Here is a 56266-nt window from a genome sequence, read left to right on the forward strand (position 1 = left end):
GGAAAGAAGGTGCAGCCGGCAAGGGGCCCCAGCGACAGGCTGGAAGCGAGAAGCAGGCAACGGGACAGGGACATACGGACAACCATCGTCGGAAACCAGTTGAGGGAGCATCGATCGGCGATCATCATGGCGGAGCCGGCTGGCGCGAGGCTGGCGTAATCGGCAGCGACGCCAAAGTTCGTTTTCCCCTAGCCTGCACTCGCCCTAAAACCGTTGCCGCGCGGCGGGAGGATCGCATGAACGCGGATATCCTTGAGAGCCGAGCCGCTCGCGCGCATTGGCTGAAACTTGCCGACAAGGCGCTGAAGGGTGCCTATTTCAACGAAACCCTGGTGTCGGCGGAAGGAACAGCCGCGCCCGCCGATCTCGGCTTCGACGTGGTCATCCAAATTCCGGGTTGGGAGATCCGCGTTCAAAGCTATTGGTCCGCGTCAATCGTGACCGAGAAACGCCTGATGATCGACGAAGGCCCTTCCCAGTGGCGCCAGTATCGTAGCGAGACAGTGCTGGAGCCGAGGCCGACGATCTGGAAGCGAAAGATCGCCTCGCCGCCTGAGCCAATTGCGGCACCTGGATTGCCTGCTTCCGTCCCGACAAGCTTCAGTCGTTTTTCGTCATAGTCTTCCGGCGCCCATCTGTAACCGGTGGTGGCATTCTCTGAAAGATGAAACTCGACAACATCGCCCACCCTTGCCGGGAAACTGCGACCGTTATCGTTGTCTGTTATCATCACGGTCGGCGCCCTCTGTGCCGGTACGGGGTGATCCGCCGCAACAGAGGCTGCGACGAAACCCATGAGCAACACAATTGCCGCCACAGCGGTCTTCACCTTTGGCACTACAGGATCGTAACTCCATAGCTCTCTGGATAAAAGGCTGAATTTATATAGGCTTCGCTGGCATAGGCGAAACCGTGGTCGCCCCACGCCTTGCCCCAGCTGTTGCGCACGATGAAGCGACCGTTGGCCAGGTAGCCGACGAGCGCGACAGCGTGACCGCCGCGCACGGTGCCGGGCTGGAATGTGTCGAGGTTCCCTCCCGTGGCGGTCGCTTCATCCCAGGTACGATCGACATTCAGACCGACCAGGATCGGTCCGGTCGAGGCAAGCCACGCTCGCCAGCTCGGCAAATTCCTGCTCAGGTTAAAATAGGACGTGATCTTGCGTCCGGCGGCGGTTGCAAAGAACGTATTCTCCTGTCCGAGATACATCGCCGAACTGATGTGGAACGGCAGCATCGCTTCGGGTACCGCGCCGAAATTTCTCAATATGTCGACGGCCGACTTGAGGGTGGTTCCCGCTCCCTCGATCATCGTCTCGGGTCGCGAGGTGAATTGGTCGGTTTCCTTGCTTGCCATCCATGTGAAGCGTGGTGACAGCTTTTCGGTTTTCGCCAAGCGTCCTGCCTTCACGAGCATATAGCGCGCGACGCTGTCCGTCGAACTCCACCCGACGCATGATCCGGTGTGTTCCTGATCGCCGATATCCCACCACGCGGCGCGCAGGTCGACGCTCGCCGGCAGGGCTGCCGGCGCTTCCAACGCACCTGCGGCAAGAGCATGCTCGAATTGCCAATCCGTCTCGGTGCCGTGCGAAGTAACAAGGTTGCAGATGCGCTCCTGCTCGGGGCGCGCTTTCGCGGGCTTAGCCATTCAGTCCCCCTTTTTCCCAATCGCTTTATGTACCCAATATTTATAAAACCCAAGGTTTACGCGACGAAAATTACACGTCGAAATCGGGCGTGTCAATTAAACCATTGCGATTAGCTCGCAACCATATGCTCGCAAACGGATATAATACTGTCGGTGGGGAAAGATCAGGCCGATCGGCCTGTAAAAGGCGGTGCCAGGCCCGCCGAAGGCGCGAGGAAGCTTTTGTCGTTTCAGGCGGCCACGCTCTTGAAAAACGCGATGCTCTGTTCGATCTCGCCTGGCAGAGCCGTGGTATGCCCGCCCGGCATGACTGTTACCTCCATCTTCACGCCGCCGGCCGTTGCCCGCTTTGCCAAGAGCCCGGCACGCGTCGTGAAGTGCACCTCCTCCGAGCCATGCATCAGCTTCATCGGGCACTTGAAACTGTGGGCATAGCAGACCGGCGAGCGCATCTGGAATTCACGCGGGTTCTTGTCGTCGAAGCGGATGTCCTGCGGGTAGCGGTTGAAGAACGCGAACGCGTCTGGGTTACCCGAAATCGGCGTCGCCGCCCGGAAACGTCTGGCCGACATCGCCGCCAGCATCGCGAGCGTTCCGCCGACGCTGTGGCCGGCGAGAAACATCCGGTGCGGGTCGACGCCCGGCAAATGCCTCAGCCTATCGGAGGCCGAAAGCACATCGTCGACCTCGTCGTAGAAGCCGGAAAAATTGCCCTTTTGGCCGTTCTCGCCGCGCATCGACGGGATCATCACCACATAGCCCGCGTCCACATAGGGATCGACGAGCGCCCAGTGCCCCTGCCCCAGCGCGTTGCCGCCATGCAGGAAGAGCACGGCCGGGCGCGGCTTGCGTGTTCGCTCGTAGCGCGAGACCCAGGCCACAAGCTCCAGTTCGCCACCATAGCCGCTGCGATAGAAGACCTGTTCGGCACCTGGCGGGGCGATCAGCGGCTCGAAATTGTCCGGCGCCGGGCCTTTGTTCAACAGATGGGTGCGAAACTTCTTCCGCTCCTTCTCATAGTCGCCCGTCATCAGCTGCGGTTCGGCAGGAACGTCGAGAGCGCTTGCGATTTTCGGAACGATCAGGCTGGCGGCAAGTGTGGTGAGGAAGGTGCGGCGTCGAAAGGAAAATGCAGGCTCTTCAGGCGATGTCATATGCGCAATCCATAATTCCCGGTCGAACGAATCTGCACGGGATGGAAGCCGCGGCCAACTCACATTGCGGTGAATGCTTGAAGTCCGGTCCTAAACCGCCTTCGCCTTGATCATCGCCACCGGCGTTTCCAGCCGGTCCGCCTCGTACGGCGGCTTGTCCGGGCGCAGCCGCGAGATGCGGGGGAAGCGCATCGCCAACCCCGGCCTTATGCCTGGTCGAGCGGTTGATGCCCTCGAAGGCGATTTCGAGCACGAAGCCGAATTCGACCCCACGCACCGCGCCGAAGACGCGATATGGGTCACTCTCCCACTGATCGGTTCCAAACCCATGCCGGATTGGGCAGAGTGGGGTTATGTGGGTCGGCCAGCTAAAACCCTGACTACAGCCTAGAACGTCAGCTTGGCGCCGGCGCGGGCGGCGTGGTGGGTGTCGGTGGCGGAGAAGACGCCCTCATAGTCTGCAAAGAGGCTCCAATTGCCCTTTGTCGCATAGGTGATGCCGAGGCCGAGGCGCAGCCGGTCGCGGGCGGCATCCGGCGCTTTCACCGAGAATTGGGCAGCGTCGGCGCCGGCAAAGTTCATCGTCTGGCTGACGTCATCGCCGATCGTGTGCTCCCAGACGGTGCGGATGCGCGTGCTGACAACGCCACCTTCGACGTCGCTTTCATGCGTGAGCTCGACGCCGAGACCCGGAGTCAGCTCGGCATGCGAGCTGCTGTCGACATCGAGGTTGAAGGCGTCGGCCCCGCTTTCGCTGGTGCTATTGCGATGGACGAACGCAGTCGCCAGCGTCGCCAGCGGCGACAGCATGAAGTCCGACCCCATCGGCACCGCATAGGAGACTTCCGTCGAGGCATTCAGCGTGTTGCTCCAGCCGGTGCTCTTTGCCGTCAGGTCGAGGTTGGCCACCTTGATCTGACGATCGGTGCGCGTCTGGATGACGCCGCCCGCGATCGCGCCCGACACCGTCACCGGACCGCCCTTCCAGCGGCCGTAAAAGCCGAGCTGGCCGCCGTCGAAACGCGCCGACGTCAGGTTCTCGTCCGACTTGGCGTAGGTGTGGAGATAGCCGGCAGCAATGCCGCCGAGAAAATCACCGCCGCCCATCGTTTCGCTGAACTCGTAGCCGGCGGTCATGCCGCCGGTCGTCCAGTCGGTCTCGCTCGCATTGCCGTCACCCTCGAAATGGCCGCGGGCGCCGATCGGCGCGAACCAGGCGACACGCTGCGGATCTCGCTTCGGCGTCACGATGCCGGAGATCGCGGCCGTTGCCGCCGTCATGACGGGCGTCTCGACGTAACCGGCCTCGGAACCATTGGCGCCAACGCCGGTGCTGATCGCACCCGCGCCGCCGGTGCGGCCGAGCAGGCTCCGCGTGAACAGGCCGGAGGTCTCATCGATCACCTGCGTATAGCTTACGTGGCTTTCGCCCGAGGAAAGCTGCAGCGTCCGCAAGGCGTCCTCGACGCTCATACCCATCAGCGCGTCGTAGACGCCGTTGCCGGCGTTCAGCTGGTCTATGGCGCCGGCAACCGCGACCTCGCCGGGGGCGCCGCCGCCCCCGTCCTTAGCGACGGATGTGACGGTCTTGTCGTTGCGTGCCAGAGACAGGATCAGGGCGCTATTGCCCGCGGCTTCGCTCCAGCTCAGTGTCGGCGTCAGGAAGGCAAGTTTGGTGCTCGTCGTGAATGCGCCGTTGCCGGCCCTGGCTTGGGCGCGCAGGATCGTGTAGGTCGTGTTCGGCTGGTAGCTGCCGTCGGCGGCCTCGACCTCGACGTTGCCGCCGTTGACCGTAACTGTGCCGCTAACGTTCGTCAGGTCGCCCTTGCCCGCCGGGTTGGCGTTCACCAGGTAGGTCGAGCCACCCCTGAAGATCAGATCGCCCGCAACGGTCATCGTATCGATAGCGCCGCCGCCCGGCGACAGCGTGCCGCCGCTTTCGATTACTGTCGACCCGACCGTACCTGCGCCCTGCAGCTTGGCATTGGCAAAGACATCCAACGTGCCGCCCAAAAGGCCATCCACCTGAAGGACGCCGCCAACGACGTGGGTGTTGCCGGTGAAGCCGGAACTGTCACCGGTCAGGATCGTCGTGCCCGCCAGTTGCTTGATCGTGCCGCGGCCTGAGATCGGAGCATCAAATGTGTAGTCGGCCGAGGTGTGATTGAACACCAGGCGGCCGGCGCCGGCGCCGAAGGTGAACGAGGCGGCCGAGAGGAGCCCCGGAACCGCAGCCGGCTCCCCTTCGGCAGCGCCGATGTTGACGACGCCGATTGACTGTTCTTGCGCCGCGACATTGACCGTGTCCTCGGCAACCAGTGAGCCGCCGTTCTTCAGCGTGAGGTTGCCGATGCCGTCATTGGCGACAATGAGACTGCCGCTGCTGTCATTGCCGACAGTGAGGTCGCCGTCATCGCCCACAGCGAGACCGCCGCTGCCAGTGCCTCTAACAATCTTCCAGGTCGATCCCGCGCCGTCGATCGTTACCGTGCCTTTGCTGTTGACGCCGTAGCCGAGGTAGCTAATGACGCTTGTGACATTGCCGCCGTTGCTGACGACCAGAGAGCCGGATGAGTTATCGCGGACGCCGATGCCGAACGCCTCGCCTTCTGTCATCTCCCATGCCGACCCCGCGCCGTCGACGGTCACAATGCCTTGGCCACCCTCGTCTGCGCCGATGCCGCCGATGCCGCTTGCGACGACCTTGCCGCCGTTGCTGACGACGAGTGTGCCGGTTCCCCTCGTTCCGACGACCAAGGAGGTACCGCCTGGCAGATCCCATAGGGAACCAACACCGTCCACCGTGACCGTGCCTTCACTTCCCGAATCGTAGCCCAAGACTACGCCCAACTCAGCGTCCAAGGACTGCAAGTGACCGCCATCCCGGATCGTCAGCTTACCGGCCCCGTTTTCACCGATATCAATCGCGCCGGTTTGTGCGACGCCATCAAGGACGGGGCTATTTGCGCCAATCGCGTCGATGAAAGTGAAACCGGTATTGCTATCAGGCACCCCAGCATCCCAGTTGGCGCTATCGAACCAATCGGTACTGGCGGCTGTGGGTAACCATGACGTGTCCGCAGCGTGCGCCGGGCCGCCGAGTGCAATGGTCGCGCATCCGAACATGGAGACGAGGCTAGTGCTGCTCTTGAACATAGATAAGCGCTTCATGCGCAGACGCTCCATTAGTATCAATAAAATTGCATCTGGTTGTAATTAACTCCATGGGTAGAATATTTTTAGAATAAATATTCGCTCTTTCCGTGCATAATGAGTGTCATTGCGTGAGAAAGAAGCGGCGTGTGGCATCACAGACACATACGCCCGCGCGCCAGATGGAGCGTCCTCCTTCCGGCTGCGGCAAAAGCCAGTTCATTTGCAGAAAACCCATGCCCTCGCGGCCGACAAAGCACGGCCACTGTCCACGCCTCGGTGCGCGCAGCGGCCGGCTCCTCGCACTGATTCGTGACGCGCGTTGATTGTGTGCCGCCGCAGCCACCACACGCGGCGAGTTTGTTCTCCCGCAATTCCGGACGGAAAACCGCTTCGCACTTTTCCTGGAATTTTGTTTCCCGCAATTCCGGACGGAAAACCGCTTCGCACTTTTCCTGGAATTGCTTTAGACCGCCTTCGCGTCGATCATCGCCACCAGCGTTTCCAGCCGGTCGGCCTCGTAGGGTGGCTTGTCGGGGCGCAGCCGTGCGATGCGGGGGAAGCGCATTGCCACGCCTGACTTATGCCGGGTCGAGCGGTTGATGCCTTCGAAGGCGACTTCGAGGACGAAGCCGAAATCGCGCTCGGCGCGGACCGCACGCACCGGGCCGAAGCGCTCCACCGTGTTGTTGCGGACGAACTTGTCGAGGATTTCGAGTTCCGCGTCGGTGAAGCCGAAATAGGCCTTGCCGACCGGCACCAGCTGCTCGCCATCCGGTGTCATCGCCCAGACCCCGAAGGTGAAATCGGAGTAGTAGCTCGATCGCTTGCCATGACCGCGCTGCGCATACATCAGCACCGCGTCGACGTTAAAGGGATCGCGCTTCCACTTGAACCACGGACCCTTGGGGCGGCCGGCCTGATAGGGGCTGTCACGGCGCTTGATCATGACGCCTTCGATGACGGGATCGGGTGGTGAAGCGCGCAAGCGGTCGAGCTCGTCCCAGGACGAGAAGGCAACCAGCGACGAGAGGTCGAAACGATCATGAGGGGCGGCCTCGATGATCTCGGAGAGCCGTTCGCGCCGCTCGATGAAGCTGCGGGAGCGGACATCCTCCTCGCCGTCGAAAAGCAGGTCGTAGGCGCGGATGAAGGCGGGATAATCTTCCAGCATGCGGGCGTTGACGGTTTTTCGGTTCAGTCGCTGCTGCAGGTCGGAGAAGCTGCGGGTCGGGGCATTGGAGCGCGCCGTGCCGCCGATCAAAAGCTCGCCGTCGACGACGCCCTCGAAGCTGATCGCCTCGACGATATCGGGAAAAGCCCCGGAAATGTCGTCGCCGGAACGCGAATAGAGCCGGCGCATGTCGCCGGCGCGCGACAGCTGAACGCGGATGCCGTCCCATTTCCATTCGGCGGCATAGTCGGCGGGGTCGAGATTGTCCACGGCACCCGCCTCGACCGGATGGGCGAGCATGACCGAATGGAAAATCGCCGGCGTCGCCAAAACCGGTTTGTCGCCCTCTCCTTCGAGCCAGGCGAAGAGGCTTTCGTAGGGCGGCTGCAACCCGTGCCACAGCGTCTCGATCTCGGCGACATCCCTGCCCGAAAGCTCCGCCAGCGCCTGCTTGGCAAGCCCCGCCGAAACGCCGATACGGAGCGCCCCCGTTGCGAGCTTCAGGAAGGCGAAGCGGCCGGACGCGTCCAGCTGGTCGAGCAGCTCGCGCACATAGCCGCGCACCTCGGTGCGGCCGAGCGCATTCATGCGCCGCACCACCTCGCCGAGCTTCGGCGCGATGCCCGGCGCCCTGTCGATCTCGCTTTCCCTGTCCCAGACCAGCGAAATCGTCTCGGCGAGATCGCCGACGTAGTCGTAGGAATAGCGAAACAGCACCTCGTCCATTTGCTCCAGAACGAGATCGCGCAGCATCGCCGGCTTGACGTTCTGCACCTTGAGCGTGCCGGCGATGGCGGCGAGCCCGTAGCCGCGGTCCGGGTCAGGCGTCTCGCGGAAATAGTCCGTCATCAGCTTCAGCTTGCCGTTGCGGCTCGGTGTCAGCACGAGGCGGTCCAGCAGCGTGGCGAAGGCCTTCATCAATCCCCCTCGTCTTCGTAGCCTATGAGATGCAGCGGCTTTGCCGAGATGCCGTTAAGCTCGCACCAGCGCACCAGCGCCTCCTCGCGCCCATGCGTGACCCACACCTCGCCGGGCTTCAGTTCGGCGATCGTCTTCGTCAGTTCGGGCCAGTCGCAATGATCGGAGATGACCAGCGGCAGCTCGACGCCGCGCTGTTTGGCGCGCTGGCGCACCATCATCCAGCCGGAGGCGAAGGCGGCAACGGGATCGGCGAAGCGGCGCGCCCAGCGATCCGCGAATGCCGAGGGCGGGCCGACGACCACGGCGCCCGCGAAGGATTGACGGTCCCGGCCCTCCTCGGTTGCGGGCCTGAGATCCCCGAGATCCACGCCTTGCTCGACATAATAGTCGCAGAGCCGCTCCAGCGCGCCGTGAATGAAGATCGGAAGATCGTATCCCGCGTCGCGCAGCAGCCGGATGACGCGCTGCGCCTTGCCGAGCGCATAGGCGCCGACGAGATGGGTGCGCTCGGGAAACTGTTTCAACGAGGCAAGCAGCCGGCCCGTCTCCGCCATCGGATCGGGGTGATGGAAGACCGGCAGGCCAAACGTCGCCTCGGTGATGAACACATCGCAGGCGACTGGCACATACGCCGCGCAGGTGGGATCGGGACGGCGCTTGTAGTCGCCGGAAACGACGATGCGCATGCCCTCCTTCTCGACCGCGATCTGCGCCGAGCCGAGCACGTGGCCGGCCGGATGAAAGGAGACGCGCACGCCGTTGATCGCAACTATTTCACCGAAAGCGACCGCTTGTTCGGATCCGGCAAAGTCGTCCCCATAGCGAAGGCGCATGATGTCGAGCGTCTGGCGGGTCGCCATCACATGGGTGTGGCCGGAACGGGCATGGTCGGAATGGCCATGGGTAACCAGCGCCCTCTCGACCGGCCGCACGGGATCGATATGGAAGCCGCCAAGCGGACAATAAAGCCCTTCAGGGGCAGGATAGAGCAGCTGATCGGGCCTCATCCGCAAAAAGATAGCCGCATTTCGGCAAAGGGCCAGAGAGGCGGGTTAAGTCATCCCATGTTTGGGCTTTACCGGAGATCCGACGCTGACCAGGTCATCGTCATTCGGGAAGGACATAGCGTGTCAACACGGCTTCACCCTGTTCAATTCCGATTTCGACGACTTCATTCACCAGCCCCTCGGAGCCGGCCAATTCCTGCAAGATCAGATCAAAGAGTTGCCGTTGTAGTGTCGGCAACACTTGCGGAACGATGATTACAAGGCCGGCGTGCAATTCCTGCTTGCCGTGGAGCTTCCTGAAGTCGCGCGCATTATTCGTCACGAAAGTGAAATCCTGCTCGACAATCCGAGGCATCAGATCCCAGTCGGTTTCGCCACTCAGCCCCAACCAATTCACGTGATAGCAGTCATGCCCATGACTTTGAGCCACAGCCACAAGCGACGTGTGCAAGCATTCGTCTATGAGAAATTTCACGAAGGAGTGTCCGACGATTTTCCTTTGCTCTCGCGGCCGAGAGACAGCCGCTTGACTGCCTTCACTTCCAGCCCCTGTTCCGAGAGTTTTCGCGGTCTTCCCCGGACGGGATGCGCTGCCGCCCAGATTTCGGCGAGTTCTATCAGGCGCGGGGTGATCGCAGGATAACCCTCGACGATTTCCTCGACACTCGCGCCCTGCCCCCTGATCGCGGCAATCATCCGCACTGGAACGCGCGTTCCCTTGAAAACCGGCTCCCCGGCAACGACACCTCTCTTGCTGTGGATCGATCGTTCTGCCTCACGCAGTGCGTCGGCCCGCGCTGCCAATTGCAGCCTTGCCCTTGTGACGTCGACGATCAGATATTCGTCCGCTCGCACGGTATCGACGCCGGGGCTCTTTTCGATCGTGTCAAACAAACGCTTGCGGCGCTCAGCCGACAGGATCGATCCGATGCCATACCAGAGCTTCAGCCGAAGAAGATCATCGTCGTTGAGCGTTCTGCCACGCGTTCCAGGAAGGCGGGTTGCGAGGATCTGCTTGTCGATCGCGCTGTGAACCGATTTTACCGCGATCTCACTGACCGCCGCTGCCTCGGCGGGCGTATATTCATGAACTGCACCGGCCATAATCATTCTCCTTGCGGAGAATATATAATGCGCGGAATCCCGACTGTAAAGAATTGCCCGGCAACGATGCCTGCAAAGTCGGGCTTTACCGCCGAACGGAACTTAGACTTCCGCGCGCAGCAGCTCTTCCACCGCAAGCGCGGTCACGGGGCCGGAGAAGTGAAAGCCTTGCGCTTCGTCGCATTGGCTCTCGCGCAGGAACGCGAGCTGTTCCTCGGTCTCTACGCCCTCGGCGATGACAGCGAGATTGAGTTTGCGGGCAAGCGAGATGACGGCGGAAGCGATCGCCGCGGTGGTTTCGTCGCGCGGCAGGGCCTCGACGAGGGAGCGATCCATCTTCAGGCGATGGAAGGGAAAAGTCTTCAGCGCCGCAAGGCTCGAATAACCGGTGCCGAAATCGTCGATCGAGAGCCGAACGCCGAAGGCTTCCAGCGCCTGCATGACGGCAAGCGCACGCGGCACATCCTGCATCAGCGTGCTCTCGGTCAGCTCCAGTTCCAGCCAGCGCGGATCGAGCCCGCTCGTTTCCAGCGCCTCGCGGACATGATCGGCCAGCGCCGGATCGCTGAATTGCCGCGCCGAGACGTTGACGGCGACTGTCACCGGCTTCAGCCCCATGTCCTGCCAGGCCTTGTTCTGGCGGCAGGCTTCGTTGAGCACGAAGAGGCCGAGCGGAATGATGAGTTTGCTTTCCTCCGCCAGCGGAATGAAATCGGCGGGTGCGAGCACGCCGCTCTGCGGATGGCGCCACCGCGCCAGTGCTTCGAGCCCGATGATGCGGCCCGAGGCGACATCCACCTGCGGCTGATACTCGAGGAAGATTTCCTTGCCGCCGATCGCCAGGCGCAACTCATCCTGCTCCGAAAGGGGTGCGACCACCTTATCGGGACGTTGGCTAAGATAATTGAGCCTGTTGCGGCCGAGATCCTTGGCCTGGTAGAGGGCCGCGTCCGCGCTGGCGACCAGTTCCTCGGCGGTGTCGCCATCGAAGGGAAAGGTCGCGACGCCGATGCTGCTCGTCACCGTGACCTCTTCGTCCCCGACGAGAACGGGGCGCAGGAACGCCTTGTGAAGATCGCGCAAACGGCGCGTGATACCGGCGTCGTGCCGCGCCTGATGGACGAGCACCAGCAGGAATTCGTCACCGCCGAGACGGACGACCATATCCGAGCCGCGGGCACAATTGACCATGCGCGCCGACAGTTCCTTGAGCACTTCGTCGCCGGCGGCGTGGCCGCGGCGGTCGTTGATCTGCTTGAAATTGTCGAGGTCGACATAGGCGACCGTGACCTTGCGGCCGTTGCGGCGCGCCTGGAACAGCGTGCTTGCCATCTGCTCCTTGAAGTGCGCGCGGTTCGGCAATCCAGTCAGCGCGTCGTGGTGAGCCATGAAGTAGATGCGGTCTTCGACGCGCTTGCGCTCGATGGCGATGCCGGCGATGTGGGTGGCGATCGCGATCAGCTCCAGCTCATGCGCGGTCGGGCTGCGCACCTGCGAAGAGTAAAGCGCGAAAGTGCCGAGCACATTGCCCTGCGAGGTCATGATCGGCGTTGCCCAGCTGGACCGGATATCGAACTGCGCGGCAACGCTGCGAATATCCGCCCAAAGGGGATCGGTCTGCGTATCGCTGACGATGACCGGCTTGCCACGCCACGCGGCCGTGCCGGCGGAACCGCAGTTCGGGCCGATGGCAATCCCGTCGATCAGCTGGCGGTAGGCCGTCGGCAGACCCGAGCCGCCGCCGTGATGGAGATGCGTCCCCTTCGGGTCGAGCAGCAGTACCGATCCGACGACGCGCTCAAGTTGCTCTTCGACAAGAAGCACCAGCGCGTCGAGGATCGCCTGCAGCGGTTCTCCCTTGGCGATCATTTCCAGCACTTCGGCCTGGCATCTGCGTATATGATCCTGATGCTTGCGCTCGGTGATGTCGCGTGAAATGCCGATCAGCCCGACGACGTCCCCTTCTTCGTTGCGCAAGGGGATCTTCGATGTCAGCCGGTAATTTGGCCTGCCGCCGGCCGATAGCGATGGCAGAAACTCCTCCATGTCGATCTGCGGCTTGCCCGTCGCCAGAATGTCCTGCTCGATGCGAAAAAGCTCGGCCGCGGTCTCCTGCGGCCAAACGTCGAAGTCGGTCTTGCCGACGAGCACGCTCGCGCAATCGACGCCCATCGACTTGGCCGTCGCGGCGTTGGCGAAGACGAAGCGGCCGTTGCAATCCTTTACGTAGAGACAATCAGGCAGTTCGTGGGCGATCGCCTTCAACGGCAGCTGTTCCATGCCCTCGAAGACATTGGGCGCGTTCGCCGTCATGAGGAGTTGAACGGCGCAGAGCAGCCGTTGGGTTTCGGCGCGCAAATCTTCGCCGACCTCCTCCGGCAGTAAAGCCGTCGTGCTCATGATGCGCTGTCCCCGCTGCCCTTAGCTACTTTGACTAAACCAGAACCATCAACTCCTATCCTAGCGTGTGTTCCCTTCGGGCCGCTTAAGGGGAAAGGTAAATCAAATGCCAAGCCGGTAACCGGGATTGTCTGCAATTGCCTGTCGAACCCACGCATCAAAAGATTTCATCGAAACATCTCGCGCAGCGGCTTCAATTTCGCCGGCGCCACGCATAGGTTCCGTCGCCTGCAACGAGGGGAGGTCTTCATGCTCACGATCTACGGCGTTTATCGTTCGCGCGCGTCGCGCAACTATTGGATGGCGCACGAATTGGGCATCGCGTTTCACTCGGTTCCGGTCATACAGGCGCGCCGCCTGGACAACCCGCTCGCCTCCGACGCGCCGATCAACACGTTGTCGCCGGCATTCCTTGCCGTAAACCCCATGGGGCTGATCCCGAGCATCAAGGACGGCGACCTCGTCATGCACGAGTCGCTCGCCATCAATCTCTACCTCGCCCGCAAGTATGGCAGCGCACTCGGCGGACAGAGCGTGGCGGAAGAAGGGTTGATCACCATGTGGTCGGTCTGGGCGGCCACCGAAGTCGAGCCGCATACGGTCAGGATCGTATTGATCCATGACGACCAACTGGAGGACACGGAAGCCGGTCGGGCCGCGATCGAGGTTGCATGCCGTGCAATCAAGCGGCCGCTCGATGTGCTCGAAACCCGGCTTCAGAGCCAAGACTATATCGTCGGCGATCGCTTCACCGCTGCCGATCTCAACGTCGCGGAAGTGCTGCGCTACGCCCAGACCGAGAACCAACTGTTCGACGGTCGCCCGAAGCTCAAGGCCTGGATCGAGCGCTGCCAGTCGCGCCCCGCCTACAAGGCGATGCAGGAAACACGCTCGACCGAGCCGGCTTGAGGCAACTTGCGCGTAGCAGCTTGGCATGGCCAAAGGCCGGTGGTAATCTTTACCACCGACCGATTTCAGAGATACCCATGGCGAATGTCGAAAAAATCAGCGTCTCCATGACGCCCGAACAGGCCGATTTGCTCAAGGACGCCGTCAACAGCGGCGCCTATGCCAGCAGTAGCGAAGTGATCCGGGAAGCCATGCGTGATTGGTCCGCCAAATGGGAAACGCGCAAGGGCGATATGGAGCGCCTGCGCGCCCTCTGGGCCGAAGGCAAGGCAAGCGGTGCGGCCACGCCCGTCGATTTTGACGATGCTCTCGATGAGGCGCGTCGGGAAGCAAAGTCTGCAGCGACGCATGCCCGCTAAGCTTGTTTGGACACCTCCCGCGCGCGCCGGAGCTAAGAAAATCTACGTCGATATCGCCCGCACGCAGCCCGAGGCGGCGGAGCGGTATTTCAAACGCTTTCGCGATAAGGCCTTGATGCTGATCGATCAACCGCGCCTTCGACGGCGCCATCCCGAAATCAGCCCATCCGCGCGGATGCTCGTCGAAGCCCCCTATGTAATCCTCGACGAGACCTGCCCCGACACCGACGAAGGCCCAGTGGACCTCGTCGAGATCGTTCATGTCCTGGATGGCCGGCGTGATCTGCGCGGACTGTATTAGAGCATCCTGCCGACAAAGCTCAACGGATAGCCTGCCGATCCGAATTCCCGCCCCTAGTCGAAAAGCTTCATGGTCTCGGCCATCTCGTCGCGGATCCAGGCTTTGAACGCGGTCACCTTCCTCGGTTCGCGCATGCCTTCGGCCGTTATGAAGTAGTGGCCGAAGCCGGTCTTGACGCGGAGCCCGAAGGGATCGACGAGGCATTTCTGGGCGAGCGCAAATGCCGCCAGCGTCTGCCAGGCGAGCATCACCCCCTGCCCGGCGATCGCGGCATCGAGGCAGAGCGAAGCGTCGTTGAAGACATGCCGCTCTTCGATATGTGCGTCCGGCAAGCCTACCGCCTCGAACCACGTCGCCCAGGTGAACATGGCATGGTCGTCGATCACCGCGGGCACGGCGATGAGGTCGGCGGGTTTCCTTAGAACGGCCGCGAGTTGGGGCGCCAAGACCGGAAAGATCTCCTGCTCGAGCAGGAGTTCGGCCTTCACGCCGGGCCAATGGCCGCTTCCGACGCGTATGCCGATATCGACATCCGAGGCGCCCGGATTGACGAGCTGGGTTGTCGCGTCGATGCGCAGGCGGATTTCGGGATGGCGCGTCGCAAAGCGATGCAGCCGGTGCACCAGCCAGCGGGCGGCCAGAACCGGTGCGACCGAAACAGTCAGCACGGTTTCGTCGCGATGATGCGCCATGGCGACTGCTTCCGACAGCATCGAAAAGCCCTCGCCGAGCCGGTTGAGAACCGGTGCGCCCGCCTCGGTGACGACCATGCCTTTGGGCGTGCGTTCGAAAAGCGCGCGCCCAAGCTGCGCTTCCGCCTTGATGACCTGCTGGCTGACGGCGCCGATGGTGACGCCGAGTTCTTCGGCCGCCGCCTGCAGCGAGCCGAGGCGGGCGACCGCTTCCAGCGCGCGCAATCCGTTCAAATGTACCGTCGCAAGGTTTCGCATGTAGTTTATCTATAGCGGCACCCAGGCAATCTCAATTGAATCCCACTACGAAAGCGCGAAAATAGATCGCATCGGAAGCGCAGCGCTTTCATTTCTGGCAGATCTCTATGCCGTGCGGTCCGATCGCTGTGGAGGCGTGCTCATGTTCATGCTCAAGTTTTTCTCAAGGCAAGTCGATATCGTGGCTGATCACAGAGGCGCCGGTAAAACCGCGTCACATTTTTCCTGGAATTACTCTCAGCTTGCGGCCGATCCGCTGTCGCACCCCGATCTTGCGGCGATGTCGATGAACGAACTCGCCGACCTGCCACTGATGCCGGAAAATCTCGGCCGCCAGGTGGGGCAAAGCGAAGGCTGCCGGCACCACCACTGAGGGCCTCGCTTTCCCGATTTCTCGGCGTTACTCTCGCCCGGGGCCGTTTGAGGTAAGGCAATGGACGACGCAAGCAGCGACCGGCTTTTCACACGCATCCGGACATTGGCCGAGGTGGCGGATCTGCCCGAGGTTGAGCTAGGGACGTCCTACGGGAGGCCGGCGCTGAAGGTTGGCGGCAAGGGTTTTGCCATCGTCAAGGATGACGAAACGATCGTCATCGCCGTTGCGATTGCCGATAAGGAACTGCTGATCGAGATGGCGCCCGACATCTACTATCAGACCGATCACTACGTCGGCTGGCCGTCGCTGCCGCTGCGTGCCGCCGCGATCGGCGACGAGGAACTGAAGCAGCGGCTGATCGATGCCTGGCGGTTTCGCGCCCCGAGCAAGCAGCGCGCCATCTTCGACCAGCGGCCTCGTTAGAACGGTTCCGTTTTTCTTCGAAAGACGGAAACGTTCTATCTTTTTTGTTTTTCGCAATTTCGAACGGAAAACGGCGTCACACTTTTCCTGGAATTGCAGCAGGGCCTTTGCGCCTTCGGCAAGCCTTCAGCCCACTTCCTTCGCCAGCGCCCGTTGAACGGCCGGACGCTCCAACATGCGGGCGTGATGATCGGCAAGCTTCGGCAGACCGGCGATATCGACGCCGTCCCCCTCTGCCCAACCAAACAGGGTGAAGAGATAGGGGTCCGCCACGGAGTAGCTGCTGCCCATGACCCAGGGTCCCTCGAGCATCTTGTCCTCGACGAGACGGAGGCATTCGGTCATGGTGTGCGGCACCTTGGCCTTCATCGCTTCCTGCGCCTGCAAATCATCCGTCCAGCGGTAGCCGCGGCGGCCGTGAGCGTGGTTCACATGGACGGTGGAGCTCAGATAGTTGTTGAACGCCTGCATGCGCGCGAATTCGAAGTAATCGTCGAGCGGCGCAAGCCGCGCGGATGGGGCCACCTGGGCGATATAGGCGAGAATGGCGGGGTTTTCGGTGATGACGCCCTTGTCGGTGGCGAGCGCGGGAACGCGACCCTTGGGATTGACCGCGAGATAATCGGGCGAACGCTGCTCGGCCTTGGCGAAATTGACCCGCCTTGCCTCGTAGGCGAGCCCGGACTCTTCAAGGGCAATCAGACTTGCACGCGCGCAGCTATCCGGCGAGAAGTAGAATGTCAGCATCAGCTCGGCTCCGTTTCATCATTCCGAATCTTGATCTTATAGCGCGTTACAAGCGCTCTCGGAACGATGAAGGTAGCAATGCGCGGTAAACGCTTCGGAACGTAGCCAACTTGCGGGGGCAAGCCGCTATCGGGCAAGAGCGCGAGAGCAGATCTGCTTTTCCTTGAATCGCAGATCCGCTCTATCTTTTTGTTTTCACGCAATTCCGGACGGAAAACCGTTTCACACTTTTCCTGGAACTGCGCTAGGCCGACCTCGCCTCCTTCTGCGCCGCCAACTCCTTGACGAAAGCCTCGACGCGGCTCCGGTCGTGCGGCGCGCCCCATAGGGCCCGCCGGAGCCAAATCTCGATCCGTTTTTGCGGGAGCGCAGCGATCGCCAGCGAAAGGACGAACACCAAATAGGCCCAATGTCCCGTCGGTGTCTCGCCGCCGAGGGGGAATATGTCGAGGAGCCAAACCCGCCAAGCGTCGAATGTCGCCGCTATGTCCGGGCGTCGCAGGGCGTGGGCGACGGGCTGCACGACGGACGGCGCGGTCGCGAGGGTGAAGACCACCGAATAGGCCGCCGAGGCCGCCGCGGTAAAGCGCGGCAGTCGCCAATTGCCGAGCGGCCGCCGGCCCATCTCATCGAACGGAATGAGCAGAAACGACCCGAACGCGCTCAGGAACAAAAGATAGAAGGGAATGGCGTCGAAGATATCCCCGATGCGCAACCGCCCTTCCCAGATATCGATGAAAAGCATCGGAAACGGCTCCGCCGACATAAACCATACCGCAACGGCCAGGCTCCAGAGCCAACTCATACGCAGATATTGAATGCGCCCGACCATGCTGACGAACACCATGCCGCCCACAGCCAGGAAGCCGATCGGCTTGACGTCGCGCAACAGCAGGTTTTCGAGGGGATCGCAAGTGCCGCTCTTTTCCGAGCAACCAGACGTCTGAACGAGGACCCAGGCGATATAATCGAAGTAAACGGCGAAAAACAAAAAGGTGGCGATGGAGATCAACGTCCACCAAAGGTAACGACCAGCAAACAATTTCCCGCTCCCTACGCAGCGATACCAGCGTGAAAGACCTTATTATAGACCTTGCTGCGGAATAGTATTCTGCAAATACTTACCTAGCTTGATTTAGATTAATGAAATCAATATTTTATGCGATTGTATGCGCATGTGTATTTGCGGATATACTTATAATCATTGCATCACAATGACTTATGACCGCTTTCGGAGAGCGCGTGATCCTAGGCCTAGCCGGACTGAAATACCGCGGCGGATGCCGCCGCGGTGATGATTGCCGTTGTCCAAGAAAGCGGAGAGCCTCGAAGGCTCTTACGCCTCGGACGCCGCCGCGGGCTTGATCGTCTCGGCCGGAACGCTCTGGGTGTTGCGGGCCAGCGCGTAGTAGACGACCGACGTGACCGCGAGGCCGACGATCCAGGAGATGTCGGCGTCATCCAGCATCTTCGAGATCGGCCCCTGGTAGAGCGCCTGGTTGAGGAACGGGATCTGGACGAGGATGCCGAGCACGTAGCAGCCGAGCGCCACCCAATTATACGCCCCGTAGCGGCCGTTCGGATCATAGAGCGCGGGAATATCGACCCGCTCCTTCGAGATCAGGTAGTAGTCGACGAGGTTGATCGCGCTCCAGGGCACGAAGACGGCGAGCAGCAGCAGCACGAAGTTCTTGAAGGACGACAGGAAGTCGGCGCTGGCCCAAAGGGCGATCGCCATGGACACGAAAATGAAGAGCAGGATGTAGACGATGCGCGCGGCTTGCGAGACGCTGCGCTGATTGCTGAACGAGCTGACCGTGGTCAGCATCGTCATGAAGCCGCCATAGGCGTTCAGGCAATTGACCGTCAGCTTGCCGCCGACGATGGCGAGGTAGACGACGACCGCAAGCGCCGGCCCGGCGAGCTCGCCCATGAAGCCAACCTGGTTCTTCAGGAATGTGGCGCCGAGCGCTGCGACGAGAACACCGAAGGTCATCGCCAGCTGCGCGCCGATAACGCTGCCGAGAAGGGTATTCAGGAAGGTGGAGCTATTCTTCGTGTTCGACGGCAGATAGCGCGAGTAGTCGGCCACGTAGGGCGCAAAGGTCAGCTGCCATCCGGCGCCGAGCGCCACCGTCAGCAACAGCGAGGCGACGGAAAACGGCTTCTGTCCGAAGGCCTGCGAGATGTCGTAGAGGGAGAAGAGCCGGATCGCCAGATAGCCGAAGCCGACGATGCTGACGATCGAGGCGATGCGGCCGACGGTGTGGATGAGCCTATAGCCGACGATGGCGACGACCGCCGTCAGAAGACCGAACGCGACGATCCCGAACGCCGGATGGCTGACGCCGAACATCAGGTTGATGGCCTGGCCGGAGAGCACCGTCCCGGTCGCGGCAAAACCCAGATACATGATCACCACGAGGATCAGCGGCAGGGTCGCGCCCTTGACGCCGAACTGCGCGCGGCTGGAAATCATCTGCGGCAGACCGAGGCGCGGCCCCTGCGCCGAATGCAGCGCCATGACGATGCCGCCCAGAATATTGCCGATCAGAAGGCCGATGATGGCGGTCAGCGCTTCGGCGCCGAACACGATGGAGAGCGCGCCGTCGACCACGGCCGTGATCTGCAGGTTCGCGCTGAACCAAAGGGTAAACTGGTTGAATGGAACGCCGTGGCGCTCGCTTTCCGAAACCATTTCGATGGTTCGTGTTTCCACGATCTGTCCGCCACCGGCCATTGCAACTCCTCCGCGTTCCACGCATATACAGGTTGAATATGTATATACATGTAAAATGGCGGAGGTGGATGTGTCAAGAAATCGTTAAGATCAAGGCCATCCCGCGGCGTTCGCGCACGCCGTGGGTGAAGGCGGCAGGGCCATGGCGCAAGATCCTCAGCGCGCCAGTTCTCCCGCCGCGCGGACGTCGCCGACGTGAATGCCGTTCCAGTTTTTCATCGACCGGTTTGCAAGCGCCATCAGGCCGGCGTGAACCTCGCTGTCCCGCTCGAAAAAGCGCGCGAGCACCGCCGACACCATCGCCTGGGCCGCGCGTTCGGCGCCGTCGTCGGATTTGACGGCGATGGCGATCCCCTGCTCGGGAATTGCCGCGCAAAAGACGCCCTCGGCGCCGACCTTGACGAAGATGCGGCCGGGCGCGAGCTCCATCAGCTTTGTGCAGGCGCGGCCGGTTCCGGCCACGTAAAAGGGTTCGGCCATGCAGGCGGCGAAGAGCCGTCGGGAGGCTTTTGCGCGCTCGGGAGAAAGACCGTTGCCGGTCGCCATCTTCGCGAAGCCGTGAGCAAGGCCCTTCAGCGGCACCGCGTAGGTTGGAATGGAGCAGCCGTCCGTGCCGCAATTGTCGACGCTGAGGGCGGCACCGGTAAGGTCTGCCATGGTTTCGCGGATGTCGCGCTGCAGCGAATGATCGTAGCCGACATAGCCCTTCGGATCGACGCCCTCGTGGCAGCAGGCGCAGATGAAGCCGGCGTGCTTGCCGGAGCAATTGTTGTGAAGCGCCGTCGGCTTCTCCAGCGTCCGGGCCTGGTGGATCAGCGTCGCCTGATCGGACGACCAATGGGCGCCGCATTCGAGCGAACCGACATCGCGGCCCGCACGCTTCAGCATTGCGGCCGCAAGCGCCACATGCGCCTCCTCGCCGTTATGGGAGGAGCAGGCGAGCGCCAATTCGCGATTGCCGAAGCCGTAAGCGTCCGCCGCCCCGCTTTCGACAAGCGGCAGCGCCTGCATCGCCTTGCAGGCCGAACGCGGAAACACACCGGCCTCGACGTCGCCCTGAGAAAAGACAAGCCCACCGTCCCCATCGACGACGGCGACCGAACCGCGATGGCGGCTTTCAACAAGATTTCCACGGGTGGCTTCGACTGTGACCGGATTAGGCATGAACGGGGTCCTAGATGGCGTTTCAAGGCGGGCGGGCGCCAGAGACGACGCGCACGGTGGGGCGGAGCTTAGCGCATAATTCGGGTCATAAATAGAAGACGGCGGGGATGATGGCTGACGGGCCAAAATGGACAAAACGGTGGTGACGGAGGGAGCGCCCACCATCGCTTAAAGGCCTTAGAAATCGGGCTTTCTAGGATAGCTAGACACGATGTCCCCCTTCGGTGTTTCGGAATTACACCGGATACTAGAACGTGCAACAGCCATAAGTGATCATGCATCCAAGGGAGGCTGCGGGTTCCTGCGTCATTAGCCGCATTCTTAGATCGCCAATTGCATTGACAGTGAAAGACGAGCTCAGCGCCCCCTAGTTACGGCGGCGTATTCTAATTCGTCCAGTCTGCACGCTGCCCTATAGACCAAGCTGCGGGCTAGCTTGTGCTGGTCGGTCGTTTCGTTCGTAATGTCATACGCTGCCAGAAGCATGCTTTTTAACCAATCGAAATGCACTGGAATATCCGGCGGTATTGCTTGAATAGCTTGCGCCACCAGTACAACTTCATTGATCAGCAACGGCGCTGCAAGCTCGCCATTTAACAGGGCTGCCAGTGCTACTTGCACCTTTCCGATAGCTCGGTTCAACGCACTGGGCCCAGTTCCATTGAGGCGCCTGATAGCCGCGTCACGCCGCTGCTTGTAGGTTGGGCGCTCAGCAAGCAGTGTGTTGACGACTTCCTCAAGGGAAAGTTTTGAAGCCGCAGCGTAATAAAATAGAGGCAGCCATGCTCGTGCGGTATGCGCGGAATGCACAATGTACTGCAACGGTTCAGCAACAGATGAAACCTTGAGAAAGTTAAGCAGGACAGCTTCGCTGGTAACATTGCTCCGTACTGTTTCGCGTTGCCCCGAATTAACAGCGCTGACATCTCCGATGAGCCGTAATGCTGGCGCGCCCGTTTCTTCCTTGAACTGCCCCTGCCTCAGAAACTGGATTTTAGGAAGCAACTCCTCGTCAATTAGGAAGCTGCCCTGCTTCCCCTCTACCTTACCGGTATCAAGATCGAGCGTCGCAGACGACCCCACCGCGATGCGTGCCATCCTCCTTGAGAACTCTGCTATGGCCTTTTGTTCTCTGTAGGATATTATCTGCTGTAGTTCCCCAGGCTTAATCACGCGTGTTTCGCCAACGTATCGATAGTAGATCGCCCCTTCTTTAATTTCGGTATTGATATTCTTTGTCGCCATAACCGGCGGATGATCGTGTTTTTCGATGTGAATAACGCCTACCTTGATATCGTCCAACATTATTATGAATGTGCTGAAGGTAGGTACTGGATGCAACGCTCCGGCCAAGCAGCGGTTGATTTCCGCTGGGTCTGTCAGCTGGAAAGCGTCAGTAGTAAGCCCTGTAGCTTCGAGCGATCCATCCGACAATTCAGTGACGCCAAAGAAGATAAAACCCCCAGCGTTATTTGCCAATCCGGCGATCGACCGTAGTGGATCCGCAAAGCGGGCCTCGGGTTTGAGGCAGAATGTTTCCTTGCATTCGACCCTGTCTGTTTCATGGCTGCTAAGCAGCCACCCCGCACGCCCTTTAGCAAACATGGCGATCGCTCGCTGTCTAAGTGTCGGCTCCTGCTGTACTACAGCTTCACTGACAACCGCGCCGATCTCCGACGGCTTGAAGGAAGAGAGAAATACATTCAACTCTTGTTCTGAGGCGGTACGGACTTCTGGACCATATGTACCGTCCCTTATTTGTGTAATTCTTCCAGAGTTAACTGCTCGATCTTGCCTATTGAAATAGAATTGAATGTCCTTGTTTTTCATCGATCGGAGAAGCATGGCTTTTATCAAGCCGATTTCTATGTCTGTTATACTGCGCTTGCCCACTAACGTACCTCACAGCCCTTGTCCGGCAATGCTGGACCAGAGCGATGGTACCAGTCAATACTAACGTACTGGTTGCACGAATTTACGCCACGACAAATTTTTACGAGGGGTATCTAAGCCGTTTCTCGCAGGCGTTTCCCCCTGTGGGGTTCCGTTGGCCTGGTGGCTACTTATCCTCTTCAGGCAATTCGAACGATCTTACGGGCAGCCCTCATCATAAGAGGAGGGGCATTAGCCAGGGTACCGGGCCTTGTCCGCAAAGGTATACTTCTGCGGACATACATTTGGCGGTCCGATTTCGTGTCCAATAGCCCTATATCTCTCATTCGGACAGGAAACCCAACGAACCGCACCTATAAGCGCCACCCCATGGTTGCTCGAAGGGGTCACGAACTCCCTCCCGCCGGTGCCCTTTGCGTCCGAATTCCGCATAGCCGGAATAGACCTGAGGGCGATCAGGATTTCAGCGTTCTACCGTTCTACTTTGGCGAAGTTCGCCCCCCTCGCCCCCCCAACACGCCACATTGCCGGCCGTTGCACGAGTTGAAGCTAGGGCTAAAATTCGCGGCTTGCGCGGGCGATCCAAAGGGCTAAAAAAGCGGCGTCAGGAATCATCTCCCATGCTCGTCACCCTCTCCCGCATTCTGCGCGATCCCTTTCTGCGCATTCCAACCATCACGCTCTTCGTCAGCGGGCTAACCTATGCCTCGACGTTGCCGTATCAGTCGATCATCGGCATCAATGAGCTCGGACTTGGCGACGGCACCTATTCGGTGCTGATCTTTCTTGCCGCCGCCATCAACGTCGTCGCAAGCGTGTTGCTCGGCATACTCTCGGACCGGCTCGGCGACCGACGGCCTCTGGTGCTCGCGAATGCCGTATCGGGCATGCTTGGTTTCGGTTCGATCTACATCTTCCGCTCCGTGCCGGTATTCGCGATTGCGGTGCTGCTGTTGATCCCGATCAGCAATTCGATGTTCTCGATCCTCTTCGGCAGCATCCGGGCAACGACGAATACGCTGCAGCATCGCGAGGCGCTCTCGGTCACCACGACGGTACGCGCCATCTATTCCGGCTCCTGGGCCTTGATGCCGGGGCTGGTCGGGCTCTATCTTGCCAGTTCCTCGACGATGATGCCGGCCTATGCGGTCGCAACGGTTGCGAGCATCAGCTGTTTCCTTCTCTATTTCTTCTGCGTGCCGCGCAGCCCGAAAAACGCTGTACGGTCGCGGCCGCAGGAAGACGGCTTCCTGGCCTCGCTCGCCCGCATCCTCGAGCCTGGCATCCTCTTGCGCGTCGGCAGCATGGCGCTCGTCAGCGGCACGCAGCGCCTGAGCACCACCTTGTCGCCGCTGATCACCACGCACGCCGCGCACGGGACGGTCGTCGACGTCGGCCTCACCGCCTGCGGCGTCGCCTTCCTCGAAATGCCGTTCATGCTGTTTTGGGCCGCGATGCAGAAGCGCTTCAAAAACGTGCACGTGCTCTCCGTCGGCACGCTGATCTATTCGACCTATCTGGTGCTCGTCAGCTTCGCCACGGCCCGCTGGCAGATCTATGCGCTCATCGGCATCAACGCCTTCGGGGCGGCGGCCGTGCTCAGCGTGCCGATCTCCTACCTGCAGGATCTGATCGCCGACAAGCCGGGATTGGGGAGCTCGCTGCTCGCCGTCAACATGTTCCTGAGCGGCGGCGTCGCCGCAGTGCTCTTCGCGGTCGGCACGGCGATGACGGATTATTCCGGCACCGCGCTCGTCGGCGCCGCCTGCGGTCTGGTGGCAACGGCGAGCATCCTGGCGCTCGACGGCCGAAGCGCAAGGACAGCCGCCGCCTAGACCGAGCGGGACCGCCAACATCGGCGGTTTCCGCCCCGACGCGGTATCAGACGACTTATCCCATCCGCAGCATGATCTTGCCGATATGCGCGCTCGTTTCCATCAGGCGGTGGGCCTCGACGACCTCGTCGAAGGGGAAGGTCTTATGGATCGCCGGCGCGATCTCGCCGGCGTCGAGCAACGGCCAGACCTCCCGCAGAAGGTCGTCGCGGATGGCGCGCTTTTCCTCGGCGGTGCGCGGGCGCATCGTCGATCCCGTCACCGTCAGCCGCTTGACCATGATCGGGGTGAGATTGGCCTTCTCCGCAACCGCCCCGCCGAGGAACGCGATGATCGACAGGCAGCCATCCTTGGCAAGGGCGGAAAGGTTCCGGTCGAAATAGCTTGCACCGATCATGTCGAGCACGACGTCGACGCCGGAGCCGGTCTCGGCCTTCACCACTTCGACGAAATCCTCGTCGCGATAGTTGATCGCCCGCTTGGCGCCGAGCGTCTCGCAGGCTTTGCATTTTTCAGTCGAGCCGGCGGTCGCGAAGACCGTGGCGCCGAAGGCTTTCGCAAGCTGGATCGCGGTCGTGCCTATGCCGCTGGAGCCGCCATGGATGAGAACGCTTTCTCCCTCCGTCAGCCCGGCCATCTGAAAGAGATTGGCCCAGACGGTAAAGTAGTTTTCAGGCAAGGCCGCCGCCTTGACGGCGTCATAGCCTTTCGGGAAGCGCAGCGCCTGGCCGGCCGGCAGCGCGCAATATTCGGCATAAGCGCCGCCGTTGGTGAGACCGCAGACCTTGTCGCCGACCGCAAAATCGGTGACGCCCGCCGCCACGGCCACGACCTCCCCGGCAATCTCCAGGCCGAGGACCGGGCTTGCGTCCTTCGGCGGCGGATAGCTGCCCTGACGCTGGGCGACGTCCGGCCGGTTGACGCCGACCGCCTCGACGCGAACGAGGAGTTCGCCGCTCTTGACGCCTGGAAGCGGCCCGCGGCCGATCGTCATCACCTCCGGCGCACCGAAGGAGGTCAATTCCACAAATCGCATGTCGGCTGGCAATGGCATGGACGCACTCCTCTTTCCCATAAGCGTTTCCGCAAGTAACGCTCTATTTCAGAGGATAGCGTTTGAAAAGGTGAACTGTGTGGAGGGCGTCAATTGGTCTCGGCGCGGGGACCCGGCGCCCGCGCCGCACCGCGCCGCGCGCGTATGGCGAGCGAGCCGAACCGGTTAAGTCAGTCGATGACTTTTGGCTTCGTAGTCGGAAAACATTTCCGCGACGCATTGGGTATTGCGGGTCTCGTCGCCCGCCGCCGCGTCTGAAAAACTGCGAAGCTCGCCGCGTTTGCGGGCTGCGTCCCACATGCGCAGCGCCTCGCGCACGACCTCGCTGCTCGACGCATAGACACCCGTGTCGACCGCGCTTCGGATGCCTGCGGCCTGCAGCGGAGAAATGGAAACGGTGACCATCGGCATGGTATTCCTCCCGTCTATTCCAGGGCCCTGCCGGAAATGGGCATGAGGATCGGTCTTTAGCGATCCCATGCATCTGGGGCGATCTCTCGCCGGCGCCTCTCTTCGGGCGCAATCAGCGCCGAAGCGCCATCCGCATCAAGGCCGGAAGATTAAACCTGATCACGCTTCTTGTCAAAAAGTGACCCTTCGTGACCCCGGCGGTCGCTCAACCCCGTGAGGTCATCCATACGCCAACCAACGTCACCGCCAGCCCAGCGAGCATCGCGCCAGTCAGGGGCTCTGAAAACAGCATCCATGCCCAAAGCATCGTCACGGGCGGGCTGAGGTAGATCGCGGCGCTCACCTTGGCGACGGGGAACAGCCGCAGACTGGTGTAGTAGACCGCATAGGCGAGGAACGTCGCGATCAGAACCAGCCAGGTCATCCCGACCGCGAAATTGCGGGTCATCGGTGGGGCAAGGCTGCCCTGCATCAATGCGCACAGACCGAACAGAACCGCGCCCGTCAGTGTATGGATGCAAAGGCTCTGATGGACAGGCATCTGCTGCGTCCTGCGTTTCCGATGCAAGACTGAAGCGACGGCGAATATCAGCATCGAACCCACCGTCAATCCGTATGCCCAGACCGGGGCCGTACCGAAACCCAGGCTATCGAAGGACACGATCAAGACACCGGTGACGGCGATCAGAGTGCCCTGCCACTGCCGTGCGGTCAGCCGCTCACCGAGGACCGGTTGTGAAAGGGCTGCGATCGCCAGCGGAAGGAGGTCAGCGATGAGCGCGACCAGCCCCGTGGGTACTTTTTGCTCGATAGCAAGCGCGAAGCCTCCCAGATACAGGAACACGGCCATGATGCCGAACAGGGCCTGATCTCTGAGCGCCCGCATCGATATTCTTGGCCCGATCGCCAACGCGAAGGGCAGAAGGACCAATCCTGAAAGCAATGTCCGCCAGAAGAGCAGAAGCATGACGCTTGCCTCCTGGTTGGCATACCGGATGCCGAAGAAACCTGAACTCCATCCGATGATGAGGAGAGTGGCGAGCAATGGCCATAGCAGGGGGTGGCGGCTTGCGATGGCGGAAGGAAGAGAGGCATCGGTCATTGAGGGCTCTGTCACGAGGAATGCGATCTACCCATAGGCGGATCGCACCATGGACGCACATGACAAATTTCGATGACTTCATGACATTTAACAATTGAGTGTCATGACTGGTGTCGTTCGTGATAGGTTTCCCTCCGCAGAGAAGGAAACGGACATGGCCATGAATGAACTGCACAGTCGCCGCCTCGAAATCGACGCTTTGAGAGCGCTTTCCGCCATCCGCCAACATGGCGGCATTACCAGAGCAGCGGCCGCTCTGAGCCTCTCACAATCCGCCGTGAGCCATAAGATCAAGAGACTGGAAGTGAGCCTCGACTGCGAGTTGCTCGGACGAAAATCGGGCGGACCGATGTTCACAGCGGCCGGTGAAGACTTGCTGGACTACGCCGGTCGCATTCTTGGGCTGCACGACGAGGCATTGTTAAGTCTCTCCAAGACTCCGCTTGCGGGAAGACTTGCGCTCGGACTGACCGAAGACACCGCATGCAGTGACCTCGCGCGCATCTTTGGCCGCTTCAAGCGGCTTCATCCGAACGTCGCGCTGCGAACTAAGGTACGCATGAGTCTGGTTCTGCGCGCCATGCTGGAGCGCGGCGAACTTGACGCTGCAATCGTTCAGGTCTTCAGCCACGAGGTGCGACCGAGCGACGTGGTTCTCTACAGGGAAGACCTTCACTGGGTGAAGCATCCTGAATTGATGATCCGGCAGGAAGGCCCTATCCCGTTCTTGTCGTTCGATGACGAATGTTTCTATAGACAATGGGCGCTCGACATCGGCCAGGACGATGCGGTTCTCGAGACTGTTTTTGAGTGTTCGAGCGCCGCTGGCATCGTGTCCGCGGTCAATGCGGCGATGGGTGTAGCGTTGCTGAGCGACCGCCATATCCGAGGTGACATGCAGATAATGACCGACCGTCTGCCTCGGCCTCCATCCCTGGTCTATGTGGTCAGACGGGCGCGCAAGTCGAGAAATCCGGCTCTCGACAGTCTGGTTCGAGAAATCGAGAGGGACATTGGTCGTCAGGGCGGGTTGGCCCTCGCCGGCTGATAGTGGCTATGTCTGCCCCTGGCGCTTCTGAGCCATCGCGCCTTGCGGCCCGAAGCGACCACAGCGCGTCAATCTTGATTTCTTCGCGTCCCGGAAGCGTGAGTGTTCTCTAAGGTTTGTCCGTCTTAGCCTGTTGCCACAAGTCGGTCAGCGATTGGCCCTTCCTACCCCAGTTGTCGGTGTCCACCTCGTCGATCACGACAAAGACATACTCGGGATCGCGGCCAAGTTCCTCGACAAGAACCTCAGTCATCCTTCGAATGACAGCACGCTTCTGATCGACGCTGGCAATTCCTTTGGCAATTTCAACTTTGACGTATGGCAACGGCTAGCCTCCATGCTGAATGACCTACTAGTAGCTGGCCCCATGACCGGTCGCCTTCATGTCACGTGCGCACGCCGAAGCCGAAGACGACGAGGGTCCAGCCCTGGAAAAACAGGTCGACGGCGAGAAACAGGCCGAGGATCCAGAGACTGTTGACCGGCCAGCCGAGCCAGACGACGCAGCCCGCAAGAACCGTCACCACGCCGCTGAAGACGATCCAGCCCCAGCCCTTCCCCGGCTTCATGCGCCGGCCGACGAAGACGCGGAAGACGCCCGCCACGACAAGGGCGACCGCCAGCAGCAGCGTGAAAGCCGCCGATGCGAGAAGCGGATTGAGGAAGGCGAAGAGGCCGGCCAGCGTATAGAGCAGTCCGCTGAGCGCCCAGGAGAGAAAGTGTTCCCAGCCGCGCACCTGGAAAGCGTGCACCAGGTAGACGACGCCGCCAAGCAGCATCAGTATGCCGACGTAGTAAACCGAGACGACCGTGGCGATGAAGAGATTGGCGAAAGCGAGTAGGCTGCACGCAAGAAGCAGCAGGCCAAGCGCCACGAACCATCCCCATTTGACCCTAAGTTCCTGCAATGACGCCTGCTCGTAAGCATCGGCCATGATCGTACCCTCCCTATGATCCCCGCCGAATATGTTGCGGGAGCATCGTGCAAATTGCACGCGATTTTTGTTGATTGGCGGCTCAATCAAGAATAGCCTTCAAAGCGAGGAGTTCGCTATGCCGAAGGTCGGAATGGAGCCTGTGCGCCGCAAGGCGCTGGTAGACGCAGCGCTGCGGGTGATTGGCGATCACGGTTCGCTGAGCGTCACCATGTCCGATATCGCCAAGGAGGCCGGCGTTTCCGCCGCCCTTGCCCATCATTATTTCGGCAGCAAGGAGCACCTGCTGCTCGCGACCATCCGCGCGCTTCTGCGGCAGCTTCGAGACGATACGGTCGCGGCCCTCAAGGCAGCGACGACGACGCGCGAAAAACTTTCGGCGCTGATCCGCGTCAGCTTCCAGGCGGACCAGTTCGCGCCGGAAACCATCGCTGCCTGGCTTGCATTTTATGCCGAGGCGCAGCGCTCTGAGGAGACGCGCCGCTTCCTCGTCATCTATGCGCGCCGCCTGCGCTCGAACCTCATCGCCAATCTGCGCCACCTCTGCAACTCCGATGACGCGGAACGCATCGCCGAGGGCGCGGCTGCGATGATCGACGGGCTCTATATCCGCCAGAGTCTGAAGTCAGCGCCGCTCGGCACCGACGCCTCGATCGCGCTGACGGAGGACTATGTGACGAGACAACTTGCGACGCTGACACCTCTCATTCGCCCTTCGACGGCCTCCCCGCTCGCGGGGAGTGGGTGAGGGTAAGAGGCGTGACAGCTCCAAGGCAAACAAGGCAACCAACAGCAAAGCGGACAATGCGAGTGACTGGAAAACCGAATATCCTGATCATCATGGTCGACCAGCTGAACGGAAAATTCTTTCCCGACGGCCCGGCGGATTTTCTGCATACGCCGCATCTGAAGGCGCTTGCCGCCCGCTCGGCGCGCTTCCGCAACAACTATACCTCCTCGCCGCTTTGTGCGCCCGCGCGCGCCTCCTTCATGGCCGGCCAGCTGCCGAGCCGCACCCGTGTTTACGACAACGCCGCCGAATACGCCTCCTCCATCCCCACCTATGCCCATCACCTGCGCCGCGCCGGCTATTACACGGCACTCTCCGGCAAGATGCATTTCGTCGGCCCTGACCAGCTGCACGGTTTCGAGGAGAGGCTGACGACCGATATTTACCCCGCCGATTTCGGCTGGACGCCTGATTACCGCAAGCCCGGCGAGCGCATCGACTGGTGGTATCACAATCTCGGCTCGGTCACGGGCGGTGGCATCGCCGAGATCACCAACCAGATGGAATATGACGATGAGGTCGCCTTCCTCGCTAACCAGAAGCTCTATCATCTTGCGCGCGAGCGCGATGACGAGGGCCGCCGCCCCTGGTGCCTCACCGTTTCCTTCACCCACCCGCACGACCCTTACGTGGCCCGGAAAAAGTTCTGGGATCTCTACGAGGATTGCGAGCATCTCCTGCCGGAGGTCGGCGCACTTGCCGAAGACGAGCAGGACCCGCATTCGAAGCGGATCGTTCATTCCTGCGACTACGGGAACTTCGACGTCACCGACGAACATACGCGCCGTTCGCGTCGCGCCTATTTCGCCAACATCTCCTATCTCGACGAGAAGATCGGCGAACTGATCGACACGCTGTCGCGCACGCGCATGCTCGACGAGACCTGCATCGTCTTCTGCTCCGATCACGGCGACATGCTTGGCGAGCGCGGCTTGTGGTTCAAGATGAACTTCTTCGAGGGCTCGGTGCGGGTACCCCTGATGATATCAGGCGCGGGGATTGCACCCGGCCTGCATCTTGCGCCGACCTCCAATCTCGACGTGACGCCGACGCTCGCAGCCCTCGCCGGGATTTCGCTTGAGGAGATCGCGCCCTGGACGGACGGCATCAGCCTCGTGCCAATGATAGCAGGTATGCCGCGCACGGAGCCGGTGTTGATGGAATATGCCGCCGAAGGCTCCTATGCGCCTCTCGTCTGCATCCGCGAGGGCAAGTGGAAATACGTTCACTGCGAACTCGATCCGGAGCAGCTCTTCGATCTCGAAGCGGACCCGCTGGAACTGAAAAATCTCGCCGCCGATCGGGCTTACGCCGACGTCATCGCAGCCTTCAGGCAGAAACGCGAAAAGCGCTGGGACATGGCCGCCTTCGACGCTGCCGTGCGCGAGAGCCAGGCGCGGCGCTGGGTGGTCTACGAGGCGCTGAGAAACGGCGCCTACTACCCATGGGACCACCAGCCGCTGCAAAAGGCTTCCGAGCGCTATATGCGCAACCACATGGACCTCAACATCCTCGAGGAATCCAAACGCTATCCCAGGGGAGAGTGAAGATGCTGACCGTATGGGGCCGCAAATCGTCGTCGAATGTCCAGGCCGTGTTGTGGTGCATCGGCGAGCTCGGACTTGGCTACGACCGGATCGACGCCGGCTTCACCTACGGGGTCAACAACACGCCGGAATTTCTGGCGTTGAACCCGAATGGGACCGTGCCCGTATTGCGCGACGACGACGGCGAGCCGCTGTGGGAGTCGGCCGCGATCCTCCGATACCTCGCCGACCGCTACGGCACGGACGACTTCTGGCCGAAGGACCCGGCGCGCCGCGCTCAGGTCGACAAATGGGCCGAGTGGTCGAAGATCAATGTGGCGCTGAATTTCTCCGCGCCGATCTTCTGGCGGGTGGTAAGGACCGCGCCGCATCTTCGCGACGATGCCGCCATCAAGGCCGCCATCGCCGCGCTTGCCGCCAAGTTCGATATCGCCGAGCGGCAGCTCGAGCGGCACGCCTTTCTCGCCGGCGATAAGCTGACGCTCGCCGACATCCAGTTCGGCCATCTCCTCTACCGCTATTTCGACATCTCCATCGAGCGCCCCGCCCATGAGCGGCTGCAGCGCTACTACCGAAACCTGACCGAGCGGCCCGCCTTTCGCGAGCATGTCATGGTCTCCTACGAAGAACTGAGGGTCCTCTGATGCGCGCCCAACCGAAAGCTTCCCATTTCATCGACGGCGAATACGTCGAGGACACCGACGGCACCGTCATCGAAAGCCTCTATCCGGCAACCGGCGAGGTGATCGCGCGGCTGCACGCCGCCACACCCGCGATCGTCGAAAAGGCAATTGCTGCCGCCAAACGCGCCCAGCCGGAATGGGCCGCGATGAGCCCGACGGCTCGCGGGCGCGTTCTCAAGCGCGCCGCCGACATCATGCGCGAGCGCAACCGCGAGCTTTCCGAGCTCGAAACGCTGGATACCGGCAAGCCGATACAGGAAACCATCGTCGCCGACTCGACCTCGGGGGCGGACAGCTTCGAGTTCTTCGGCGGCATCGCCGCCGCCGGGCTCAACGGCGACTATATCCCGCTCGGTCAGGACTTCGCCTATACCAAGCGTGTGCCGCTCGGCGTCTGCGTCGGCATCGGGGCCTGGAACTATCCGCAGCAGATCGCCTGCTGGAAAGGCGCACCGGCGCTTGCCGCCGGCAACGCCATGGTCTTCAAGCCATCGGAGAACACCCCCCTCGGCGCGCTGAAAATCGCCGAGATCCTGCATGAAGCGGGCCTTCCGAAAGGCCTCTACAACGTCATTCAGGGCGACCGGAACACCGGCCCGCTGCTCATCAACCATCCCGACGTAGCCAAGGTCTCGCTCACAGGCTCCGTGCCGACCGGCCGCAAGGTCGCGGCGGCGGCCGCCGGACAGCTGAAGCATGTGACGATGGAACTCGGCGGCAAGTCGCCGCTGATCGTCTTCGACGACGCCGACCTCGACAGCGCCATCGGCGGCGCCATGCTCGGCAATTTCTATTCGACCGGCCAGGTCTGCTCGAACGGCACGCGCGTCTTCGTTCAGCGCGCAATCAAGGCGGAGTTCCTGAAGCGGCTGAAGACACGCACCGACGCCATGCGGATCGGCGATCCGCTCGACGAGACGACGCAGATCGGCCCCATGGTTTCCTTCGCCCAGCGCGAAAAAGTGCTTTCCTATATCGAGAAGGGCAAGGCGGAGGGCGCGACGCTCGTCACCGGCGGCGGCATCCCGAACAACGTCGCCGGCGAAGGCTACTACGTGCAGCCGACCGTCTTTGCCGACGTGACCGACGAGATGACGATCGCGCGCGAGGAGATCTTCGGGCCGGTGATGTGCGTGCTCGACTTCGACGACGAGGACGAGGTGATCGCGCGCGGCAATGCCACCGAGTTCGGCCTTTCCGGCGGCGTCTTCACCGCCGAGCTTTCCCGCGCCCACCGCGTCGTCGACCGGCTGAACGCCGGCACGCTGTGGATCAACACCTACAACCTCTGCCCAGTCGAAATCCCCTTCGGCGGCTCGAAACAATCCGGCTTCGGCCGCGAAAACTCGCTGGCCGCGCTGGAACACTATTCGGAACTGAAGACGGTCTATGTCGGCATGGGCAAAGTCGAGGCGCCGTATTGAGATGATCCTAGATCACGAGATCGTCGAGATCGACCTTAAGGGCAACCGCGATGCGCTTCAGCGCATCGACGGAACCGGCATCAACTGAGAGTTGCGAATGATGCAAGCAGATTTCATCATCGTAGGTTCCGGTTCCGCGGGCTCGGCGCTTGCCTACCGCCTCTCGGAAGACGGTAAGCATTCCGTGCTTGTGCTGGAGTTCGGCGGCAGCGATCTTGGGCCGTTCATCCAGATGCCGGCGGCCCTTGCCTGGCCGATGAGCATGGATCGCTACAATTGGGGCTATCTCTCCGAGCCCGAGCCGAACCTCAACGACCGGCGCATCACCGCCCCGCGCGGCAAGGTGATCGGCGGCTCGTCATCGATCAACGGCATGGTTTATGTCCGCGGCCATGCCGAGGATTTCAACCGCTGGGAGGAGCTTGGCGCGCGCGGCTGGGCCTATGCGGACGTGCTTCCTTACTTCAAGCGCATGGAACACAGCCACGGCGGCGAGGAAGGCTGGCGGGGTGGCGACGGGCCGCTGCATGTCCAGCGCGGCGGCGTCGCCAATCCCCTCTTCCGCACCTTCGTCGATGCCGGCAGGCAGGCGGGTTTCGAGACGACCGACGATTACAACGGCAGCAAGCAGGAAGGTTTCGGCCTGATGGAACAGACCATCTGGCAGGCGCGGCGCTGGTCGGCCGCCAACGCCTACCTGAAGCCGGCTCTGAAGCGGCCGAACGTGCGCCTGCTGCGCGGTTTCGCGCGGCGGATCGTCATCGAGGACGGCCGCGCCGTTGGCGTGGAAATCGAGCGCAGCGGCAAGATCGAGGTCGTCAGGGCCAACCGCGAGGTGATCGTCTCGGCTTCCTCCTTCAACTCCCCGAAGCTCCTGATGCTGTCGGGCATCGGCCCTGCCGAGCACCTGCAAGAGATGGGGATCGAGGTCAAGGCCGACCGCCCGGGCGTCGGCGCCAACCTTCAGGATCACATGGAGTTCTATTTCCAGCAGATCAGCCTGAAGCCGGTCACCCTCTATTCGTGGCTGCCGTGGTTCTGGCAGGGGGTGGCGGGCGCGCAATGGATGCTGTTCAAGTCCGGGCTCGGTGCCTCCAACCAATTCGAGGCCTGCGCCTTCCTTCGCTCGAGCGCCGGCGTCAAGCAACCGGACATCCAGTATCACTTCCTTCCCGTCGCCATCAGCTACGACGGCAAGGCCGCCGCCAAGAGCCATGGCTTCCAGGTGCATGTCGGCTACAACCTGTCGAAGTCGCGCGGCAGCGTCACGCTGCGTTCCGCCGACCCGAAGGCCGATCCGGTCATCCGCTTCAACTATATGAGCCATCCTGAAGACTGGCAGAAATTCCGCCATTGCGTGCGGCTGACACGCGAGATTTTCGGGCAGAAGGCATTCGAGCCCTATCGCGGGCCGGAAATCCAGCCGGGCGAGCATGTGCAGACCGACGACGAGATCGATGCATTCCTGCGCGAGCACCTGGAGAGCGCCTACCACCCTTGCGGCACCTGCAAGATGGGCGACCGCGACGACCCGATGGCGGTCGTCGATCACGAGACCCGCGTCATCGGCGTCGATGCCTTGCGCGTCGCCGATAGTTCGATCTTCCCGCACATCACCTACGGCAACCTCAACGGCCCGTCGATCATGACCGGCGAAAAGGCGGCCGACCATATCCTTGGCAGACAGCCCCTCGCCCGCTCCAACCAGCAGCCCTGGATCAGCCCGCGCTGGGAGACGAGCGACCGGTGATCAGCGCATATAGGGAACGCGAACACCGGGGCTATCGGCAGGGAAATCTTTGATGTTTCGTGTCACCAACAGCAGCGGACCTCCATCCAGGGAATGATTCTGACCGCGCTGCCCTCATACCGCGCGAAAACGACGAGTGATCAACAACGATCCTGGAGCGCTAAGCCAGAAGCCGCGTCACTTCCGCGCCCCGTGGCGCCTCGACGGCGTCGGCGATGGTGGTGGAGAACAGCACCCTGCGGGTGGCCTCGGCGACCTTCGCGAAGACGTGGCGGATCTCGCAGGTCTGTTCGCCGTCGCAATCGTCGCAGGGCCGATAGGCCGTGAGCGACAGACACGGCAGCGGAGCGATCGGGCCGTCGATGATGCGCAGGATTTCCCCGAACGTGATCTCGTCGGCGGGCTTCAGGAGCAGGTAGCCGCCCTGCTTGCCGCGACGGCTGGCAACGATGCCCTGATGCTTGAGATCGAGCAGGATCTGTTCCAGGAACTTCTTCGGTATTTTCTGCTGCGCGGCGATATCGGAGATCATCGTCGGCTCGGCCGGATCCGCCTGAGCGAGAGCGGCCAGCGCCCTGAGCGCGTATTTTGCTTTCTGGGTGATCATTTCGAACCCGTCCACACACACTTGCGACCGACAAAACACGGATCGCACCGGAAGTTGTCGCCCTTCATCGCACGTCTTGCCTGAACGGAATTTGAACAAACCGGAAAGCGGTGCAATTACAAGCGGCTTGGCCTTGTTTTCGAAGCGCGGCCATGAGTCTCACTCTAGCTCAAAAATGCGCATTCCGCAGCCTGAGCGCCATCACTTCCGGTTTCCCGTTGACAAGCAGCGTGTAACTCTACTATTCTTATAGACATTAGAGGCATTCCTTCCGGCGGAGCGCGACGCGCAGTTCGACGGAGCGCCGCATTGCGGCATAATTGGAACGACTGCGAAGTCGAAGCGGCTGGTTTTCCGGCTGCCCCGGCTTTCAGAGAGATATTTGCTCCGCATCCGCTGACTTTCGAAATGCCTTTTTCTGTCCGCCTTGGCCCCAAGCTGCGATACTCCGGCCAATATCAGGACAGGAATCTCCATGACTGCCATCAACCCTATCGAAGATGCGGCTCAACTGAGCGCGACGCTGGCTGGGCTCGACCTTGCCGGCCGGTTGTCGCTCGTTGCCGGTCTCGGCGGCCGCGCCGTCTTCACCACATCGCTCGGCATCGAGGATCAGGTGATCGCGGCCGAGATCGGCACCCACCGCCTTCCGATCGAAATCGCGACGCTTGAGACCGGCCGCCTCTTTCCCGAGACAGTCGCGCTAATTTCCGAGACGGAAACGCAGTACGACATCGCCATCAAGCGCTTTCACCCGGAACAGGCCGATATCGACGCCTATGCCGAAAAGTATGGCCTGAACGGCTTTTACGAGAGCGTCGAGGCCCGCCACGCTTGCTGCGGCGTGCGCAAGGTGAAGCCCCTGGCACGGGCGCTTTCGGGCGCTGCCGTCTGGATCACCGGTCTTCGCCGTGGCCAGTCGTCCAATCGTGCCGAGACGCCCTTTGCCGAATACGATACCGAACGCCATCTCCTGAAGATCAATCCGCTTGCCGATTGGGACATCGAGGCAATTCGCGCCTTCGTCGAAGCCAACGGCGTTCCCGTCAACCCGCTGCATGAACGCGGCTACCCCTCGATCGGTTGCGAGCCCTGTACGCGCGCCATCAAGCCCGGAGAACCGGAGCGTGCCGGGCGCTGGTGGTGGGAAAACGACGAGACGCGCGAATGCGGCCTTCACGTCGCCGAGGAAGCCGCAGCCGCCGCGCAATAATCCCGTCTGCGGCAATACCTCCCGCAACCAAAGACCGAATTGACCTTAGGCCACTCCCAGGCCGCGCATATTTGAAAGTTTGGAGTAAGACATGCCTCTCAGCCGTCCCGACACGGAGCTGCACAATCCGCAGAGCACAAAGCCGCCGCTCGACCCGCATCTGAAGGCGCTGGAAAACGAGTCCATCCACATTTTCCGTGAGGTGGCAGCCGAGTTCGAGCGTCCGGTGATGCTCTATTCGATCGGCAAGGATAGCTCCGTGCTGCTGCACCTGGCGCGCAAGGCGTTTTATCCGGGCCGCATCCCCTTCCCGCTGCTTCACGTCGACACCGGCTGGAAGTTTAAGGAGATGATCGCCTTCCGCGACGAGATCGTGAAGAAGTACGATCTCGATCTCATCGCGCACACCAATCCGCGCGGCAAGGCGGAGAACGTCACCCCGTTCACCCATGGCTCCGCGCGCTACACCGACATCATGAAGACGGAAGCGCTGCGCCAGGCGCTCGATGCCGGGCAGTACGACGCCGCCTTCGGCGGCGCCCGCCGCGACGAGGAAGCCTCGCGCGCCAAGGAGCGCATCTACTCTTTCCGCACCCCGGACCATCGCTGGGATCCGCGCAACCAGCGCCCGGAACTGTGGAACGTCTATAACGGCCAGATCCGCAAGGGCGAGAGCGTGCGCGTCTTCCCGCTTTCCAATTGGACCGAGGTCGATATCTGGCGCTACATCCAGGCCGAGGACATCCCGATCGTGCCGCTTTATTTCGCCGAGAAGCGCCCGGTCGTCGAGCGCGACGGCATGATGATCATGGCCGCCGATCCGCGGCTGGAGCTATTGCCGGGCGAGGCGAAGCGCGAGGAAGTCATCCGCTTCCGCACGCTCGGCTGCTTTCCACTGACGGGAGCGATCCGCTCCAGCGCCACCACCCTTGAAGACATCATCGCGGAGCTCGAGGTTGCCACCGTCTCGGAGCGCCAGGGCCGCGCCATCGATCGCGATCAATCCGGCTCGATGGAAAAGAAGAAGCGTGAAGGATATTTCTGAGATGACCGCAGCTGCAACCGCAACCGCCCTTGCCGTGCCCGCCGCCGAGTTCGCGTCGGCGACGCGCGACACGCGCCCGCTGCGTCTGATCACCTGCGGCAGTGTCGATGACGGCAAGTCCACCCTGATCGGCCGGCTCCTCTGGGACACCAAGGCCGTCAAGGAAGACCAGGCCGCCACCTTGCGTCGCGACTCCACCGGCAAGCAGAACGATCTCGGCCTCCCCGATTTCGCGCTGCTGCTCGATGGTCTGCAGGCCGAGCGCGAACAGGGCATCACCATCGATGTCGCCTATCGCTACTTCTCGACCGACAAACGCTCCTTCATCGTCGCCGACACACCCGGCCATGAGCAGTATACCCGCAACATGGCAACCGGCGCTTCGACGGCGGACCTGGCGGTGCTCCTGATCGATGCCCGCCTGGGCATTCTCGAGCAGACCCGGCGCCATGCCACGATCGCCTCGCTTCTCGGCATCAAGCAGTTCGTGCTTGCGATCAACAAGATCGACCTGACGAACTACGACCGCGCCGGCTTCGAGAAGATCACCCACGAATTCAAGGAATTCGCGCTTTCGCTGGGCGTCAAGCAGATCACGGCGATCCCGATGTCGGCGTTGAAGGGCGAGAACGTCGTCTATTCGGGCCAGGCCGCGATGCCCTGGTACACCGGCCCGACCCTGGTCGAGACGCTGGAAATGGCCACGGTGCGTTCGTCGCAGACAGTCGGTTTTCGCCTGTCGGTGCAGCGCGTTTCCCGGCCCGGCGAAAGCTTCCGCGGCTATCAGGGTACGGTCGCCGGCGGCGCCGTCAAGCCGGGTGACAGCGTCGTCATCCTGCCCTCCGGCAACGTTGCCAACGTCTCCAAGATCGTCACCTTCGATCTCGTGCGCAATGCGGCCGTTGCCGGCGACGCGATCACGCTCGTGCTCGACCGCCAGGTCGACGTCGCGCGCGGCGATATGATCGTTTCCATCGACAGCCAGCCCCAGGTGGGCCTCGCCTTCGACGCGCACCTCGTGGCGTTGCAGCCGGAAGGCATCGAGCCCGGCAAGCGCTATTGGCTGAAGAGCGGCAGCCGCCGCCAGCGCGTCGAGGTGCAGCCGGTAAGCCAGCTCGAACTGAAGAGCGGGGCGTGGAACCCGGCGGAACGCCTGCCGATGAACGCCATCGGCAAGGTACATCTCGCCTTCGACCAGGCCGCGGTCTTCGATCCCTACGAACAGAACCGCTCAAGCGGCTCCTTCATTCTGATCGACCCGGAAACCAACAATACGGTCGCCGGCGGTATGATCACGGGCAAGCGCACCGATGTGAGCGGCCTGCATAGTGAAGAAGCAAGAGTGGTCCTGTCGCTTCCGGCCGACCTTGCCGAGCAGATCATGGCAAGCGCCGTCTTTGTCAACCGGCGCGACGAAGCCGACGTCCGGCGCATGACGTCGGCGCAGGCCGCCGAACTATGGGCGAACGCGGCGAGCGACATCTGACGAAACGAAAAGGGGCCGATCGGCCCCTTTCTCTATCGCAGTTCCAGGAAGAGTATGACGCGGTGTTCCGTCCGAGATTGCGTAAAAACAAACGCTCTATCGCGTCGTTCCGCGCGGCGTGACGGTGAAGCTAAGTTCCAGCTTTGGCTCCGGCGGACCCGAGCCTTCGATCGCGCGCATCAGCATGTCGGCTGCTTGAAAGCCTATCGAATGACGCGGAACGTTCACCGTGGTCAGTGCCGGCTGCACCGCAGCGGCAAACTCCAGATCGTTAAAACCGCAGACGCCGAAATCCTCCGGCACGCGAATGCCGCGACGCTGGCATTCGAATAGTGCGCCAAGCGCCACGTCGTCGTTCTGGCAGAAGACGCCGTCGAGGTCCGGCACACGGTCAAGCAATTCGCCGACGAGGCGGGCGCCGCGCGATACCCCGGTGTTGGCGGCGTCGTGCAAAATCAGCGCCTCATCGAAGAGGCCCGCCTCGTGCATCGCCTGGGAATAACCCTCGATGCGCAGACGCGCGCGCAGATTGACGCGCCCGCCGATCATCGCGATGCGGCGATAGCCGCGCGACAGCATGAAGCCGACCGCCTGCACGGCTGCCTCCTTGTGGGATATGCCGACAGCGAGTGTGTCGGGCTCCTGACTGACGTCGATGATATGCACCACCGGACAAGGGGCACGCGCGATGATCGGCTCCAGCTCGGCATAGCGCTCGGCGCCGGCGATGATGATGCCTGCCGGGTTATGGGCGAGGAAAGCCCGCGTCTGCCAGAGCTCGTCATCGGCGCGATAGGCGGTGTTGGCGTATTGCAGGTAGAGGTCGGTCTTGCGCATCCGGTCCTCGATGCCGCGCATGGTTCCTGCGAAAACCTGCTGGCTCAACATCGGCGTCAAGACGCCGACGACACCGCTGTGGCGGCTGGCGAGCGCGCGGGCGGCGAGATCCGGCGTGTAGCCCATCTCCTCGACGATTCTCAGAACCGTTTCACGCAGCTCTTCGGAGACGATCCCGGGATTGCGCAGCGCGCGCGAGACAGTGATCGGACTGACACCCGCCCGTTCCGCCACGTCACGCAATCTCACCCGTTGCTTGCGATTCCTTCTTTGCCCCAGCCCCACGCGTCAGCTCTTTCCATTGAATGGTTTAGAATAATCTAATTCATTCTTTTGGCATTTTTAGCAATGCGATGGTTGTGCCATTTTCGGCCTGTTTCGCACGTTTCTCGCCTTTTAAGTGCGGCAAATGCGCCGGCGGGGAATGTCCCAGGCTGTTTTCGCCCGACAACGGGCAAAGGGTTCGCCACAAAACCGAAAGAATTCCATGCCTTGGGAACATTACGCGTTCTCTTCGTGTTTCACCTTCACATAAAACGTGTGCGGTGAAGTTGTGAGAAAGCGTCGCAAGTACGTCGTCCGATTTTGGAATTTATTACTTAAGTGCTATACCATAAGCATGATGTCGGATCGCGTTTTGAAGATTGGCGCATGGTTCTATGTCGCGGTACTCGCTGCCGTATTGCTGTTTCACGGGCAATGGCAGGGCGTGATCGCCAATCCCTATGATATCGACCAGTTGGTGGCGTTTGGCCTGGCCGGCCTCTTGATGCGCCTGGCCTATCCGCTGGCGCCCTCTTTCGTCTGCCTCGCAATGATCGCAAGCGTGTGCGGGCTGAGCATCGCGCACGGCCTGGCGATGGGCTCCGGCCTGTCGCCGCTCGATACCATCGTCGGCATGGCCGGCGCCCTGTGGGGCGTCGCGCTCGGAGCCATCGTGCTGTCGGGCCGTGCCTGGCTGGCGAGACCTAGTCCGACGTTCGAACGACCCGATACACGCCACACGCTTTGAGAGGAGCGTGAGACAGCCGCCGCCGGGCGAGCGGAACGCCACGAGCGCTTCGCCAAAACGGGGAGGATAAGCCTATGCAAGTTCGCCCATGGTTCGTTGGCCTCGCCATGCTCGTCGCCGCGATTGCCTTTTCGCTTGCGCTCGTGGTTACGATGATACAGGCGCCGCAGCGCAGCATGATGCCGCCATTGCCGCAACGGGCAGCACAGCGCTAGCGCAATTCCAGGAAAAGCGTGACGCGGTTCCGGAATTGCGAAAGACAAAGGTTTCGATCCTTCTCCCTGAAACAATCAGTGCTCGGCGAAATGGCCTTCGATGAAGGCCGCCGCGCTGTCGTTCGACCGCCGCGCGTCGCGCACCCAGAAGGGAAACAGCTGCCACTGATGAACCATGCCGGGCCAGATCTCGAGGGTGACGGGCACATGCGCCTGCCCCGCCTTGCGGGCGAGGCGCAGGCTGTCGTCGAGCAGGGCTTCCCTTGAGCCGACCTGGATCAACAGCGGCGGGAATCCCTTCAAATCCGCGTAGAGGGGAGATGCCGACGGGTCGTCAGGCGACGTATTGCCGAGATATGCCTTGCTGAAAAGCTCGAGATAGCCCCTGCTGATCAAGGGATCGCCGTCGGCATTCTCGTCGATGGAGCTGCCGGTCGCGGCAAGATCGATCACCGGGCTCATCACCACGACCGAGGCCGGGGGCGGTTCCTTCGCCTGCATCTGGCGCAGCACCATCTCGATCGCGAGGTTTCCACCAACGGAATCACCGACGATGGAGATGTTCTCGCTGAGGTATCCTTGCTCCAACAGCCATCGGTAGGCTGTCAGCGTATCCTGGATCTGCCGGGGGTAGATCGCCTCGGGCACGCGCCGGTAATCGATCAGCAGCACATCGGCGGAAGCGGCCTTGGCGAGTGCTGAAGCGACGTTGCGGTGGGTGCGCAGCGATCCACCGTAAAATCCGCCGCCGTGAACGAACAGGATCGCCCTGTGACCGGGCGAGTAGTGCAGCCTTGCCGGCAAGATGAGATCGGCGGGAACGCCGTCGGCATCGACATGGCGTGTCTGCACACGCGTCGGCTCGGGCGTGGTTGCCATGAAGCTCTCGAAGGCGGCACGCCGATCCATGAGGTCATGCGCACCGGAAAAGTACTGATGCCAGAGATCGACGAGCTTTTCGACCTGTTCGGACGTCATCTTCCCCGCAAAAGCATGGCTCGGTTGCTCCTGCGCCGATCCTGTCGCCGCAAGCCATAGTCCTATCCCGGCCGTCAACGCGACCCGGGCGATCCATCGCGGGAGCGAATTCCACACGGTCAAAAGGCGAAGTCGTTGCATTGACGATCCCCCAGGAGGCGTCCCTCCATTTTTCTTAAATCTGATGGAAGCCAAATCGTCGTCCCAAGTCAACGCCCGGAATATCACGGCAGGCCAGTGAAGCCTTTCAAGTCGGGCCGGAATGGCGAATAGGCGGCGGCAAATCCGACTGCTCGCTTGCCAAAATATCGTTTCACGCTCTACTTGGCCGTGCCCCATGTCGACGCGATGGCATGGTCGCACGGGCGCCTGTTTCAAATTTGTTACACGGCCGTGGCATAAGCGCGAGGTTATCTTTGCTGGAGGACTTCAATGAGCACGCTGACGGGCAACGAGGGGCAGGACTGGCTGGAGGCGGAGCTGGCCGATACGCTCGACGAGGACTATGAACTCGAGCTCTCCGAGCCCGCGCTCTCGATGGAGATCCGCAAGATCTACCGCAAGACGCATCCGCCATCGATGCCGCGCATCGACTATTTCCGCGCGCTGCTGGCGCTGCAGTCGGAGCTGATCAAGCTGCAGGACTGGGTCGCCTATCACAAGGAAAAGGTCGTCGTCGTCTTCGAAGGCCGCGACTCCGCCGGCAAGGGCGGCGTCATCAAGCGCATCACCCAGCGCCTCAATCCGCGCATCGCCCGCGTCGTCGCGCTGCCGGCGCCGAGCGACCGCGAAAAGACGCAATGGTATTTCCAGCGCTACGTGCCGCATCTGCCGGCGGGCGGCGAGATCGTTCTCTTCGACCGCTCCTGGTACAACCGGTCCGGCGTCGAGCGCGTCATGGGGTTCGCGTCCGAAGACCAGGTCGAGCAATTCTTCAACGACGTGCCGGAATTCGAGCGCATGCTGGTGCGTTCCGGCATCCGCCTCGTCAAGTACTGGTTCTCGATCACCGACGAGGAGCAGCAGATGCGCTTCCTGATGCGCATCCACGATCCGCTGAAGCAGTGGAAGCTTTCTCCGATGGACCTGCAATCGCGCGTCCGCTGGGAGAACTACACGAAAGCCAAGGAAGAGACGTTCGCACGCACCAACATTCCCGAGGCGCCGTGGCACATTGTCGAGGGCAACGACAAGAAGCGGGCGCGGCTCAACTGCATCGATCACCTGCTCACCCAGATCCCCTACGAACCGGTGCCGCACGAGGAAATTGCCCTGCCCGAGCGCATCTTCAATCCCAACTACGAGCGCAAGGTCCTGCCGCCGGAACTCTACGTTCCCCCGAAGTACTGAAGCTAAAAAAACTGCGACCGCACCGATTGTTCGATGCGGTCGCTGGCCGGGCTGGATTTGTGTCGTCGCGGCTTGGAGGTCAATGCCTTGCCGGATTTTCCTCGTGCGCCGGGAAATAGGGCAAAGCAGGAATATTGCGGCGTGCCGCGCCGCGTTCGCGGGCAGCGGCTTTCAACAAATGGGCAAAGGTGCTGAGGCTCGTGCCATCGGCGCGGAGCACCAGGCGTATCAACGGGTCGCGCAGGACCTCCGATATCGTCATCTCCGTCATGTCATTCTCCCTCGTTTGCGAGCCTTGACTAGCATGCCCTTGCAACGGCCAGATGTCGGAGGTGTGGCGGAAAATTGACGAACTCAGAAATGCTGAAGAGCCCCCTCAGCCCGGCGGGATCACCTTGCCGGGGTTGAGTATCCCCTTCGGGTCGAGCGCCGACTTGATGCGGCGCATGACCTCGAGTTCGGCGGCGCTGCGGGAGTAGCCGAGATAGTCGCGTTTCAGCGTGCCGATACCGTGCTCGGCGGAAACCGACCCGCCGAACTTCCGGACCAGCCCATAGGTGATGGCGTCGATCTCATGCAGCGTTTCATCTGAACCATCCCCGACGGAAACGGCGATATGCAGATTGCTGTCTCCCACATGCCCGAAGAAGGAAACGTGCGCGCCTGGAAAACGGGCAAGAAGTTCGGCTTCGCAGGCGGCTGCGAATTCGTCGAGAATGCCTATCGCAAGGCTCACGTCGAAATTGACCAGCGACGGCAGCCGATCGAGGGGCGCTCCCTCGCGCACCGCCCAGAAGCTTTCGCGTTCCTTTTCCGATTGGGCGATCAGCGCGTCGGCGATGATGCCCTCCTCCAACGCCGCACCCAAGAAAGCTTCGAATCCTTCGGTATCGCGCTCATCCCCTCTCGTCTCCTGCTCAATGATGACGGTGAAGGGGTAATCGGCCTCGAAAAAGCGAAGGCCCAGCCCTTGCGTATTGAAGGCGAAAAAGCTCGCCCACATGGCCTCGAAGGCGGACAGGCCGGCAAGTTCCCTCCGGGCAAGGTCGAGAAGCCCGAGCACCGCCTCATAGCTCTCCAAAGCACAGAGCGCGGTCTGGCGGCCACGGGCAAGCGGCTTCAGCTTGAGAACCGCGCGCGTGATGATGCCGAGCGTGCCTTCCGCACCGATGAAAAGCTGGCGAAGGTCGTAGCCGGTGTTGTTCTTCATCATCTTGTTGAGAGAAGACAGGACCGTCCCGTCGGCAAGCACCGCTTCCAGCCCGAGCACGTTGTCGCGCGTCACCCCGTGCCTGATGACCCGGATGCCGCCGGCGTTGGTCGACAGATTGCCGCCGATCTGGCAGCTGCCCCGCGAACCGAGATCGATCGGCAGCAGAAAACCCGCCTGCTCTGCCGCATGCTGCGCCACCTGAAGCGGCGTTCCGGCCCTGACCGTCATCGTGGCTGCGGCGGTATCGATCTCTTCGACACCCGACAACCGTTCCAGCGAGAGCGCGATCTCGCCATCGCCGGCGTTGGCGCCGCCGGCAAGCCCCGTCAACCCGCCCTGAGGCACGATGCCTTGGCCGTGGCGGTTGCAGATGGCAAGGGCCAGAACCACGGCCTCGACGCTTGCCGGCCGCAGAACCGCTATCGGCAACACACGGCCCGAGAGGCTGGCATCGCTGCGGTAACGCTCACCCACCGCCTCCCCGACCAGCACTGTCTCCGCGCCGAGGGCATCGATCAGCTCTTCGACCACCGTCATCGCTGCGCTCCCATTCACCATCAAGCCTGACCACCCCGATAGAGGAAAGACGGCAGTTCGCCAACCGAGTTGCATCCAAGCTGCGCCATGGTGGCGAAAAGCTCGGCTTTCAAAATAGAGATGAGATGCTGCCCGCCGTCGGCGCCGATCGCCGCGCTCGCGAAGACGAAGGGGCGACCGATCAGCACCAAGTTCGCCCCGAGCGCGAGCATTCTCGCAACGTCGAGGCCGGAGCGGACGCCGCCGTCGGCCAGAATGATCGCCTCTGCCCCAAGCTCGCGCCGCATCGCCGGCAACATGGAAACCGCGGTTGGCGCCGCATCGAGCTGCCGGCCGCCGTGGTTGGAGACGATCAGCCCATCGGCGCCGAGGGAAAGGTATTGCGCGGCCTCGCCGACATCGAGCACGCCCTTGACCAGGAGCTGCCCCTTCCACGCCTCGCGCAGGCGGGCAAAATGCTCTCTGCCGATGTGGCCTTGCATCACGCGTCCGACGAATTGCGCCGACTGCCGGAGCGAACCGCCGGCGGGATAATAGGGAGACAGATTTTCGAAGTCCGGAATGCCGTGGCGCAGCACGTGGCGCGCCCATTGCGGGTGCGTGGCGATCTGCCAGAGCGTGCGCATATCGAGGATCGGCGGCACAGACATGCCGTTGCGGATATCGCGCTCCCGGCGCGTCGGCGCGGGAATGTCGACCGTCAGCACCAGCGTGCGGTATCCCGCCCGCGCCGCCCGCCGGATCATGTCCGCTTCCATCGCAGGATCGTTCGGCGGATAGAACTGAAACCATCCGTTTTCGCCGACGATCGGCCCGATGGTTTCCATCGAGCGGTTGGCGAAGGTGCTGAGCACATGCGGGATGTCATGCGCGGCCGCGGCCCTGGCGACCGGCACCTCGCAGCCCGGCCACAGCAGCCCCGCAAGACCGAGCGGCGCGACCGCGAAGGGCGCCGCGTAGGTCTTGCCGAATAGCGTAGCGCTCATGTCGGGCCGATCCGCCTCCGACAGGTAGCGCGGCAGAAGCTGCACCTCCTGGAGATCGGAAAGATTGCGCCGAACGGCGCTTTCCCGGCCGAGGCCCCCGATGAGGTAATCGTGGACAAACCGCGGCATCCGTCGCGCAGCTTCCGCCTGCATGTCATCGACGCAGGCAAACCGCCTGTTGATGTCCCTCATCGCACCCTCTCCAATCGCCACGCGTCGCCTGTCCGGGTGGGAATACCGCAGAATGAACCGCTTGTCTTCGACCGGCACCACTTCGGCAGGCGTGAACGCACAAGGGATTTCAACGCGCGCACCCCTTCAAGAACAGATCCGCGCAAGCCTTTGCCCGCGCGACAATTTCGTCGGCTTTCGGCGGCGGCAGCTGGCGCAACATGGAAGCGCGCTGCGGCTCCATGATCATCATCCCGCGCAGCATGCCGCAGGCTTCATGCGGATCGTCGAGGTGGATAACGCCGCGCTCGACCTGTTGTCGCAGCCAGTCCTCCATCAGCGCATTGGTTCTGACGATCGCGCGCTCATAGAAGGACGCCGCAAGCTCCGGAAACCGGTCCGACTCGCCGATGACCAGGCGCGTCATGGTGACGGTATCGCTCGAAAGCGTCAGCCGACCGTAGGCGATCAGCATCCGTTCCAGCCCCTCCCGCAGATCGATCGTCGCGAGCATGTTCCTATCGAGGACGTGCAGGAAGCGGCCGATACGGTCGGTGATCAGGTCCGAAAAGAGGTCGGCCTTCGTCGGGAAGAGCCGGTAGAGGGTTTTGGTGGAGACCCCCGCCTCCTGCGCGATGGCCGCGATGCTCGCCGCGGCAAAGCCGTTCTCATGAAACTGTCGGTTCGCAGCTTCGAGGATGACGGCGCGCGTATCGTCGTCGCAGCGCACCTGCGGTCGGCCTCGCGGCCTCTTCTCGATTTCGTGATTTTCGACCATCGGTATTTTCCAAATTCTGATTGACATCTCCGTTGTAATTCCTATTTTGGAAAATATCAAGTTTCCTAAACAGGAATTCAACGCTTTGAGCGGCCGCGGCCGGTAGCGACGGCGACCATCATCAGGAGAGAGACGCAATGTCGATCAAGACGCTGCATGCCATCAACAACAACGCCGCGCCCGCTACGGAAACAACCGCGGAGGCCCTTCCCGAAACGCTCGATGCCGGCAAGGCACCCCGTATCGCCGAAGCCGCAACGCCCGCCGCCCAGGCGCCGGCCCGCAAGCGCGCCGGCCGCGGGCTGTTGCTCGGCGCGGCGGCGATCGCCGTCATCGGCGCCGCCGCCTACTACGGCCACGACTACTGGACGGTCGGCCGCTTCGAGATCTCGACCGACGACGCCTATGTGAAGGCCGACAGCACGACGGTCGCGCCGAAGATTTCCGGCTATCTCTCGGAGGTTCTCGTCAGCGACAACCAGCCGGTCAAGGCGGGCCAGGCGCTCGCAAGGATAGACGACCGCGACCTGCGCACTGCCCTCGACGAGGCAAGCGCCGAGGTCGCCGCCGCGGAAGCGACGGTCAACGCCAAGCAGGCCTCGCTCGACATCCAGCAGTCCGCTATCGCCGCCGCGCGTGCCACGCTCGATGTCGACAGGGCCAACGAGACCTTCGCCGAACAGAACAACAAGCGCTACACAAACCTCGCCACCAGCGGCTACGCCCCCGTGCAGACGGCGCAGCAGACCGCCTCGGCGATCGCCGCCGCCCAGGCAACGATCGTTCGCGATACGGCGGCGCTCGACGCCTCCGTCAAGCAGGTCGATCTTCTGCGCGCCGAGTTGGCTGAAGCCAAGGCAGCGCTTGCCCGTGACGTCGCCGTCCGGCATCAGGCCGAACTCAATCTCTCCTACGCGACCATCGTCGCCCCAGTCGACGGCGTGGTCGGCAACCGCACGCTTCGCGTCGGCCAGTTCGTACAGGCAGGCACGCAGCTGATGGCGGTGGTGCCGGTCAGCGATGTCTACGTGATCGCCAACTACAAGGAAACGCAGCTCACGGACGTCCATGCCGGCCAACGCGTCGACATCGAGGTCGACATGTTCCCGGGCCGCACCTACCACGGACATGTCGACAGCCTTGCGCCGGCAAGCGGCCAGGAATTCGCGCTGCTGCCGCCGGACAACGCGACCGGCAACTTCACCAAGGTCGTCCAGCGCATTCCCGTCAAGATCGTGCTCGAGGGCGCTGCCCACGACGATTTGCGGCCCGGAATGTCGGTCCAGCCGAGTATCGACACCAAGGTCGATGCTCCCCGCGGTTAGGGGTGAGGATCAGGAGAGCGTGTCATGTCCAGCATCGCAGCAACCGCAGGCGCCCTGCCCCAGCCGCGCGCCGGTACCAAGGAATGGATCGCCGTCCTCGCCGGCATGATCGGCGCCTTCATGGCGATCCTCAACATCCAGATCACCAACGCGTCCCTGCTCAATATCGAGGGTGGCATCGGCACGGGCGTCGACAACGGCGCCTGGATCTCGACCTCCTACCTGATCGGCGAGATCATCGTCATTCCGCTAACGGCCTATTTCAGCAACGTCTTCTCCTTCCGCCGCTACATTCTCGTCAACTCCATCCTCTTCCCGGTCTTCTCCATGGCTTGCGCCTTCGCCCACGACCTCGGGACGATGATCGTGCTGCGCGGCCTTCAGGGCTTCGCCGGCGGCGTGCTGATCCCCATGGCCTTCACCATGGTCCTCACCAAGCTGCCGAAGAACCAGCAGCCGGTCGGGCTGGCGCTCTTTGCCCTCTCCGTCACCTTCGCTCCGGCCATCGGCCCGACGATCGGCGGATACCTGACTGAAAACTACGGTTGGCAGACGATCTTCTTCATCAACACCCTGCCGAGCATCGTCATGGCGATCGCGCTGGCGTTTTCTCTCGAGAAGCAGCCAATGCAACTCGGCCTGCTCAAGGAGGGAGACTGGGCCGGCATCATAACCATGGCGATCGGTCTTGCGGCGCTGCAGACGGTGCTTGAGGAGGGCAACAAGGACGACTGGTTCTCCTCGCCCTTCATCGTCAAGCTCGCGATCGTCGCCTTCGTCTTCCTTGCCGCCTTCATCTGGATCGAACTGGTGGTGAAGAAGCCGCTGGTGAAGCTCAGCCTGCTCAAGCAGCGCAACTTCGGCATCGGCGTGCTGGTCAACGTGCTGGTCGGCGTTGCCCTCTTCGGCACCGTCTATATCCTGCCGCAATATCTCGGCCAGGTGCAGCGCTACAATGCCGAGCAGATCGGCAACGTGCTCGCATGGACGGGTCTGCCGCAGCTGCTGCTCATCCCGCTCGTTCCTGTCCTGATGAAACGCTTCGACGCCCGCTATATCGGCTTCCTCGGCATATCGATCTTTGCGATCAGCTGCTTCATGAACATCACGCTCTCGGCCGACAATGCCGGCGACCAGTTCTGGATACCGAACATCGTGCGCGCCATCGGCCAGGCGCTGGTGCTGACTCCGATCACGGCGATCACGACCGCGGGCATCGCCCCGGTCGATGCCGCCGCCGCCTCGGGGCTGACGAACATGCTGCGCAATCTCGGCGGCGCCGTCGGCACGGCATCGCTCGGCACGATCCTTACGAAACGCGAGCAGTTCCATTCGAACATCATCGGTCAATCTGTGACGCTCACCCGCGACGAGGTTCGCGACCGCCTGGCGCAGACGACCGCCTATTTCATGCAACACGGCGTCTCCGACCCTGTCGTCGCCGGCGAAAAGGCGATCGTGGCGCTCGCCCAGATCGTCAAGCGCCAGGCCCTGATCCTCGGCTTCAGCGACACGTTCGCCGTCATCGGCGTCGTACTCGCGATCGCCGCCGTTGCGCTGCTGTTCACCAGGAAACCCCAGATCGGCGGCGGCGCGGGCGCCCACTGACGGCCTCGACGGTATATCCGAAAACGCCTGCGGCATCCACGAGCGCCGCAGGCAACGCGCAGAGACGCATTGAAGCCGCAGTCACTCTCCGGCTGCAGGCGGTTCCTTCAAATTCCCTCATACATCACTGATCTTACACAAGAATGTGATCATGATAATGTTCACTTACTATTCATCTCCCGCCGACTAGCCTTGGGTCGTTAAACAAGGAATCAGTTCAATGAAGAAGCTTTTGACCATCGCACTCGTCGCTACCGTGATCACGGCTCCCTTGGCGAATGCAGACGATTGGCGGCACAATAATCATGGACACGACCCCCATGGACACCAGACCCATCATGCGCAGCAGTACCCAAAGGGTTGGGGACCGCATCGAGGACCTGACCATGGCGGATACTACCATGGCTATCGCGGATACCACGACCATCGCGCAGGCTATCGCCGCGGTGGGGACGGCCTATGGTATCCTGCCGCCGCCTTTGCTCTCTGTGCCATCATCGGCAGTACGATGAACAACTAGGCGGTAGAGACTAGAGATCCGCTGGTCGCCCCTTGGGGCGACCAGCATGGCCGTCGAGGAGCCGCCTATTTCCTGATGGCGCCGAGCCTTGCAAGGACTTCGCCCGGAATCCCATACCACGCGACCAGGTCGCGGTTGTTGCGCAGGCCACAAACCTCCCGCTGAATGAACAGCGCCCAGACGGCGTCCGCGGCATCGTCCACCAACTTCTCCCTCTCGCCCCTGTCTCGATCGTCCTTCGAACATTCGGCAAGCCTTGCCAGCGTAGCCTCGACTTTTCGGCCCTGTCGGCCAAGCGCGTCGGCGCGTTCCGAGGCAAGCTCGTACTCCAGCGGATTGAAGGTTGAGCTGGCGGACTGTCCCGAAAGGGACCGTGGGGGCCTGAGGCTCATGGAAACGTCTTCCTGTCTGAGTGGGTTGCTCGCCAGGTTCGGGGTGATCGGTCGATCAATAATTGCCGCTCGTGCCCGTGCTGTCAAAAGGCAATCCGCAGGAGCCTCAAGACGTCGCCGTCAGCGCTTCCGTCATTTCCATTCCCATAGCTGCTGGGCGACAAACGGCCGGCGGCCGACGAAGAGCGCCGGTTGGTTCAGCGCGCGGGTGTACAACTCAGCGTCTTCGTCATTGTTCAGTCCCACGAACAGCATCTTCATCGATTGCGCCTGTGGCTGACCTTTCTTCCGATAGGAGAATGCTACAGCGCAAACAGGATAGGTCCACTCAGCCGTGATGAGGTTGGTGAACTCGGCTTCGCTTTGTTCGGTCGCCGTTCCCGCGATCGCCAGGAACTGGCCGAGGGCGAAGAAATGGTCGAACATTTTCAGGGCGACGTCCTGACCGAGCTGGCTGCGTTTCCCGCTTGAAGTATCGTTCACGAAAAACAGGCCGTCGCTTTGTCCCTTGCGTCTCGAAAGCGCGTAGCTGACCTGCGCCTTTCTCACCAGAATTTCCATTTGCAGATCATAGACCTGGAAATCGTCGGGGTTTTGGTGCAGGTCGTCGATCCGCTTCTTCAAGTCGGCCACGTAGTCTTTGTAGAATGCGGTTTCCATCGTCCATCCATTGCGCCGAAATTCGGCAATTCCAGTGATCTCGCCAGAGAATGGAAACGCTTCTAATGCGCCGGGGCGGTTTCCTCAATCCGCTCGCTGCCGCCGAGCGCCCATCTGGTGACCGGGCGGGCGAGAAGGACGAGGACGATCCCGACGCCGGCGCTGGTCAGGAAGATGCGCGTGAAGGCGTCCGGCAGCCCTGCCGCATGCTCGGTGTCCATGCCGGCGGCGAGCAGCCCCGCCATGAGGTTGCCGAGCGAGGCGGCGACGAACCAGAAACCCATGATCTGGCTGGTGAAGCGCTCAGGCGCGAGGCGGGAGAAGGTGGAAAGCCCGACCGGGCTCAGCATCAGTTCGCCCACGGTGTGCAGGAGGTAGGTGCAGACGAGGAAGAGCCCGGAGACCTTCACGCCCGTCGCCGCGATGTTCGCCGCCGGCACGAGGATCAAATAGCCGAGGCCCATGGCGACGAGCGCCAACCCAAATTTGACGAAAACCGGAATGGTCCAGCGTTGCTCGGCGTAGATCCAGAACGCGGCGAAGGCCGGGGTGAGCAGGATGATGAAAAGGGAGTTCAAGTTCTGGAACCAGGAGGCGGGCACGGTGAAGCTGCCGAGCTGGCGCTGTGTCAGGTCGTTGGCAAAGAGGTTGAGCGAGGAGCCGGCCTGCTCAAACCCGGACCAGAAGAGCGCGGCAGCCACGAACAGGAGCGCAAGCACGATCATGCGCCGCTTCTCCGCGCCGCTGAGGTCGCCGGCGAAATAGATGTTGAGGAAGAAACCGACAGCCACCGTGACGATGATCATGCCCATGGCCTGCGCCAACCCTTGCGCGCTGGTCAGGTCGATCTGACCGGTCAGGGCCGCGGCGGCGACCAGGACGACAACGATGCCACCGATAACGCCGGTGAAGACGTGGTCGCGACGGCCGGTGACGGCGTCGGGGTGGTGGTGGATCGCGGGCACTCCGCCTTTGTCGCGAAGCGACCTATTGTTGGCGCGCAGGAAGTTGATCAGGCCGAAGAACATGGCAACGGCGGCGGCACCGAAGCCCCAGTGCCAGCCCCAGGTCTCGCCGAGGTAGCCGGCAATCAGCCCGCCGAGAATCGCGCCTATATTGATGCCCATGTAGAAGAACGAGAAGCCGGCGTCGCGGCCGCCGATATCGTTCTTATCGTAGAGCTGGCCGACCATGGTGGATATGTTGGGTTTGAGGAGGCCGGTGCCGATTGCAATGCAGACAAGCCCAATAAAGAAGACTGATGCGGCGGAGCCGGAGACCGCCAGCAGGAGATGCCCGATCATGATGACCGCACCGCCGACGGTGATCGCGCGCTTGCAGCCCCAGAACCGGTCGGCGATCCAGCCGCCTGGCAGCGCCAATATGTAAGCAGAGGCAGTATAGAGGCCGTAGATCGCCGCGGCATCGGCGGTGGTGAGGCCAAGGCCGCCGTTCTGGACCTGATCGACGAGGAAAAGGATCAGGATCGCGCGCATGCCGTAGTAGCTGAATCGTTCCCACATCTCGACAAGAAAGAGGGTAACGAGCCCGGATGGATACTTCACGGACGTCGACATTGGCTGCCCCCGCGGTTTGTATCCGTACGACTATAACGCCGATCGCCACGAAAATCGCGCACGAGTTTCAGGCCATTCGACAGGCAGCCGCTTTTGGCTCGCGGCGAGCCGGTTCAATCCGACAGGCGGGAAGCTCCCAACTTAAGGGATCACCCGCCTGTCGCAGACTTATCCATGTGGAACCGGTTCGAGTGCTTCGCCCTCTACAATTCCACATGGCTGGCAGTCGATTTTAATCAGACCACGCTGACGTTTTCGGCCTTAGATTTTCCGGTCTTGCGATCCTGGCCCAGTTCGTAACTGACCTTGTCACCTTCCCTGAGAGAGCCGCCCCGCGCCAGCGCAGATACGTGAACGAAGACGTCCGCTCCGCCGTTTTCCGGGGTAATGAACCCGAAACCTTTGGAATCGTTGAAGAATTTTACGGTACCTGTTGGCATTGATAGTTCCTCTACACTTTTAGCGTCATCAGAATGCCCTGAGAACCTATAGATCAGATGTCCGGGTTTCAACGGCCTCTAACGCTCCTTTTGCCTGATGACCACCTATTGTCGCTGCTGAGCACCGATTTCGGTCCGATTTTCGACCCACAGCCCTGCAAGAAGGTCTGTGCAGGGTTGCTGGAATTGCAGGCATGGCGGCTTGCGAGACCGGTGGAGGGGTTCCATATACCAGTAAAGCATATTCATTCTCTTCCACCCTATGATTGCCGCCTCCACGCAGCCTTGCGCTGCCAAAGCGAGCGCGCGAAGGAGATGCCATGCAAGGAATGTCGAAAACCCTTACGGAAATGACCCTGAGCGAACGTGCCGGCATGATGGCTGTCGTCGCCGAGTCCTTGGAAGCCTTCGCCGAAGAGGCTGTGGAAGACGGAGACGCACGGTTTGCGGCCAATTCCATGGCTGTCGCATCCACCATCCGCGGCTATGGCCCCGACCTTTGTCAACGCGACCTGAAGGTAGCCGAGCTTCTGCTCGAGCAGGGAATCATGTTGATGCATGCGTATAGGGCGCGGGGACTGCGTTCGGAAGCGGTCAACTAGAGCCGCTGCCGAGCCTTGAACGGGAGAGCTGAAGCATTCAGCCTTTGGTAGGTGGATAACCCTCTTCCCGGCCGAAACGATGCAGAGCCGCGACGATATCCGCCTCCCGGTATGGCTTTGCGTAGAATTCGGTTCTGGCGGGAAGCGCGAGCTTGTCCGACATGAAATGCCCTGAAGTGATGATGATCTCGATGGGCGGCCATCGATCGCGAATGGCGGCGGCGAGCTTCATCCCGTCCATGCTGCCGGGCATTTCAATATCGGTGAATACGATCCGGATGTCGGTTCGGGCTTCAAGAATGGATACGGCTTCGTCGGCGCTGATCGCTTCGACGGCCTCGAATCCCGCACCCTCGACGATAGCGACAGCCATCATCCGCTGCAGAGGATGGTCTTCGACGACAAGGACGATCGGTCTCTTTGGCGGGGCAGCTTGAGCCATATGGAGGTCCGTCTCCTGGATCGCGTCGAGGCAACGCGACTTTGACCGTAGCGCGCTTTGCCTCATTTGTCAGATAAATCGGACGCCGTCGGAACTATCGGGGCCGGTTCCGGTTGATTTCGGATGGAGAACGCAACTGCAAACTCACCCCCTGGACCTCTCGCTCTGGTCGTCGACGACGATCCACTGATCCTGATGGACACGGCCGACATGGTGCGGGAGGCGGGTTTTGAGGTTGTCGAAGCTTCTTCGGCAGATGAGGCCTTAGTATTTCTACTCGAGGGTGGCCCCATTCTGTTCCTCCTCACCGACATCGAGATGCCGGGCCGAATGGACGGGATCGATCTGGCGCAATATGCGGCCGAGCATTTCCCGGGCATCTGCATCGTGGTTTCTTCCGGCGCGGTCGAGCCGATCGAAAGCGCCCTTCCCAGTTGCACGAAGTTCGTCGCCAAGCCCCTTAACCTGGCTGCCATTCAGGCCGCGGTGCGCGATTTTGCAAAATCCAATGGGCATCTCCCGCGATAGTCCGGCCGCGCTGCGATCTCATCCTGATCGCAGTCTGTTCGTTGAGCGCTCCCCTCCATGATCTATGCATTGTATTGAGTATAGACGAGCGAGTACCCAACTGATCTATGTGCTGAAGGGAGGTGTCGGCGGAATGAACCAGTCGTCTTCGAACATTGACTTCATGAACGGCGGCGGCGAAATGGGAGCGCTGATGCGCGCCCGCGATTGGACGCGGACACCATTGGGAAATCCGGAAACCTGGCCGCAGAGCCTGCGCGTTACGATCCGGCTGCTTCTGAATTCCCGCCACCCCATGTTCATCTGGTGGGGTCCTGAGCTTATCCAATTCTACAATGATGCTTACAGGCAGACCATGGGGCCGGAACGGCACCCGAGCGCTCTCGGCGCGCGCGGCCGGGAGTGTTGGGACGAGATCTGGGATCTGATCGGCCCGCAGATAGAGTACGTGATGTCGGGGCAAGGCTCGACATGGGATGAGGAACGCCTGGTTCCGGTGACGCGGTTCGGCAAGCGCGAGGATGTTTGGTGGACCTACGGTTACAGCCCGATTGATCTGGAGGGCGGCGTTGGCGGGGTATTGGTCGTCTGCAATGACGTTTCCAAACAGCATCTGTCCGCGGAAGCGCTGAAAAACCAGACACAACGTCTCGAACAGCTGTTCGACCAGGCCCCCGGCTTCGTGGCCGTGCTGCGCGGACCGGAACACGTGTTCGAACTGACGAACACCGCCTATCGCA

At 61.7% G+C, this 56266-nt stretch carries 57 protein-coding genes and 1 pseudogene (2 of these 58 running past the window's edge); 24 read left to right on the top strand and 34 right to left on the bottom strand.

All coding sequences use genetic code 11. The annotated features are described in order from the left end of the window. The 11 genes and pseudogenes from AB4048_RS15330 to AB4048_RS15380 form a co-directional block, all read right to left on the bottom strand. Positions 1-74, bottom strand: partial view of a L,D-transpeptidase gene (locus tag AB4048_RS15330; RefSeq protein WP_442202827.1) — the 5' portion only. It extends 751 nt beyond the left edge of the window; the window shows 74 of its 825 coding nt (coding positions 1-74); the start codon lies at positions 72-74; its stop codon lies off the left edge, out of view. A 344-nt stretch (positions 75-418) separates the two neighbouring features. Continuing rightward, positions 419-796, bottom strand: a complete 378-nt coding sequence (locus tag AB4048_RS15335) for a protease inhibitor I42 family protein (RefSeq protein ID WP_442202919.1) — start codon at positions 794-796, stop codon at positions 419-421. A gap of 41 nt (positions 797-837) precedes the next feature. Then, positions 838-1650, bottom strand: a complete 813-nt coding sequence (locus AB4048_RS15340; RefSeq protein ID WP_442202828.1) for a C1 family peptidase — start codon at positions 1648-1650, stop codon at positions 838-840. A gap of 230 nt (positions 1651-1880) precedes the next feature. Then, complete coding sequence (locus AB4048_RS15345) at positions 1881-2804, bottom strand: alpha/beta hydrolase family protein (protein ID WP_442202829.1); 924 nt, start codon at positions 2802-2804, stop codon at positions 1881-1883. Between the two features lie 90 nt (positions 2805-2894). Continuing rightward, positions 2895-3090: pseudogene (locus AB4048_RS15350) on the bottom strand (cisplatin damage response ATP-dependent DNA ligase); the annotation flags it as partial. A 101-nt stretch (positions 3091-3191) separates the two neighbouring features. Continuing rightward, positions 3192-5975 (bottom strand): autotransporter domain-containing protein, encoded by a 2784-nt coding sequence (locus tag AB4048_RS15355; RefSeq protein ID WP_442202830.1) that lies wholly within the window; start codon positions 5973-5975, stop codon positions 3192-3194. Positions 5976-6423: 448 nt separating this feature from the next. Beyond that, positions 6424-8049 (bottom strand): cisplatin damage response ATP-dependent DNA ligase, encoded by a 1626-nt coding sequence (locus AB4048_RS15360; protein ID WP_442202831.1) that lies wholly within the window; start codon positions 8047-8049, stop codon positions 6424-6426. Then, positions 8049-9059: a ligase-associated DNA damage response exonuclease gene (locus AB4048_RS15365; RefSeq protein ID WP_442202832.1), complete on the bottom strand. Its 1011-nt coding sequence runs from the start codon at positions 9057-9059 to the stop codon at positions 8049-8051. Before AB4048_RS15365 ends, AB4048_RS15360 begins: the two co-directional genes overlap by 1 nt. A 100-nt stretch (positions 9060-9159) precedes the next feature. Then, on the bottom strand, positions 9160-9534 hold the full coding sequence (locus tag AB4048_RS15370) for a DUF5615 family PIN-like protein (RefSeq protein ID WP_442202833.1): 375 nt from the start codon (positions 9532-9534) through the stop codon (positions 9160-9162). Beyond that, entirely contained in the window at positions 9531-10163 is a 633-nt protein-coding gene (locus AB4048_RS15375) for a DUF433 domain-containing protein (RefSeq protein WP_442202834.1), read from the bottom strand. Before AB4048_RS15375 ends, AB4048_RS15370 begins: the two co-directional genes overlap by 4 nt. Before the next feature lie 102 nt (positions 10164-10265). Further along, on the bottom strand, positions 10266-12563 hold the full coding sequence (locus AB4048_RS15380; RefSeq protein ID WP_442202835.1) for a putative bifunctional diguanylate cyclase/phosphodiesterase: 2298 nt from the start codon (positions 12561-12563) through the stop codon (positions 10266-10268). A gap of 249 nt (positions 12564-12812) precedes the next feature. On the opposite strand from AB4048_RS15380, the gene AB4048_RS15385 reads away from it, so the two are divergent. The 3 genes from AB4048_RS15385 to AB4048_RS15395 all read left to right on the top strand — a co-directional run bounded on the left by AB4048_RS15385 (position 12813) and on the right by AB4048_RS15395 (position 14132). Next, positions 12813-13472 carry a glutathione S-transferase family protein gene (locus AB4048_RS15385; protein WP_442202836.1) on the top strand — a complete coding sequence of 220 codons (660 nt, stop codon included), beginning with the start codon at positions 12813-12815 and terminating at the stop codon, positions 13470-13472. Positions 13473-13549: 77 nt separating this feature from the next. Further along, on the top strand, positions 13550-13831 hold the full coding sequence (locus AB4048_RS15390) for a ribbon-helix-helix domain-containing protein (protein WP_442202837.1): 282 nt from the start codon (positions 13550-13552) through the stop codon (positions 13829-13831). Next, the gene (locus AB4048_RS15395; protein WP_442202838.1) at positions 13821-14132 is read left to right on the top strand and encodes a type II toxin-antitoxin system RelE/ParE family toxin; all 312 of its coding nucleotides are present in this window, start codon (positions 13821-13823) and stop codon (positions 14130-14132) included. The genes AB4048_RS15390 and AB4048_RS15395 overlap by 11 nt, the downstream gene beginning before the upstream one ends. 53 nt (positions 14133-14185) lie before the next feature. Here AB4048_RS15395 and AB4048_RS15400 read toward each other — a convergent pair whose 3' ends face one another. Continuing rightward, complete coding sequence (locus tag AB4048_RS15400; protein ID WP_442202839.1) at positions 14186-15082, bottom strand: LysR substrate-binding domain-containing protein; 897 nt, start codon at positions 15080-15082, stop codon at positions 14186-14188. A gap of 142 nt (positions 15083-15224) precedes the next feature. On the opposite strand from AB4048_RS15400, the gene AB4048_RS15405 reads away from it, so the two are divergent. Further along, a complete protein-coding gene (locus AB4048_RS15405) occupies positions 15225-15455 on the top strand; it encodes a hypothetical protein (protein ID WP_442202840.1) in 231 nt (76 codons plus the stop codon). A gap of 60 nt (positions 15456-15515) precedes the next feature. Next, on the top strand, positions 15516-15881 hold the full coding sequence (locus AB4048_RS15410) for an MmcQ/YjbR family DNA-binding protein (RefSeq protein WP_442202841.1): 366 nt from the start codon (positions 15516-15518) through the stop codon (positions 15879-15881). A gap of 126 nt (positions 15882-16007) precedes the next feature. Here the strand turns inward: AB4048_RS15410 and AB4048_RS15415 are convergent, their stop codons facing one another. The 5 genes from AB4048_RS15415 to AB4048_RS15435 all read right to left on the bottom strand — a co-directional run bounded on the left by AB4048_RS15415 (position 16008) and on the right by AB4048_RS15435 (position 22425). After that, entirely contained in the window at positions 16008-16628 is a 621-nt protein-coding gene (locus tag AB4048_RS15415) for a glutathione S-transferase family protein (RefSeq protein ID WP_442202842.1), read from the bottom strand. Between the two features lie 244 nt (positions 16629-16872). Then, entirely contained in the window at positions 16873-17670 is a 798-nt protein-coding gene (locus AB4048_RS15420) for a hypothetical protein (protein ID WP_442202843.1), read from the bottom strand. A gap of 294 nt (positions 17671-17964) precedes the next feature. Then, on the bottom strand, positions 17965-19368 hold the full coding sequence (locus tag AB4048_RS15425; RefSeq protein WP_442202844.1) for a purine-cytosine permease family protein: 1404 nt from the start codon (positions 19366-19368) through the stop codon (positions 17965-17967). A 156-nt stretch (positions 19369-19524) separates the two neighbouring features. Further along, on the bottom strand, positions 19525-20532 hold the full coding sequence (locus tag AB4048_RS15430; RefSeq protein WP_442202845.1) for an asparaginase: 1008 nt from the start codon (positions 20530-20532) through the stop codon (positions 19525-19527). A gap of 357 nt (positions 20533-20889) precedes the next feature. Beyond that, the gene (locus AB4048_RS15435; RefSeq protein WP_442202846.1) at positions 20890-22425 is read right to left on the bottom strand and encodes an AlbA family DNA-binding domain-containing protein; all 1536 of its coding nucleotides are present in this window, start codon (positions 22423-22425) and stop codon (positions 20890-20892) included. A 569-nt stretch (positions 22426-22994) separates the two neighbouring features. On the opposite strand from AB4048_RS15435, the gene AB4048_RS15440 reads away from it, so the two are divergent. Beyond that, positions 22995-24260, top strand: a complete 1266-nt coding sequence (locus tag AB4048_RS15440; protein WP_442202847.1) for an MFS transporter — start codon at positions 22995-22997, stop codon at positions 24258-24260. Between the two features lie 55 nt (positions 24261-24315). Here the strand turns inward: AB4048_RS15440 and AB4048_RS15445 are convergent, their stop codons facing one another. The 3 genes from AB4048_RS15445 to AB4048_RS15455 all read right to left on the bottom strand — a co-directional run bounded on the left by AB4048_RS15445 (position 24316) and on the right by AB4048_RS15455 (position 26827). Then, a complete protein-coding gene (locus AB4048_RS15445; RefSeq protein WP_442202848.1) occupies positions 24316-25314 on the bottom strand; it encodes an NAD(P)H-quinone oxidoreductase in 999 nt (332 codons plus the stop codon). 165 nt (positions 25315-25479) lie between these two features. Further along, positions 25480-25725 (bottom strand): ribbon-helix-helix domain-containing protein, encoded by a 246-nt coding sequence (locus AB4048_RS15450; protein ID WP_442202849.1) that lies wholly within the window; start codon positions 25723-25725, stop codon positions 25480-25482. Between the two features lie 205 nt (positions 25726-25930). Continuing rightward, complete coding sequence (locus AB4048_RS15455; protein WP_442202850.1) at positions 25931-26827, bottom strand: DMT family transporter; 897 nt, start codon at positions 26825-26827, stop codon at positions 25931-25933. Between the two features lie 160 nt (positions 26828-26987). Here AB4048_RS15455 and AB4048_RS15460 point away from each other — a divergent pair, with 160 nt between their 5' ends. Beyond that, entirely contained in the window at positions 26988-27875 is an 888-nt protein-coding gene (locus tag AB4048_RS15460) for a LysR family transcriptional regulator (protein ID WP_442202920.1), read from the top strand. 109 nt (positions 27876-27984) lie between these two features. On the opposite strand, the gene AB4048_RS15465 is transcribed toward AB4048_RS15460, so the two are convergent. Then, entirely contained in the window at positions 27985-28200 is a 216-nt protein-coding gene (locus tag AB4048_RS15465) for a tautomerase family protein (protein WP_442202851.1), read from the bottom strand. A gap of 61 nt (positions 28201-28261) precedes the next feature. Further along, the gene (locus tag AB4048_RS15470) at positions 28262-28810 is read right to left on the bottom strand and encodes an HdeD family acid-resistance protein (RefSeq protein ID WP_442202852.1); all 549 of its coding nucleotides are present in this window, start codon (positions 28808-28810) and stop codon (positions 28262-28264) included. A gap of 118 nt (positions 28811-28928) precedes the next feature. Here AB4048_RS15470 and betI point away from each other — a divergent pair, with 118 nt between their 5' ends. The 5 genes from betI (at position 28929) to betA (ending at position 35004) form a co-directional block, all read left to right on the top strand. Continuing rightward, positions 28929-29558 (top strand): transcriptional regulator BetI, encoded by a 630-nt coding sequence (gene betI, locus AB4048_RS15475; protein ID WP_442202853.1) that lies wholly within the window; start codon positions 28929-28931, stop codon positions 29556-29558. 56 nt (positions 29559-29614) lie between these two features. After that, positions 29615-31147 (top strand): choline-sulfatase, encoded by a 1533-nt coding sequence (gene betC / locus AB4048_RS15480; protein ID WP_442202854.1) that lies wholly within the window; start codon positions 29615-29617, stop codon positions 31145-31147. Between the two features lie 2 nt (positions 31148-31149). Then, positions 31150-31791 (top strand): glutathione S-transferase family protein, encoded by a 642-nt coding sequence (locus tag AB4048_RS15485; protein WP_442202855.1) that lies wholly within the window; start codon positions 31150-31152, stop codon positions 31789-31791. After that, positions 31791-33254, top strand: coding sequence for a betaine-aldehyde dehydrogenase (gene betB / locus AB4048_RS15490; RefSeq protein ID WP_442202856.1), 1464 nt, complete (start codon positions 31791-31793; stop codon positions 33252-33254). Before AB4048_RS15485 ends, betB begins: the two co-directional genes overlap by 1 nt. 100 nt (positions 33255-33354) lie before the next feature. Further along, a complete protein-coding gene (gene betA / locus AB4048_RS15495; RefSeq protein WP_442202921.1) occupies positions 33355-35004 on the top strand; it encodes a choline dehydrogenase in 1650 nt (549 codons plus the stop codon). Positions 35005-35164: 160 nt separating this feature from the next. On the opposite strand, the gene AB4048_RS15500 is transcribed toward betA, so the two are convergent. After that, positions 35165-35611 carry an RrF2 family transcriptional regulator gene (locus AB4048_RS15500; RefSeq protein ID WP_442202857.1) on the bottom strand — a complete coding sequence of 149 codons (447 nt, stop codon included), beginning with the start codon at positions 35609-35611 and terminating at the stop codon, positions 35165-35167. Between the two features lie 475 nt (positions 35612-36086). Between AB4048_RS15500 and AB4048_RS15505 the strand changes: the two genes are divergently transcribed. From AB4048_RS15505 to cysN, 3 genes are all read left to right on the top strand, one after another. Continuing rightward, the gene (locus tag AB4048_RS15505; protein ID WP_442202858.1) at positions 36087-36824 is read left to right on the top strand and encodes a phosphoadenylyl-sulfate reductase; all 738 of its coding nucleotides are present in this window, start codon (positions 36087-36089) and stop codon (positions 36822-36824) included. A gap of 91 nt (positions 36825-36915) precedes the next feature. Further along, positions 36916-37869 carry a sulfate adenylyltransferase subunit CysD gene (gene cysD / locus AB4048_RS15510; RefSeq protein WP_442202859.1) on the top strand — a complete coding sequence of 318 codons (954 nt, stop codon included), beginning with the start codon at positions 36916-36918 and terminating at the stop codon, positions 37867-37869. A gap of 1 nt (position 37870) precedes the next feature. Then, positions 37871-39355 (top strand): sulfate adenylyltransferase subunit CysN, encoded by a 1485-nt coding sequence (cysN, locus tag AB4048_RS15515; RefSeq protein ID WP_442202860.1) that lies wholly within the window; start codon positions 37871-37873, stop codon positions 39353-39355. Between the two features lie 96 nt (positions 39356-39451). Here the strand turns inward: cysN and AB4048_RS15520 are convergent, their stop codons facing one another. Further along, positions 39452-40441: a LacI family DNA-binding transcriptional regulator gene (locus AB4048_RS15520; protein ID WP_442202861.1), complete on the bottom strand. Its 990-nt coding sequence runs from the start codon at positions 40439-40441 to the stop codon at positions 39452-39454. A gap of 388 nt (positions 40442-40829) precedes the next feature. Between AB4048_RS15520 and AB4048_RS15525 the strand changes: the two genes are divergently transcribed. Together AB4048_RS15525 and AB4048_RS15530 are read left to right on the top strand one after the other, a co-directional pair. Beyond that, positions 40830-41204 (top strand): hypothetical protein, encoded by a 375-nt coding sequence (locus AB4048_RS15525; RefSeq protein WP_442202862.1) that lies wholly within the window; start codon positions 40830-40832, stop codon positions 41202-41204. Between the two features lie 74 nt (positions 41205-41278). After that, positions 41279-41419: a hypothetical protein gene (locus AB4048_RS15530; RefSeq protein WP_442202863.1), complete on the top strand. Its 141-nt coding sequence runs from the start codon at positions 41279-41281 to the stop codon at positions 41417-41419. Positions 41420-41494: 75 nt separating this feature from the next. On the opposite strand, the gene AB4048_RS15535 is transcribed toward AB4048_RS15530, so the two are convergent. After that, positions 41495-42397 carry an alpha/beta hydrolase gene (locus AB4048_RS15535; protein WP_442202922.1) on the bottom strand — a complete coding sequence of 301 codons (903 nt, stop codon included), beginning with the start codon at positions 42395-42397 and terminating at the stop codon, positions 41495-41497. Between the two features lie 432 nt (positions 42398-42829). Between AB4048_RS15535 and ppk2 the strand changes: the two genes are divergently transcribed. Next, complete coding sequence (ppk2, locus tag AB4048_RS15540; protein ID WP_442202864.1) at positions 42830-43747, top strand: polyphosphate kinase 2; 918 nt, start codon at positions 42830-42832, stop codon at positions 43745-43747. Between the two features lie 79 nt (positions 43748-43826). Here the strand turns inward: ppk2 and AB4048_RS15545 are convergent, their stop codons facing one another. The 4 genes from AB4048_RS15545 to AB4048_RS15560 all read right to left on the bottom strand — a co-directional run bounded on the left by AB4048_RS15545 (position 43827) and on the right by AB4048_RS15560 (position 47432). After that, on the bottom strand, positions 43827-44018 hold the full coding sequence (locus AB4048_RS15545) for a hypothetical protein (protein ID WP_442202865.1): 192 nt from the start codon (positions 44016-44018) through the stop codon (positions 43827-43829). 105 nt (positions 44019-44123) lie between these two features. Beyond that, positions 44124-45497, bottom strand: coding sequence for an FAD-binding oxidoreductase (locus tag AB4048_RS15550; RefSeq protein WP_442202866.1), 1374 nt, complete (start codon positions 45495-45497; stop codon positions 44124-44126). 20 nt (positions 45498-45517) lie between these two features. Next, entirely contained in the window at positions 45518-46675 is a 1158-nt protein-coding gene (locus tag AB4048_RS15555) for an alpha-hydroxy acid oxidase (RefSeq protein ID WP_442202867.1), read from the bottom strand. 109 nt (positions 46676-46784) lie between these two features. Further along, positions 46785-47432 (bottom strand): TetR/AcrR family transcriptional regulator, encoded by a 648-nt coding sequence (locus AB4048_RS15560; protein ID WP_442202868.1) that lies wholly within the window; start codon positions 47430-47432, stop codon positions 46785-46787. A 137-nt stretch (positions 47433-47569) separates the two neighbouring features. Between AB4048_RS15560 and AB4048_RS15565 the strand changes: the two genes are divergently transcribed. The 3 genes from AB4048_RS15565 to AB4048_RS15575 all read left to right on the top strand — a co-directional run bounded on the left by AB4048_RS15565 (position 47570) and on the right by AB4048_RS15575 (position 50885). Then, positions 47570-48757 (top strand): HlyD family secretion protein, encoded by a 1188-nt coding sequence (locus AB4048_RS15565; protein WP_442202869.1) that lies wholly within the window; start codon positions 47570-47572, stop codon positions 48755-48757. 24 nt (positions 48758-48781) lie between these two features. Beyond that, entirely contained in the window at positions 48782-50365 is a 1584-nt protein-coding gene (locus tag AB4048_RS15570; protein ID WP_442202870.1) for an MDR family MFS transporter, read from the top strand. A 220-nt stretch (positions 50366-50585) separates the two neighbouring features. After that, positions 50586-50885, top strand: coding sequence for a hypothetical protein (locus tag AB4048_RS15575; protein ID WP_442202871.1), 300 nt, complete (start codon positions 50586-50588; stop codon positions 50883-50885). Between the two features lie 65 nt (positions 50886-50950). On the opposite strand, the gene AB4048_RS15580 is transcribed toward AB4048_RS15575, so the two are convergent. The 4 genes from AB4048_RS15580 to AB4048_RS15595 form a co-directional block, all read right to left on the bottom strand. Then, positions 50951-51277 (bottom strand): DUF6665 family protein, encoded by a 327-nt coding sequence (locus tag AB4048_RS15580; RefSeq protein ID WP_442202872.1) that lies wholly within the window; start codon positions 51275-51277, stop codon positions 50951-50953. A gap of 132 nt (positions 51278-51409) precedes the next feature. After that, positions 51410-51937, bottom strand: coding sequence for a hypothetical protein (locus AB4048_RS15585; protein WP_442202873.1), 528 nt, complete (start codon positions 51935-51937; stop codon positions 51410-51412). A 62-nt stretch (positions 51938-51999) separates the two neighbouring features. Beyond that, a complete protein-coding gene (locus AB4048_RS15590; RefSeq protein WP_442202874.1) occupies positions 52000-53514 on the bottom strand; it encodes a peptide MFS transporter in 1515 nt (504 codons plus the stop codon). A gap of 236 nt (positions 53515-53750) precedes the next feature. Beyond that, positions 53751-53954, bottom strand: a complete 204-nt coding sequence (locus AB4048_RS15595; protein ID WP_442202875.1) for a cold-shock protein — start codon at positions 53952-53954, stop codon at positions 53751-53753. A gap of 320 nt (positions 53955-54274) precedes the next feature. On the opposite strand from AB4048_RS15595, the gene AB4048_RS15600 reads away from it, so the two are divergent. Next, positions 54275-54556, top strand: coding sequence for a hypothetical protein (locus AB4048_RS15600; protein WP_442202876.1), 282 nt, complete (start codon positions 54275-54277; stop codon positions 54554-54556). Between the two features lie 37 nt (positions 54557-54593). Here the strand turns inward: AB4048_RS15600 and AB4048_RS15605 are convergent, their stop codons facing one another. Further along, a complete protein-coding gene (locus AB4048_RS15605; protein WP_442202877.1) occupies positions 54594-54998 on the bottom strand; it encodes a response regulator in 405 nt (134 codons plus the stop codon). 123 nt (positions 54999-55121) lie between these two features. Between AB4048_RS15605 and AB4048_RS15610 the strand changes: the two genes are divergently transcribed. Then, on the top strand, positions 55122-55526 hold the full coding sequence (locus tag AB4048_RS15610) for a response regulator (RefSeq protein ID WP_442202878.1): 405 nt from the start codon (positions 55122-55124) through the stop codon (positions 55524-55526). A 133-nt stretch (positions 55527-55659) separates the two neighbouring features. Beyond that, positions 55660-56266 carry the beginning of a sensor histidine kinase gene (locus AB4048_RS15615; RefSeq protein ID WP_442202879.1) on the top strand. 1250 nt of this gene lie beyond the right edge of the window, so only the first 607 of its 1857 coding nucleotides appear in the window; it begins with the start codon at positions 55660-55662; the stop codon falls past the right edge of the window.

The sequence above is a fragment of the Rhizobium sp. RAF56 genome, from assembly GCF_052113965.1.
Lineage (GTDB): Bacteria > Pseudomonadota > Alphaproteobacteria > Rhizobiales > Rhizobiaceae > Rhizobium.

Bases quoted from the DNA above. Each gene is read 5' to 3' on its own strand.
- AB4048_RS15335 (WP_442202919.1), bottom strand. From the start codon at position 796: ATGGGTTTCGTCGCAGCCTCTGTTGCGGCGGATCACCCCGTACCGGCA.
- AB4048_RS15340 (WP_442202828.1), bottom strand. From the start codon at position 1,650: ATGGCTAAGCCCGCGAAAGCGCGCCCCGAGCAGGAGCGCATCTGCAAC.
- AB4048_RS15345 (WP_442202829.1), bottom strand. From the start codon at position 2,804: ATGACATCGCCTGAAGAGCCTGCATTTTCCTTTCGACGCCGCACCTTC.
- AB4048_RS15355 (WP_442202830.1), bottom strand. From the start codon at position 5,975: ATGAAGCGCTTATCTATGTTCAAGAGCAGCACTAGCCTCGTCTCCATG.
- AB4048_RS15360 (WP_442202831.1), bottom strand. From the start codon at position 8,049: ATGAAGGCCTTCGCCACGCTGCTGGACCGCCTCGTGCTGACACCGAGC.
- AB4048_RS15365 (WP_442202832.1), bottom strand. From the start codon at position 9,059: ATGAGGCCCGATCAGCTGCTCTATCCTGCCCCTGAAGGGCTTTATTGT.
- AB4048_RS15375 (WP_442202834.1), bottom strand. From the start codon at position 10,163: ATGGCCGGTGCAGTTCATGAATATACGCCCGCCGAGGCAGCGGCGGTC.
- AB4048_RS15380 (WP_442202835.1), bottom strand. From the start codon at position 12,563: ATGAGCACGACGGCTTTACTGCCGGAGGAGGTCGGCGAAGATTTGCGC.
- AB4048_RS15385 (WP_442202836.1), top strand. From the start codon at position 12,813: ATGCTCACGATCTACGGCGTTTATCGTTCGCGCGCGTCGCGCAACTAT.
- AB4048_RS15390 (WP_442202837.1), top strand. From the start codon at position 13,550: ATGGCGAATGTCGAAAAAATCAGCGTCTCCATGACGCCCGAACAGGCC.
- AB4048_RS15395 (WP_442202838.1), top strand. From the start codon at position 13,821: ATGCCCGCTAAGCTTGTTTGGACACCTCCCGCGCGCGCCGGAGCTAAG.
- AB4048_RS15400 (WP_442202839.1), bottom strand. From the start codon at position 15,082: ATGCGAAACCTTGCGACGGTACATTTGAACGGATTGCGCGCGCTGGAA.
- AB4048_RS15405 (WP_442202840.1), top strand. From the start codon at position 15,225: ATGTTCATGCTCAAGTTTTTCTCAAGGCAAGTCGATATCGTGGCTGAT.
- AB4048_RS15410 (WP_442202841.1), top strand. From the start codon at position 15,516: ATGGACGACGCAAGCAGCGACCGGCTTTTCACACGCATCCGGACATTG.
- AB4048_RS15415 (WP_442202842.1), bottom strand. From the start codon at position 16,628: ATGCTGACATTCTACTTCTCGCCGGATAGCTGCGCGCGTGCAAGTCTG.
- AB4048_RS15425 (WP_442202844.1), bottom strand. From the start codon at position 19,368: ATGGCCGGTGGCGGACAGATCGTGGAAACACGAACCATCGAAATGGTT.
- AB4048_RS15430 (WP_442202845.1), bottom strand. From the start codon at position 20,532: ATGCCTAATCCGGTCACAGTCGAAGCCACCCGTGGAAATCTTGTTGAA.
- AB4048_RS15445 (WP_442202848.1), bottom strand. From the start codon at position 25,314: ATGCCATTGCCAGCCGACATGCGATTTGTGGAATTGACCTCCTTCGGT.
- AB4048_RS15450 (WP_442202849.1), bottom strand. From the start codon at position 25,725: ATGCCGATGGTCACCGTTTCCATTTCTCCGCTGCAGGCCGCAGGCATC.
- AB4048_RS15455 (WP_442202850.1), bottom strand. From the start codon at position 26,827: ATGACCGATGCCTCTCTTCCTTCCGCCATCGCAAGCCGCCACCCCCTG.
- AB4048_RS15460 (WP_442202920.1), top strand. From the start codon at position 26,988: ATGAATGAACTGCACAGTCGCCGCCTCGAAATCGACGCTTTGAGAGCG.
- AB4048_RS15470 (WP_442202852.1), bottom strand. From the start codon at position 28,810: ATGGCCGATGCTTACGAGCAGGCGTCATTGCAGGAACTTAGGGTCAAA.
- betI (WP_442202853.1), top strand. From the start codon at position 28,929: ATGCCGAAGGTCGGAATGGAGCCTGTGCGCCGCAAGGCGCTGGTAGAC.
- betC (WP_442202854.1), top strand. From the start codon at position 29,615: ATGCGAGTGACTGGAAAACCGAATATCCTGATCATCATGGTCGACCAG.
- AB4048_RS15485 (WP_442202855.1), top strand. From the start codon at position 31,150: ATGCTGACCGTATGGGGCCGCAAATCGTCGTCGAATGTCCAGGCCGTG.
- betB (WP_442202856.1), top strand. From the start codon at position 31,791: ATGCGCGCCCAACCGAAAGCTTCCCATTTCATCGACGGCGAATACGTC.
- betA (WP_442202921.1), top strand. From the start codon at position 33,355: ATGCAAGCAGATTTCATCATCGTAGGTTCCGGTTCCGCGGGCTCGGCG.
- AB4048_RS15500 (WP_442202857.1), bottom strand. From the start codon at position 35,611: ATGATCACCCAGAAAGCAAAATACGCGCTCAGGGCGCTGGCCGCTCTC.
- AB4048_RS15505 (WP_442202858.1), top strand. From the start codon at position 36,087: ATGACTGCCATCAACCCTATCGAAGATGCGGCTCAACTGAGCGCGACG.
- cysD (WP_442202859.1), top strand. From the start codon at position 36,916: ATGCCTCTCAGCCGTCCCGACACGGAGCTGCACAATCCGCAGAGCACA.
- cysN (WP_442202860.1), top strand. From the start codon at position 37,871: ATGACCGCAGCTGCAACCGCAACCGCCCTTGCCGTGCCCGCCGCCGAG.
- AB4048_RS15530 (WP_442202863.1), top strand. From the start codon at position 41,279: ATGCAAGTTCGCCCATGGTTCGTTGGCCTCGCCATGCTCGTCGCCGCG.
- AB4048_RS15535 (WP_442202922.1), bottom strand. From the start codon at position 42,397: ATGACGTCCGAACAGGTCGAAAAGCTCGTCGATCTCTGGCATCAGTAC.
- ppk2 (WP_442202864.1), top strand. From the start codon at position 42,830: ATGAGCACGCTGACGGGCAACGAGGGGCAGGACTGGCTGGAGGCGGAG.
- AB4048_RS15545 (WP_442202865.1), bottom strand. From the start codon at position 44,018: ATGACGGAGATGACGATATCGGAGGTCCTGCGCGACCCGTTGATACGC.
- AB4048_RS15550 (WP_442202866.1), bottom strand. From the start codon at position 45,497: ATGACGGTGGTCGAAGAGCTGATCGATGCCCTCGGCGCGGAGACAGTG.
- AB4048_RS15555 (WP_442202867.1), bottom strand. From the start codon at position 46,675: ATGAGGGACATCAACAGGCGGTTTGCCTGCGTCGATGACATGCAGGCG.
- AB4048_RS15560 (WP_442202868.1), bottom strand. From the start codon at position 47,432: ATGGTCGAAAATCACGAAATCGAGAAGAGGCCGCGAGGCCGACCGCAG.
- AB4048_RS15565 (WP_442202869.1), top strand. From the start codon at position 47,570: ATGTCGATCAAGACGCTGCATGCCATCAACAACAACGCCGCGCCCGCT.
- AB4048_RS15570 (WP_442202870.1), top strand. From the start codon at position 48,782: ATGTCCAGCATCGCAGCAACCGCAGGCGCCCTGCCCCAGCCGCGCGCC.
- AB4048_RS15575 (WP_442202871.1), top strand. From the start codon at position 50,586: ATGAAGAAGCTTTTGACCATCGCACTCGTCGCTACCGTGATCACGGCT.
- AB4048_RS15580 (WP_442202872.1), bottom strand. From the start codon at position 51,277: ATGAGCCTCAGGCCCCCACGGTCCCTTTCGGGACAGTCCGCCAGCTCA.
- AB4048_RS15585 (WP_442202873.1), bottom strand. From the start codon at position 51,937: ATGGAAACCGCATTCTACAAAGACTACGTGGCCGACTTGAAGAAGCGG.
- AB4048_RS15590 (WP_442202874.1), bottom strand. From the start codon at position 53,514: ATGTCGACGTCCGTGAAGTATCCATCCGGGCTCGTTACCCTCTTTCTT.
- AB4048_RS15595 (WP_442202875.1), bottom strand. From the start codon at position 53,954: ATGCCAACAGGTACCGTAAAATTCTTCAACGATTCCAAAGGTTTCGGG.
- AB4048_RS15600 (WP_442202876.1), top strand. From the start codon at position 54,275: ATGCAAGGAATGTCGAAAACCCTTACGGAAATGACCCTGAGCGAACGT.
- AB4048_RS15605 (WP_442202877.1), bottom strand. From the start codon at position 54,998: ATGGCTCAAGCTGCCCCGCCAAAGAGACCGATCGTCCTTGTCGTCGAA.
- AB4048_RS15610 (WP_442202878.1), top strand. From the start codon at position 55,122: ATGGAGAACGCAACTGCAAACTCACCCCCTGGACCTCTCGCTCTGGTC.